We start from the raw sequence: 56252 nt of genomic DNA on the forward strand, positions 1-56252 counted from the left end.
ACCATTCGAAATCGACTGAATCACGATGATCCCCAGCAGAGCGGACCAGGCGCTTCCGCGCCCGCCGAACAGACTGGTACCGCCGATGACCGCCGCCGCAATGGCGTTCAGGTTCACGTCACCGGTCCCGGCCTGCTGGCTCGCCGAGGCCAGTCGGGAAGCGGCCAGAATGCCGCCAAAGGTGGCGAGCGTGCTGCAGAGTACAAAAGCGCTGACGTAAATAGCCCGCACGTTGATCCCTGAACGACGTGCGGCTTCGCGGTTGCCGCCGACGGCAAACATAGATCGCCCCCATTGAGTCCGCTTGAGCGCATAGTTGAGCATCATCACGAAGGCGACGAACAGGCCGAAAATCCACGGTACGCCGCGCCCGAGATTAAGATAGAACACGGCGGCTTCAAAGATGACCGTAAGCAGAATCGCGCGCAACAACAGTGAGCTGACGGCTTCCGCCGACAGGTTCGCTGCCAGGCGGCGCGTACGCGTTTTGAGGCCAAATATCAGAATCGCCAGCCCGGGCAGCAGCGCCATAAGATGAGAGAACCAGCCCGGCATCACCAGCAGCTGGCCAAAGCGCACCAGCGGAGAGGCGTAGGGCAGGTTAATGCTGCCGCTGGGCCCGAGGATATACAGCTGCAGCCCGAGCAGGGCCAGCAGGCCGGCGAGCGTCGCGACGAAGCTTGGCATGCCGACGCGGTTATACAGCAGAGCGTAAAGCAGCCCGACGGCGATACCGCACAGCAGCGCAACGGCAATCGCTGCGGCAACCGGCCAGCCGGCATTAACCCACAGCACGCCAACAATCGCCGAAGAGAGTCCGCTCATTGAGCCCACCGAAAGATCGATTTCGCCGAGCATCAGTACGCAGACGATCCCCAGTGAGATAAACCCAACGGTAGCACAGTCAAAAAGCAGGTTAACCAGGTTATTGGGTGCGATATAGACCGGGTTGAGCCAGGTGAAAACCAGGGAGATCACGATCAGCCCGGCGATGACCGGCGCGGTCCCCAGATCGCCGGTTTTGATACGATTGAACTGCGCACGTACCACGCCGAACAGGCCGTCGTTGTGCTGGACGCGCTCATCGCTGCGATCCAGAGCGGGGCGGGATGCTGTCTTGCTGTTCATAAAATTAAATCACTCCGGAAGCGCTAGACTGTGATTTTCGTTCGACGCGACGCGAAACGGCGTTCTCTGTTGCGCCGGTAATGGCCGCCACCAGATCCTGATTTGAGGCGTCGGGGGTAAAGATGCCTTTATTGCGCCCGAGCCGCAGCACCACGATGCGATCGGCCACCGCACGGACGTCTTCCATGTTGTGGCTGATGATAATGACGCCGAGGCCGCGCTCGCGAACGCGCTCAATCAAATTGAGCACTTCCGCCGTCTGGGCCACGCCGAGCGCGGCGGTGGGCTCATCAAGCATGATGATTTTGGGGTTCATCAGCAGCGAACGCGCGATCGCCACCGTCTGGCGCTGGCCGCCGGAAAGCGAGGCAATCGGCTCGCGCACCGACGGGATTCTGGCCGCCAGCTCCTGCAATAGCGTCCAGGCCCGCACCTCCATCGCCACTTCGTCCAGCTGCAGCGGCGAAATTTCGTGGCCTAAAAACAGGTTCGCGACGACGTCGAGATTTTCGCACAGCGCTAAATCCTGAAAGACCGTGGCGATACCGTACTCCAGCGCCTTGCCCGGACTGTCGAGAGTGATGGCTTTACCGTCAAACTCAATAGTGCCGGTCGTGGGCTGGTGTACGCCGGCGAGAATTTTCACCAGCGTGGATTTTCCCGCGCCGTTATCGCCCACCAGGGCGACCACTTCGCCGGCATGAACCTCCAGCTCGATATCCGTCAGAGCGGAGACCGCGCCGAAGTGTTTGGAGACATGACTCAGTTTTAAAATAGGTTGCCTGGTGTTGGCGACGATGTCTTGTTGTTGCGACATAAAAAAGACCTCAATGATGGCGAAACTACGCCCGTCGGCGACGACGGACGCAGGGGCAGCATTACTTCTCAATACCTAATTTCTGGCAGGCTGCGGTGTAATCACCGGTACACACCTGCGCGTAGGTCTGGATCTTTTTATCGAAAATTTCCGCTTTGATATTTTTGGCGGTGATGACTGCCGGGGTAAACAGCTGAGAAGGCGTGTTGTACAGCGTGGTGCTCGCCTGCGGTTTCTTACCCTGAATGAGTTCTACGGCCACTTTCGCCGCGGCCGCGGCAACGATTTCTGACGGTTTGGAGATGGTGTTGTACTGGTCGCCAGCGATGATGAGCTGCAGCGCGGCAATCGTCGCGTCGTTCCCGGTGACCGGCGGAACCGGCTGTACGCCGGCGGCTTTAAAAGCGGCAATGGCGCCGCCGCCGGTGCCGTCATTGGCCGCGACGACGCCTTTAATTTTGTCCCCGAAGCGGGTGATCTGCCCGGCGGCCCACTCCTGCGCTTTTGGCGGCGCCCATTCCGGAGTATCAAACTCCGCGAGGGTGGTGTAACCCGACGCTTTCAGCCCACGATGAATACCATCGCGGATAAGCCCTGCGGCGGCATCGGTCGGCGAGCCATTAATCTGCAGGACGCCGGCCCCTTTTGGCACGCCGCTCTCTTGCAGATGATTAACCAACGATTGTGAAATCGCATAGCCGATACCTTCGTTATCAAACGAGACGTAAAAATCGGCAGGCTTGTCGGGGATCGGGCGATCGTAAGCGATCACTTTAACATCCTGAGCCTGGGCATTTTCGACCAGGGCGGCGGCCGCGGAGGAGTCAACCGGATCGAGAACGATAATCTTCGCTCCCTGGGCAATGACCGAATTGAACTGCTGCTGTTGCAGCGTCGCGCTGGCGTTAGCGTTTTGATAAATGACCTTACACTCTGCGCACAGTTTGCTCATTTCCGCTTTGAAACCGGGGAAATCATGCTGCTCATAACGCGTGGAGGCCTGGTCGGGCATGAGAAATGCCACGGTGGCGGATTCGGCCGCTTGTGCCGACGCGGAAATACCGCCGGATATTGTTGCGAGTGCGATAAAAATATTACGGTAATTCATTATATTACCCTCTTTTTTATGTGCTTGAGCCCGCCAGCCTGAGCCGACGTCATAAAGACTTTTTTAATAAGAGTTACCAATAATTCACATGTAGGATACTTCGGTTTTACATTTGCTCAACCGATGAAGCAGGATTACCACCGCACTAAAACGGAGTCAAGAAATGGAAAAAAGTCGATGCGGATTTGTGATTGGCTGCAAAGAATTGCATAAAAAGTGATCGGGTAATTTGACCGGCTCGGGAACAAAAAACGGACGGAGAAGTGAGGGAGAAAAGAACAACAACGGGCGGTCAAGGACCGCCCGGGGGGATTACTCTTCGCTGAGAAACAGCTCCAGCAGCGAGTTTAAAAACAGCTTACCGTGCTCGGTTATCTGCCAGCAGTGCTCATCTTCAGCCAGGTAGCCCTGGGCGATGGCGGCATCAATTTGCGGCCGGATCACGCGTTCTTCCAGACCGGTATAGCGGCAGAATTCACTGCGCGGTGCCGCCTCCAGCAGACGGAAGCGGTTCATAAAGAACTCGAAGGGTTTGTCGGCGGCTGCCACGTCATGCTGGCGTTCGAGGTAGCGGCCTTCCATGTAGCCCCGCGGATGGCGCGTTTTTGCCGTACGCAGAATGCGCCCGTCCGGGAAGGTGATTTTCCCGTGCGCGCCGCAGCCGATGCCAAGGTAGTCGCCAAAGCGCCAGTAGTTCAGGTTGTGCTGACACTGATAACCCGGTTTGGCATAGGCCGAGGTCTCATACTGCTGATAACCTGCCGCCGTGAGCAGACGATGTCCCTGCTCAAAGATATCCCACAGGGCGTCGTCATCCGGCAGTACCGGCGGACGGGAGCCAAACAGGGTATTTGGCTCAATGGTCAGTTGATACCAGGAGAGATGCGGCGGATTAAGGTCGATGGCCTGACGCAGATCGTCCAGCGCCTCTTCCAGCGACTGATCCGGCAGGCCGTGCATCAGGTCAAGATTGAAGCTGCGTAGCCCGAGACCGCTGGCCAGGTGCGCCGCCCGTTTCGCCTCTGCGGGGCCGTGAATACGGCCCAGGCGCTGCAGTTTAGGTTCGCTAAAGCTTTGCACGCCGATGGAGATGCGGTTCACGCCTGCACGCTGGTACTCCACGAAGCGATCGGCTTCCACGGTGCCTGGGTTGGCTTCCATGGTGATCTCCGCACCCGCGGCCAGCGGCAGGCAGTCGCGCACGCCGTCGAGCAGAGTTTGCATGGCCGGCCCGGAGAGCAGGCTCGGCGTCCCCCCGCCAATGAAAATCGTGCCGATTTCACGTCCCTGGGCATAGGCTGCATCGGCCCGCAGGTCGGTCAGCAGATGCTGCACATAATCATCGTGCGGCACCTCGCCCTTTAGCGCATGCGAGTTGAAGTCGCAGTACGGACATTTCTGCACACACCATGGGATATGAATATACAGGCTCAGAGGCGGCAAATTAGCCATTACGTAACGCTTCCAGTAACAGTTTCAACGCGCGCCCGCGATGGGAAATCGCGCTTTTTTCTTCACGGCTGAGTTCCGCCGCGGTCTTGCCCTCGGTCGGAACAAAGAAGATCGGGTCATAGCCGAAGCCACCGCTGCCCGCCGCCTGCCGGGTAATGACCCCAGGCCAGCTGCCGTGACAAACAACCGGCGTCGGGTCGGCCGCATGTCGCAGATAGACCAGCACGCAGTGGAATTGTGCCTGACGCTGGTCGTCCGGGACGTCCTTCAGGGCAGCGAGCAGTTTTTCCAGGTTCTGCTGGTCGGTAGCGTCTTCTCCGGAGTAACGCGCTGAATAGATTCCCGGCGCGCCGCCCAGCGCGTCTACCGCAATACCGGAATCGTCGGCAATCGCCGGTAAGCCGGTTATCTGTGCGGCATGGCGGGCTTTCAGAATCGCATTTTCGATAAAGGTCAGTCCGGTTTCCTCGGCGGAATCCACGCCCAGCTCGGTTTGAGCAACGATATCCAGTCCAAAATCTTCCAGCAGCGAGGCCAGCTCGCGAACCTTCCCGGCGTTACCGGTGGCGAGAACAACTTTTTGCATCATTAATCCTGTCTATTTTGTCAGTGCCGCGACCGCAGTCGGGATCTGTTGCGGGTTGATGATTTTTATCTGTTTGTGGCGACCAAGCTCCCCTTTTTCAAGCAGAACCTGGCTTTTCGCGACACGAAACTGTTTGGCGAGGAATTTAACCAGATGGGCGTTAGCCTGGCCATCTACGGGGGGAGCGGTAATGGCGACTTTCAGTTCGTCGCCATGTAAACCAACGATGCTATCACGGCTGGCCTTGGGCTGAATATACAGCCGCAACACCAGCCCGTCAGCGCAGACTTCGACGGCACTCATAGCGCCATCCACAGCCCCGGAAGCAGAACGTTACCCGTCGCCTGCAGCAGTTCGGCGATGCCCATATTGACCACGTACAGCAGCAGCACCAGCACCATCGGCGAAAAGTCGATACCGCCCATTGACGGCAGCATTTTGCGGATAGGGCGCAGCAGCGGGTCGGCCAGCTGCATCAGAACGAACTCCACCGGACTACGGCCCTGGCTTACCCAGCTCATGATCGCCATCAGTAGCAGTACCCAGAATATCAGCAGGCCGACGGTCTTAATCAGAATCAGCAGCGCGGAGATCCAGATAATTGGCTGGAAGGTGACCACCATAAACAGCACGATGGCTTTCACAACGCAGAGAATAAAGGCGATCAGCAGCGAGGAGCTGTCGATGGGGCCCATCGCCGGGATAATGCGTCGCAGCGGCCCGACGACAGGCTGGGTGACCTTAACGACAAACTGCGAAAACGGGTTGTAAAAATCGCAGCGTGCCCACTGCATCCAGACGCGTAGCAACATGATCATGGTGTAGAGTTCAATGACCGTTGCCAGCAGGAAAGTCAACGTCTTCATGGCGTTCCTCAGATTCCTTAATTTTTGCTGTAGTCGCGCGCACCGAAAATTGCGGTACCGATGCGCACCATCGTGCTTCCCGCCGCGATTGCGGCTTCCATATCATCCGACATGCCCAAAGACAACGTATCGACCGTAGGGTATTGCGTTTTCAATCGCGTAAATGCTACCGCCATTTGTTGGGCCACGGCAAACTGCCTTACATATTCTGACTCAGGTGCCGGAATTGCCATTAACCCGCGTAGACGCAGGTTGGGCAGGGCGGCAATCTCCGCTGCCAGTCCATCCAGCGCATCAAGCAGAATGCCCGACTTGCTCTGTTCGTCACTAATGTTTATTTGAATCAAGACATTAAGCGGCGGAAGGTGCGAAGGGCGCTGCTCGCTAAGCCGCGTGGCGATTTTCAGACGATCGACGGTGTGGCACCAGTCAAAGTGTTCCGCCACCAGACGACTTTTGTTGGACTGCAGCGGCCCGATAAAGTGCCACTGCAGCGAAGAGGCGCCTGCTTCCTGGAAGTAGCGGATTTTTTCCACCCCTTCCTGGACGTAGTTTTCGCCAAAGGCCACCTGGCCTGCGGCTATCGCTTCTTCAATGGCACTCGCAGGTTTAGTTTTACTCACTGCAAGCAATGTAATTTCTTCTGGAGCGCGGCCGCAGCGTGCGGCAGCGTCTGAGATTTTGTCCCGGACCTGTGCCAGGTTATGCGCAATATCGTTCATATTCCGAGGATGTGTTATGGAGCTGGAAGAAATCGTGGCCCTTAGTGTAAAGCATAATGTCTCCGATCTACACCTGTGCAATACCTCGGCAGCGCGCTGGCGTCGGCAGGGAAAGCTTGAGCCGGCGCCATTTCACACGCCGGATATCGTGAAATGGCTTGACAGGTGGCTCGATGAGAAACAGCGTGCGCACTGGCGGGCCAACGGACAGGTGGATTTTGCTTTAGCCCCCGTCGGCGTCCCGCGCCTTCGCGCCAGCGCATTTTCTCACGCCCGGGGTATTTCATTAGCGCTACGCCTGTTGCCGGAAAGCTGCCCCCGGATTGAGGCGCTGCGTGTACCGGCGGCGCTGACGGAACTGCTGAATGAAGAAAGCGGTTTGATTCTGGTGACCGGCGCCACCGGCAGCGGTAAGTCGACCACCCTCGCGGCGATGGTCAACCATCTCAACCAGCAGCGTGAAGGGCATATTCTGACGCTGGAAGATCCGGTGGAGTTTGTCCATCACAGCGAGCGATGCCTGATTCAACAACGTGAAATCGGACGTGACTGCCCCTCTTTTTCCTCGGCGCTGAAGGGGGCGCTGCGCCAGGATCCCGATGTGATTCTGTTGGGTGAGCTGCGCGATAACGAAACGATCCGCCTGGCGCTGACCGCCGCGGAGACCGGACATCTGGTGATGGCCACGCTGCATACCCGAGGTGCGGCACAGGCGATTGAGCGTCTGGTGGATGTCTTCCCCGCGCAGGAAAAAGAACAAATACGCAGCCAGCTAGCGGGAAGTTTATGTGCGGTGCTGGCACAAAAATTATTGCCGACAGCGTCAGAGGGAAGAGTTGCGCTATATGAGCTTTTGGTGAATACCCCAGCGGTAGCGAATTTGATCCGCGAGGGGAAAACTCATCAATTGCCGGGGATTATGCAAACCGGTCAACAAGCCGGAATGCTGACTTTTACGCAAAGTTTTCAACAACGTGTGGCAGCGGGCCTGTTATAAGCGCTGTTTTAATATTCAGTTGTCATGCCAGTGTGTTGTTATCGTAATGTTTTATTAATGTTTGTGGTTATTATGGCTGAATATAATTCAGTCATAAATGACTACGTCAAATTAACGACCTCAGTGAAATAGCGAATGGCATTTTACTCGCAGAACAAAGAAAAAAATAAGATTATCTTTTGACACTTTTCGCATGTTCGACTTATGCTGTTCATGGAAATAGGATGTTTCCTGTGAAATAGTGTTTTAAAATGTAAATTTATTAATTTTTTGTAATTTTAGGTTTAATTCATTTAACCACCATGATGGTGGGTGTTTGCTAAGGAGAGTTTTAAGTGATTAATTTTTCAGATAATTTATCTTTTTCTCGTCAGGTTTTTTTTATTACTCACCCGTCAATTCAGAGTAAGGCGTTTGCCACTTACCTGACCGATACATTGTCGGTTATGGTGACACTTCATAATATTAACAAACCGCTAACTCAGCATCTGCCGAAAGAATCGGTAATATTATTCGATATCGCCGTATCGAATAAAAAGCTCAACGGGGTATGGCGAGATGTTATTCAATCTTATGCGGAAAATCCGCGGCTGCTGATTATCAACAGCGCCCAAAAATATGAGCTTTATGAAATGGCGCAGTGGCCTGCGCTGTATGGCGTCTTCCGCCATGACGATGATGAATCGCGCTTAATTGAGGGCGTTAAGGCCGTACTTAATGGCGAACAGACGGCTGAATTGAGCGTGATGCACCCGGCGATATATGCCGCGGACCATACATCGATCCCGGCGGAGAGTTCGCCGCTCACCGAGCGTGAATGTGAAATTCTCAATGAATTACGCTGCGGCGCAACCAACATGGATATTGCTCGCGCGCTGTTTATCAGTGAAAACACGGTACGTACACATCTGTACAATGTTTTCCGTAAGCTGAGCGTAAAAAACCGCACCCAGGCAGTCAGCTGGGCGAATGAACATTTACGCCACTAGGCATTAAGACAGGCGAAAGAGCAATGGCGCCACTTTGCAGAAGAGGGCGCCATCATTATGGCTTCGGGATCAGAAGCCCTGCTCGAAGTAGCTTTCCAGAATAATCACCGCGGAGGCAGAATCAATGCTGCCTTTGTTCAGGGCGCGGAATCCACCGTGCTCAAATAGCCCGGCACGAGCTTCTACCGTGCTCAAACGCTCGTCGTGCAGAGTGATTTTCACCCCAAAGCGGCCGTGAATTTTATTGGCGAAGTTACGTGCGCGCGCGGTGAGCGGTTGCTCAGTTCCGTCCATATTCAGCGGCAGGCCGACGATGACCGCCTCTGGTTGCCACTCTTTAAGCAGTTTTTCGATAACGTTCCAGTCCGGTTTACCATCCTGTGCCTTCAGCGCAGGAAGCGGGCGTGCGGTACCGGTGATGCGTTGACCGACCGCAACGCCGATACTTTTGGTACCGAAATCAAAACCCAGCAGCGTTCCGCTCATTATGCATGCCCCGCTATGCCGGGCATCGTCACAATGTCGATACCGATCAGTTTCGCCGCCTCGCGCCAACGATCGGCAATAGGCGTTTTAAACAAAATATTCTGATCCGCCGGGGCCGTCAGCCAGGCGTTATCAAGGATTTCCTGCTCCAGCTGACCCTTTTCCCAGGAGGAATAGCCCAGCGCGACCAGGACGTTAGCCGGCTGCTTGTCCGTGCCGAGCGTTTCGAGTACGTCGCGGGAAGTGGTGATCACCGTGTTATCGGAGATGCGAATGCTGGAGGAAAAATCAGAAGGCGGTGAGTGCAGAATAAAACCGCGATCTTCCGCCAGCGGCCCGCCGAGCATCACCGGCTTATCCAGACGAATCTCCGGATTGCGCGGTTCAGCGACAATGTTTAACTTTTCCAGAATTCCGTCAATCTGCAAGTTTTCCAGCGGCTTATTGATGATAATGCCCATGGCGCCATCGTCGTTGTATTCGCAGATATAGACCACGGAGCGGCGGAATATCGGATCCTGAAGAGCAGGCATGGCAATCAGAAAGTGATGCTGTAAATTCATTGTCAGAGGTTCTGTTCCTGGTTCAAAAAGCAGCACCCAGTATGCGGGTAAAGCAAGGACCTGTCGATTCAACTTTATCTTTCAGGCGACAGGGGCGTTGATTTCCTCGCTCAACCCGGTCACATAGTGGACTATGCTCCCGGGTACTCGCTGCGTCATCGCCTGCCTGTAGCCCGAAATCTTTCGTTGAATCTCGCGGCGTATCTTTCAGACGACAGGGGCGTTGATTTCCTCGCTCAACCCGGTCACATAGTGGACTATGCTCCCGGGTACTCGCTGCGTCATCGCCTGCCTGTAGCCCGAAATCTTTCGTTGAATCTCGCGGCGTATCTTTCAGACGACAGGGGCGTTGATTTCCTCGCTCAACCCGGTCACATAGTGGATTATGCTCCCGGGTACTCGCTGCGTCATCGCCTGCCTGTAGCCCGAAATCTTTCGTTGAATCTCGCGGCGTATCTTTCAGGCGACAGGGGCGTTGATTTCCTCGCTCAACCCGGTCACAGAGTGGACTATGCTCCCGGGCACTCGCTGCGTCATCGCCTGCCTGTAGCCCGAAATCTTTCGTTGAATCTCGCGGCGTATCTCCCAGGCGACAGGGGCGTTGATTTCCTCGCTCAACCCGGTCACAGAGTGGACTATGCTCCCGGGCACTCGCTGCGTCATCGCCTGCCTGTAGCCCGAAATCTTTCGTTGAATCTCGCGGCGTATCTTTCAGGCGACAGGGGCGTTGATTTCCTCGCTTAACCCGGTCACAGAGTGGACTATGCTCCCGGGTACTCGCTGCGTCATCGCCTGCCTGTAGCCCGAAATCTTTCGTTGCATCAGTAGATCTTGCAGACTAACAATACGGGGCTGTTAGCCTGAGAGATCCTATTTTCCGAGGCGCTTCTCGATAGCATCCATCAGCATACCGGTGATGGAGATCGGGAACGCGGCTTCAATTTCACGCACGCAGGTTGGGCTGGTGACGTTAATTTCCGTCAGACGATCGCCGATGATATCCAGACCGACAAAGATCAGCCCTTTGGCTTTCAGCGTTGGCCCGACGCGGCGCGCAATGGCCCAGTCGCTATCGCTCAGCGGACGGGCTTCGCCGCGGCCACCGGCAGCAAGATTACCGCGGGTTTCGCCACCCTGTGGGATACGCGCCAGGCAATAAGGCACCGGCTCACCGTCGACAACCAGCACGCGCTTATCGCCATCTTTAATGGCCGGCAGGTAGTTCTGCGCCATGCAGTAACGGCTGCCCAGCTCGGTCAGGGTTTCCGCAATTACCGGCAGGTTCGGATCGCCCTCTTTCACGCGAAAAATAGAGGTACCGCCCATGCCGTCCAGCGGTTTCAGAATAATGTCGCCGTGTTTTTCCCAGAAGGCTTTCAGCTGGGCCTTATTGCGGGTCACCAGCGTTTCCGGAGTCAGGTCGGCAAACCAGGCGGTAAACAGCTTCTCGTTACAGTCGCGCAGGCTCTGCGGCTTATTGACGATCAGCGTGCCTTTATCTTCAGCACGTTCAAGAATATAGGTCGCGTAAATAAACTCGGTATCGAACGGCGGATCTTTACGCATCAGAATGACGTCGAGATCCGCCAGCGGCAGATCCTGCTCAGCGGTAAACTCATACCACTTATCGTAATTCTGCTCCACGCTGAGCTTGCGCGTGCGGGCGCGGGCTTCCCCGTTGATTAAGTACAGGTCGTTCATCTCCATATAATGGAGTTCATAGCCGCGACGCTGCGCTTCCAGCAACATAGCGAAGCTGGTGTCTTTCTTGATGTTGATGGTTGCGATGGGGTCCATCACGATGCCGAGCTTGATCATTGTTATTCTCCGTTAACGCTTCAACCTAAGTCGCCAAAACGCACCTGCAGCGCGGTAATGGCAGTGAGCGCAGTTGTCTCTGTACGCAGAACGCGCGGTCCCAACAGAATATCAGTAAACTGGTAGCGAGCGGTCATCGCTATCTCTTCCGCTGACAGGCCGCCTTCCGGGCCAATCAGCAAACGAACGCGTTCAACCGGCAACGGCAGCGTGTTGATACTGGCGCTGGCGCGCGGGTGCAGATTGAGCTTCAGGCCATTATCCTGCTCAGCGCACCAGGCCTCCAGCTGCATCGCCGGGCGAATCTCCGGCACCACGTTGCGGCCGCTCTGCTCGCAGGCAGCGATGGCGATTTTTTGCCACTGCTGGATCTTTTTCTGCAAACGTTCGGCATCCAGTTTAACGCCGCAGCGCTCGGAAAACAGTGGCGTTATGAGGCTTACACCAAGTTCAATCGATTTCTGGATGGTGAATTCCATCTTTTCGCCGCGCGACATCACCTGGCCCAGGTGAATATGCAGAGGGGATTCGCGATCGTCTGTTTCGCTGCCAATCACGTCAACTAACACGTTTTTCTTTCCGGCTTCGGCGATCACCGCCTCGAAAACCTGATTACTGCCGTCAAAAAGCTGGATTGCCTGGCCTTTGCCCATACGTAATACGCGGCCAACGTGATTGGCGGCATCGTCAGAGAGGGCGATTTGACTGCCCACGGTAACAAGTTCCGGGTGGTGGATGCGAGGGATGCGCATGCTGGGTATTCCGTTCTTCGCGCAGGTGCCGTTTTTCCCTGGCGGGGAAGCGGCGCCTGCAAATTAACAATTGCCGCTAGTGTAGGTTAGCTCTTTTGCGCCTGGCAAGCTTGCTGGACGTACGGATTGTGGTTGCCCTGTACTTTAGCGATGCGCTCGTCGCGTTCGCACTCCCAGGAGGTGACCGGATACATCTTATCCCAGGCAGTAAAAAGCTGGGTTTGCTGGCGGGAGAGGGTCAGCTGATAAGTATCGCGCATATAGAAGTAGGTACGGGCGATAGAACCGCGGGCGCGGGCGGGCGGCTCGGCAACCTTATCCTTAAAATCGACCTTCATGGCGCATTGGCCGTACTGGCCTTCGCCGCCGTTCCACTGGCTATACATAAAGTTGGCACGGTCGCCGTTAACTTCGCCCACGGCCGGCTGCAGGTTGTGCATATCGCTTTCCATCTTGCGATAGACCGGATCTTTGGCGCAGTTCTTCCGCCCGCCGTCCTGCCAGCACTGGCGCTGGTGGCCAAACTGCCAGGCCGGAACGACGTGCTCCCACTCGACCCGACTGGCGCGGTTTTCATTTTTACGCACTTTATAACCGCAGGACTCCAGATCGATAACGCCTTTTTTCCCCTGCCAGTCAATTTTACAGCCGCAGTAGAAATCGCCGGGGACATCGGCATTGACCTTAACCCCGGCGGCTTTCGCCTGGGAGAAACTGTTGATTCCTTCGGCCGCGACCTGGCCGCTACAGGCGGCAGTCAGAAACGCCGCGGCAAAAACATAAATACGGGACATCGTGAACTCCGTGTCAAAACGAGCCCGCAACGTAGCGAATGCGATTGTCAGATGCAATCAGTCAGATCAGAAAATTTCCAGTTGTAGCCGATATTTACTCTTCAGCGACCAGCAGATCGCCGCAGCGAATGCAGCGGTAGGTGGCTTCTCCCCGAACCACGCGGTTGTGGCGACGGACGGTAAGCTGATGTTGCTGGCACTGGCAGCGGTAGGGGAAGGTGTTCTGGCGAACGGAGTCGAGTTCAAAACGATGGGTGCGGCGGGCGGCGACACCGAGCACGCTTTCCATCATCCATTTCCACTCTTTGCCGTGCGGCGCCACGCGGCCGAAGTGTTTCCAGACCAGCAGATGCGCCAGTTCATGCGGGACGACCTCATCGATAAAGGCCTGCTGGTTTTCCAGCAGCAGTACCGGGTTGAGGCGAATTTCGTTCTTTTCCAGCCAGGCGGTACCGGCAGAGGTGCCGCGCTGCTGATAGACCAGGCTTGGTTCCGGGTACTGACGGCCAAGCTTGAGGTTTGCCTGGGCGAGCTTTTCCCGCAGGCTGCGCATAACGGCCTGCTGAATGGCGATGGGAATTCGGGGCGTTTTCATAGCGCCAGAGGATAGTGCGCCGTGAAGGGGAGAGCAAGAGGCAGACGCTTCCTCCCGCCGGGGGAGGAAGCGTTAACGGTCAGTCGCGAGCGCCGATTTCGCGCAGCGGGCGGCCTTTCATCAGGTTACGTTCGATGTGTTCCAGAGAAACGTTTTTGGTTTCCGGGATAAGCCACAGCGTCAGCAGAATGAACAGGACGTTCAGACCGCCGTAGACCCAGAAGGTGTTCGCGCTGCCCAGCGAGTTAAGCATGGTCAGGAAGGTGGCGCCGACGATCATATTGGCAATCCAGTTGGTTGCCGTAGAGCAGGTGATGCCGAAATCGCGGCCTTTGAGCGGCTGAATTTCGGAGCACAGGACCCAGATCAGCGGGCCGGCGCTCATGGCGAAGCCAACGATAAACATCAGCAGCATCAGCACAGCGAAGTACTGGGCGGCGGCTGAGTGAATACCCATGTGCATCATGGCGCCCAGCACGCCCATACCGGCGGCCATGACGATAAAGCCGAGGATTAGCGTCGGTTTACGGCCCCAACGGTCAACCAGGCCGATAGCGATGAAGGTCGCCAGCACGTTGGTCAGACCGACGATGACGGTCCCCCACATCTGTTCGGTGGTGTTGGTATAACCCGCCAGTTCAAAAATCTTCGGCGCGTAATACATGATGACGTTCATCCCGGTGAACTGTTGCATCACCTGCAGCAGGATGCCGAGGAATACGGCACGGCGGAAGTTGCTGTTCTCTTTAAACAGTTCCCAGCCAGACTGCTTGATCTTCAGGCTTTCACGGATTTCATCCAGCTCGCGTTTGGCTTCGGCGCTGGTATCACGCAGGCGCATCAGCACGCGTTCCGCATCAACAAAGCGGCGTTTGGCTGCAAACCAGCGCGGGCTGTCCGGCAGAAAGATAACGCCAATCAGCAGCAGAATCGCCGGGATGATAATCACGCCCAGCATCCAGCGCCATGCGCCGCTGTAGCTGAAGGCGGTGTCCGACAGATAGGCGCCGAGGATCCCGATGGTGATCATCAGCTGGTACATAGAGATCATACTGCCGCGGATTTTTTCTGGCGCAATTTCCGACAGGTACAGCGGGGCAGTGTACGAGGCGACGCCAACGGCCAGGCCGAGCAGCACGCGGGAGACGAGCAGCACTTCAACGTTCGGGGCGGCAGCGGAGAACAGCGAACCGGCGACGAACAGGATCGCGCCGATCATCAGGCTCTTTTTCCGCCCGAGACGGAAGGAGAGCCAGCCGCTGCCGACGGCGCCGACCGCAGCGCCGAACATCATGGAGCTTACCACCCACTCCTGAGTGTGAGCGCTAATCTGGAACTCGTTGGCAATAAAGGGTAAGGCACCCGCAATAACACCGATATCAAGGCCGAAAAGCAGGCCTGCCAGCGCGGCGAGGAAACAGACAAAGAACGTCATCGTTTTGTTCGAGCGCCCTTGTTTTTTGTTGTCAGGCATAACGCCCTCCAGTTGAGTTATTGATTCTGTCGATGCTTAGGGTAGGGGAGTCTATCGCAAAAAAACGTGATATCAGTCACGGCTGTGTAATCGGTTACACCAAGGTAAAGAAACGTAATCTATTAAAATTCATTAATTTCAAATAGATAAATGATTATAAATTTACCTGAGGAAAGCGATAATCAGATAAGCCTGAAACATAATGCAACATGGTGAAAAACTGTTTCACTAACGCATCATCATGCATGATTTGTGGCTATGGCTCTAATGTAATCGCTTTCATTAATTGTTGAAAAGGCTCGGCGGCAATGCGGCAGTGCGGGGGCGTCAGGGGAGAAGTGTCGAAGGGGGGAAAACAAAAAGGCCAGCGCGAAGCTGGCCTTTGAAACGGTAAAGCGCGCACTTATTTCAGGTCGGCAGCTTCACGCAGCAGAGCGGCTTTGTCGGTTTTTTCCCACGGGAAATGTTCACGACCAAAGTGACCGTATGCCGCCGTCTCTTTGTAGATCGGGTGCAGCAGATCCAGCATCTGAATCAGGCCGTACGGACGCAGGTCGAAGAATTCACGCACCAGCAGAGTCAGCTGCTCGGACGGCACTTTTTCGGTACCGAAGGTTTCCACCATAATAGAGGTCGGTTCTGCCACGCCGATAGCGTAGGAGACCTGAATCTCACAACGGTCAGCCAGGCCAGCCGCCACGATGTTTTTCGCGACATAGCGTGCGGCATAGGCCGCAGAACGGTCAACTTTAGACGGATCTTTACCGGAGAACGCGCCGCCGCCGTGGCGAGCCATGCCGCCGTAGGTATCCACGATGATTTTACGGCCGGTCAGACCGCAGTCGCCCATCGGGCCGCCGATAACAAAACGACCGGTCGGGTTGATGAAGAATTTGGTCGCGCTGTTCAGCCATTCAGTCGGCAGAACCGGCTTGATGATCTCTTCCATCACTGCTTCCTGCAGGGATTTCTGATCGATGTCTTCCGCGTGCTGAGTGGACAGAACCACGGCATCGATACCGACGATTTTGCCGTCGTCATACTGGAAGGTCACCTGGCTTTTCGCATCCGGACGCAGCCACGGCAGCGTGCCGTTTTTGCGCACTTCAGCCTGACGCTGCACCAGACGGTGAGCATAGGTGATCGGTGCCGGCATCAGAACGTCGGTTTCGTTGGTAGCATAGCCAAACATCAGGCCCTGGTCGCCCGCCCCTTGTTCCAGCGGATCGGCGCGGTCAACGCCCTGATTGATATCCGGGGACTGTTTGCCGATGGCGCTCAGTACGGCACAGGAGTTGGCATCAAAGCCCATATCGGAATGCACGTAGCCAATTTCACGAACCGTGTTACGGGTAATCTCTTCGATATCAACCCATGCGCTGGTGGTGATTTCACCGCCGACCAGCACCATGCCAGTTTTGACATAAGTTTCACACGCGACACGCGCTTTCGGATCCTGTTCAAGGATCGCATCCAGCACGGCGTCGGAGATTTGGTCAGCAATTTTGTCTGGATGCCCTTCTGATACGGACTCGGACGTAAAGAGGTGTTTTGCCATGTTTTATTTTACCTGTGGAGTATTCGTGTAGCTCATACTGTTGTGTGGATTAGCTGTGGTAGATGATTCTACCAAAACTTGCAGGTAGTGACACGAGCAGTCTGAGTGTTAATCAGTATAGACGGATTAACTTCTGGATGGCTATTTTAGGTCAAATCTTAATCCCATTTCCAGCCTTTTTTGATGCAGGTCGCATTGATGAAAAATAGAGGGTGGCAATTTTTCCTGCCATTCGCGGCAACTCGCCCATTTTTATTTTGCATTTTAGCCGGCTTATCGGTATAAAACGCCGCGCGCGGCTCATTAAAAAAGCGCACGAAGCACATCTCGTGACGCCACTTCCAGCCGGGTTAAGCAGTCTGTTTTTACAGAAATCCGCCGCGGTGTTTTGGCACCTGCTGTGGTATGTCTAGCTTTGGCTTATCGCTGGCCCGTATCGGGGCAGTGTGGAGGTGATATCAGATAATGAACCCACGTTTTTCATCCGACTCGTCGCGTCGTTCCGTCGCGCGTCGCTATCCCGCAACCTGCATCTCTTTCATGCAAATCAGCCGATGTTCTACCCGTCTCGGCGCTTCTCAGGATTCCAGGGCCGGCAGGCTATCTGAAAACTGAACAAGGGCGCTCTTGCTGTCGCAAGGGTTTTCTCGTGGTTTCTCCGGACTGTCATACTACGTTCGGGTATGTGTTTTACTATGATATGAATAAGAAACCGGTCGCGCAGTCGCAAAGCCAGCACTATCTGCTGGGGTTTAGGACTGTTCATGGGTTGTTATCGCGTCTTCGGACTGCGATAGTAGTCAATATTACAATTTGAGGTTCGCTATGTCTGACGACATTTCTTCAGTTTCGCCTTCGTCAGCAGGCGAACACGGCGTACTACGTTCCATGCAGGAGGTTGCGATGAGCTCCCAGGAAGCCAGCAAAATGCTACGTACTTACAATATTGCCTGGTGGGGTAATAACTACTACGACGTTAACGAACTGGGCCATATCAGCGTTTGCCCGGATCCTGACGTCCCGGAAGCGCGCGTTGACCTTGCAGAATTAGTGAAAGCACGCGAAGCGCAGGGGCAGCGCCTGCCGGCACTGTTCTGCTTCCCGCAGATCCTGCAACACCGACTGCGTTCGATTAACGCCGCGTTTAAACGCGCGCGTGAGTCCTACGGCTATAACGGCGACTACTTCCTGGTTTACCCGATCAAGGTTAACCAGCATCGCCGCGTGATTGAGTCGTTGATCCATTCCGGTGAACCGCTGGGTCTGGAAGCCGGCTCCAAGGCGGAGCTGATGGCGGTACTGGCGCACGCCGGTATGACCCGCAGCGTGATCGTCTGTAACGGCTACAAAGACCGCGAGTATATCCGTCTGGCGCTGGTCGGCGAAAAGATGGGCCACAAGGTCTATCTGGTCATCGAAAAGATGTCGGAAATCGCCATCGTGCTGGAAGAAGCCGAGCGCCTGAATGTCGTTCCGCGCCTTGGCGTGCGTGCGCGTCTGGCCTCGCAGGGCTCCGGTAAATGGCAGTCCTCCGGCGGTGAAAAATCGAAGTTCGGCCTGGCGGCAACACAGGTTCTGCAGCTGGTTGAGATTCTGCGCGCGGCAGGGCATCTGGAAAGCCTGCAGCTGCTGCACTTCCACCTCGGCTCGCAGATGGCCAACATTCGCGATATCGCCACCGGCGTGCGTGAATCGTCACGCTTCTATGTTGAGCTGCATAAGCTCGGCGTTAATATTCAGTGCTTCGATGTTGGCGGCGGTCTGGGCGTGGACTATGAAGGTACCCGTTCACAGTCCGACTGTTCGGTGAACTACGGCCTGAATGAGTACGCCAACAACATTATCTGGGCGATTGGCGATGCCTGTGAAGAGAACGGCCTGCCGCACCCGACGGTGATTACCGAATCCGGGCGCGCGGTTACCGCACACCACACCGTGCTGGTCTCCAACATCATCGGCGTTGAGCGCAACGAATACACCGAAGCGACCCCGCCTGCGCAAGACGCAGCGCGTCCGCTGCAGAGCATGTGGGAAACCTGGCAGGAGATGCACGAGACCGGTAATCGCCGCTCGCTGCGCGAATGGCTGCACGACAGCCAGATGGATCTCCACGATATTCATATCGGCTACTCGTCCGGTACCTTCAATCTTCAGGAGCGCGCCTGGGCAGAACAGCTGTATCTGAACATGTGCCATGAAGTCCAGAAACAGCTCGACCCGAGCAACCGCGCGCATCGTCCGATTATCGACGAACTGCAGGAGCGGATGGCGGATAAGATTTACGTCAACTTCTCGCTGTTCCAGTCGATGCCGGACGCGTGGGGTATCGATCAGCTGTTCCCGGTGATGCCGCTGGAAGGGCTGAACATGGTACCTGAACGCCGCGCGGTGCTGCTGGATATTACCTGCGACTCCGATGGCGCGATTGACCACTACGTGGATGGCGACGGGATTGCCACCACCATGCCGATGCCGGAATACGATCCTGAAAACCCGCCGATGCTGGGATTCTTTATGGTTGGCGCCTATCAGGAGATCCTCGGGAACATGCACAACCTGTTCGGCGATACTGAAGCGGTGGACGTCTTCGTCTTCCCTGACGGCAGCGTTGAGGTTGAGCTCTCCGACGAAGGGGATACCGTGGCGGATATGCTGCAATATGTGCAGCTCGATCCGAACACGCTGCTGACCCAGTTCCGCGATCAGGTGAAAAACTCCGGCCTCGACGAAGCGCTGCAGCAGCAGTTCCTCGAAGAGTTCGAAGCGGGGCTGTACGGATACACTTATCTGGAAGACGAGTAACCGTTGTTGCCCGGTGGCGCTGTGCTTACCGGGCCTACGGACGCTGGGCGGATAAGACCAGGCCGGCAGCAACAAGCTACGGGGCGGTATTTGCTATACTCTCTTGAACCCGTACGTATTAACGGCGATAATTCGCCCAACAAGCAGTCACCCTATTCAAACCCTTCCTCGTCGGGCCTAACGACGCGGAGGGGTTTTTTTATGTGCATTTTTAACTATATCGCCTGTAAAAAGAGGTCACACCCATGAGCACTTTAGGTCATCAATACGATAATTCCCTGGTCTCTAACGCGTTTGGTTTTTTGCGTCTGCCGCTGAACTTCCAGCCGTATGACAGCGACGCCGACTGGGTGATCACCGGCGTTCCTTTTGATGCGGCAACCTCCGGTCGCGCGGGCGGGCGTCACGGCCCGGCGGCGATTCGTCAGGTTTCCACCAACCTGGCCTGGGAAGGTAACCGCTTCCCGTGGAACTTCGATATGCGCGAGCGCCTGAACGTTGTCGACTGCGGCGACCTGGTTTACGCCTTTGGCGACGCGCGCGAAATGAGCGAAAAACTGCAGGCGCATGCGGAAAGACTGCTGGCGGCCGGGAAGCGTATGCTCTCCTTCGGCGGCGACCACTTCGTCACTCTGCCGCTGCTGCGCGCTCATGCGAAGCACTTTGGCAAAATGGCGCTGGTGCACTTTGATGCCCATACCGATACCTACGCCAACGGCTGCGAATTTGACCACGGCACCATGTTCTTCACTGCGCCGAAAGAAGGTCTGATCGATCCGAATCACTCTGTGCAGATCGGTATTCGTACGGAGTTCGACAAAGACAACGGGTTTACCGTACTGGATGCCTGCCAGGTGAACGATCGTTCCGTGGATGACATCATCGCTCAGGTGAAACAGATCGTCGGCGATATGCCGGTGTATCTGACCTTCGATATCGATGCGCTGGATCCGGCGTTTGCACCGGGAACCGGTACGCCGGTGATCGGCGGACTGACCTCCGATCGCGCGATCAAGCTGGTGCGCGGCCTGAAGGATCTGAACATCGTCGGCATGGACGTGGTGGAAGTGGCGCCGGCCTACGATCAGTCCGAGATCACCGCCCTGGCGGCGGCGACCCTGGCACTGGAAATGCTCTACATCCAGGCGGCGAAAAAAGGCGAATAAACCTTACGCGCTCACTGCTGCTGCGCGACGCATGCGCAGCAGCAGCATTCCTCCGGCCAGCAGCGTGATCGCCTGCGAGGCCACCAGTACTGAAAATCCTGAACTCACCGATCCCGCCGACTTCATCACCATTCCCATCAGCAGCGGAATAAATGCCGCACAGATGTTACCCACGCCGTTAATAATGCCGTAGGCGCTGCCCACCGCCTGGCGCGGCGCATGATGCTGCACCACCGCCGGTATCGCCGCGCCCTGCAGTCCCCAGAAGATATTGGCCGACAGCATAAACAGCGCCAGCAGGGCCGGCTGCTGGCTAAGCATCAGCGCTATAACCGAACAGGCGGTCAGCAATCCGCCGACGATAAACAGCAGCGGCGCCTGCTCCGGGCGCAGCTTATCGAGCAGCACGCCGCCGAGAAATTTCGAACCGAGGCTGAGCAGGAAAGGGATCGCAGCCAGCAAACCGGTGGCCTGCAGCGAAAAGTGGTGCTCATCACGTAGCCAGGCCGGCAGCCAGGCGCTGCTGCCCCACAGATAGCTGAGAGTGGCAATCTCAACCAGCAGGATCCAGCCGAGAAGCGGCGTATGCCAGGCCAGCAGAAAGGTCTGGCGGAAGCCGGGACGGGCGCTGTTCATCGGGGCTGCCGGCGCCGGTAAGAAGCGCCAGATCGCTCCGCCGCCGAGGACCAGGTTGAGCCCCGCCAGGCTGTAAAACGATCCCATCCACCCCTGGTGCTCGACTAAAAAAGTGACCAGCGGAAAGCCCAGCGCCAGCCCCAAAGAGACCCCCAGGGCGGTGACGGCATTGGGCTTGCCGATCTCTTCGGCAGAGAAGTTATCGCTAATAAAGCGCGTTTTAAGGGAAAACAGCGGACCTTCCGCGATCCCGAGGATAATCCGCGCCAGCAGCATCCCCATCAGCGAGCCCAGCAGCGGCGAGATGGCGCAGATCAGCGCCCATATCACCACGCTGCTTAACAATCCCTGTCGATAATGCAGCTTACTTTCTATAACTGGTGTTAATAATAATGCCGAGAATCCATAACCCAGAAGAAAACAGGTCATCAGCATTCCCTGTAACATTCTGTTTTCATTTAAATGAAAGTGGCTGGCAAAATCGGGGTTAAGAATCATCACCGAAATATTCACCCGGTCAATGTAAGAAATAATTATAAGTAGCAATAATGCGATTGTTCCCTGCCATTTTGCGGTCATCGTTATTCTTCTTCCTCACTCATTGATGGATCGTTATTATTATTTTTAAATAGCAGTGATAATCACGCATGTAAAATGGTTCATCAGTGAAACTCATTGTTTTAAATGATTAATTTAAACTTGTGTTTCATGGGTGAAACTTGATGACGCACTGCTTTTATCATTTTTAATGACTATTTAGAAAGAAAGTCAATAGCTATTCACGAGGTTTTTAGCGAGCGCTTAATTTAATTCCATATCACTCTTTAAATATCACAATTTCATATTGCCACTTTTTTTCGTGATCAATTGCACACTTAGATAATTAAACCGCGCTTGGTTAACAAATTCTTCACATTGCCGCTTGACGAAAGATTGAACGCTTTTATATTGACCGTATTAAATAAGAAACAGAGTTTCATATATGAAACAAAAGCCTGGAGGATCGTGATGAGCTGGATAGGCGTATGTGACGCAGAGCAAGTACAGGAAGATTTCCCTTATAGCGGCAACATCGACGGTAAAGAAATCGGTATTTATCTGATTGATGGCGAGTACTACGCGCTGGAAGACGTGTGTCCACATGCCTATGCGCTGTTAAGCCAGGGATTTGTCGAAGACGGCAAAGTGGAATGCCCGCTGCACGAAGCGGTATTCGACGTTAAAACCGGCCAGTGTCTGCATGGCCCCGGCGGGCGCAACCTTAATCGTTATCCGGTGCGGGTATACGACAATCAGATCCAGATTACCTTTATCGAGGAGAACGTGGCATGAGTGAATCCCTGGATTTTAACCCGGCGCTGCCGGAAAGCCGCCAGTTTACGCCGCCTGCTGAAGGCGGGAACGGCAACATCCATAAGCCTGGCGATTATCACAACCTTATCTGGCAAACCCGCAGTCGCGTTGCGGAAAGCTGGGAGCTGGAACTTATCGCGATCCTTGAAACGCTTTTCGAACAGGGGGCGGAGAGCCTGACGCAGCTGGTGGACGGGCTGAATGCCCTGAAGATGCACGATCGGCAAGGCGATGCCTGGAGCGAAGAGAGCTTTCGGGTGTTTTTGCAGGTAAACGGATACTGAGGGCACGGCGATGACGACAACGGTACAAAACTATCTCGATAAAGGTTTACGTGGCCTGTGGTATCCGGTTCTGGCGAGCTGGGAAGTGCAGTCCGCTCCGGTGGGTATTACCCGTCTCGGCGAACAAATTGTGGTGTGGCGTAACAAGGACGGAGAGCTGCAGGCGCTGGAAGACCGCTGCCCGCACCGCGGTGCCCGTCTGTCGATGGGCTGGAATCTCGGCGATCGTATCGCCTGCTGGTATCACGGCGTGGAAGTGGCCGGGAATGGCGAAGTTAAAGATGTTCCGGCGGTCGACAAATGTCCGCTGGTGGGCCAGCAGTGCGTGCGCAGCTACCACGTCCAGGAAGCGCATGGCGCGATATTCCTGTGGTTTGCGGCCACCCCCGACCAGCAGCCCGAGCCGCTCACCTTCCCGGAAGAGCTGGCCGATAGCGACAAATACAGCAACTTCCTCTGCACCGCCGCGTGGAAATGCAACTATCAGTACGCGCTGGAAAACGTGATGGACCCGATGCACGGCACCTACCTGCACTCCTCTTCGCACTCAATGGCGGAAGGCGACCGTAAAGCTGACATGGTGCTGCAGCCAACGAAAACCGGCTTTATCTTTGAGAAGAAAGGCCAGAGCGGCGTCAACTTCGACTGGGTCGAGCTGGGCAACAGCGGCGCTTACTGGATGCGCTTGTCAATCCCGTACAAAAAGCGTTTTGGGCCGGGCGGCCACTTCTGGATCGTCGGCATGGTGGTGCCGGAAGATAACGACAACTGCCGGGTCTTCTTCTGGCGTATTCGCGGCGTGCAGGGCTGGCAGCGCGATCTGTGGCGCTTTATGTATCGCAACCGTCTGGAAAAACTGCACTGGGAAGTGCTGGAGCAAGATCGCGTGGTGCTCGAAAGCCTGGCGCCGAACGCCCGCGATCACGAATACCTGTATCAGCATGACGTCGGCCTTTCCCGTCTGCGGCGGATGATGCAAAAAGCGGCGAAAGAGCAGCTGGCCGCGCGCGAAGAGCAGCAGGGAGCGGCCTGATGAACGGGCTGTTAACCGGCAAACGTATCGTGATTACCGGCGCGGCGCGCGGTCTGGGCTTTCATTTTGCCAAAGCCTGCGCGGAGCAGGGCGCTGACGTCGTGATGTGCGACATCCTGCAGGGCGAACTGGCGGAGAGCGCTCATCGTCTATGCGAGCAGGGTTATCGCATTGAATCACAGGCGATCGATCTGGCCGATGCTTCATCCATCGAGGAGGCGTTCCTCGCGATCGGCGAACGAGGAAAGATCGACGGCCTGGTCAATAACGCGGCGATGGCCACCGGCGTCGGCGGTAAAGACATGATCGACTACGATCCGGATCTGTGGGATCGGGTGATGTCGGTAAACGTCAAAGGCACCTGGCTGGTGACCCGGGCGGCGGTACCGCTGCTGCGCGAAGGGGCCGGGATCGTCAACGTCGCCTCCGACACCGCGCTGTGGGGCGCCCCCCGGCTGATGGCCTACGTTGCCAGCAAAGGGGCGGTGATCGCCATGACGCGCTCGATGGCCCGCGAACTGGGCGAGAAGCGCATACGTATTAACGCCATCGCGCCGGGGCTAACCCGCGTGGAGGCAACGGAATATGTCCCTGCCGAGCGCCATCAGCTGTACGAGAACGGGCGCGCGCTGAGCGGCGCCCAGCAGCCGGAAGATGTGACCGGCAGCGTGGTGTGGCTGTTAAGCGACCTGTCGCGGTTTATCACCGGACAGCTGATCCCGGTCAACGGCGGATTTGTTTTTAACTAAAGAGGCGAGGCGGTATGGCAAACGTTCAGGAAGTGAAATACCTGGTGCCGGGGCTGGAGCGGGGACTGCAGCTGCTGCTGGCATTTGGCGAGCAGCATCGCGATCTGACCTTTGCCGAGCTGCATCGGCTGGTGGATATGCCGAAAGCGACCGCCTATCGCGTGGTGCAAACGCTGGAGTATATGGGGTTTCTCGAGCGCAACGCGCGTACTAATACCTTCTCGCTGGGGATGAATGTCCTGCGTCTGGGTTTTGAATATATTGCTTCACTGGATGTGGCGCAGGTCGGCCAGCCGGTGATAGAGCAGCTGCGTGATACCAGTCAGTGCAGCAGTCATCTGGCGATCCGCGACGGTCGGGACATTATTTACATCGCCCGCGTCAGCGCCGCCGGCTCACGGATCAATCAGGTCAGCATCGGTACCCGCCTGCCGGTTCACTGCACCTCGCTGGGCCGCATGTTGCTGACCGATGTCTCGCGCGGCGAGTTTGAGCAGCTGTTTCCCGATGAGCGGCTGCCGGGCAATACGCCGGGGCAACTTCACGATCGCGAAGCGCTATGGCAGATGGTGCAGCAGGATAAAGCGCGTGGCTATGTGATTGGCGAATCTTTCTACCGCCACGGCATCTCCTCTATTGTTTACCCGGTCTACGATCGCAGCGGTCGGGTAGCGGCGGTGGTCAGTATTCTGGTGCCGTCGGATGAGATCCCGCAAAGCGATCGGGAACGGCTGCAAAGCGACGTCAGCCTGGCGGCGGACAAAATTTCTGGCTTTTTAGGCTACCTGTCACAAGCCAGTTAAATCAATAAGTTAACATCAGGCGCTTGAGTGCGTCGGGGATGTTTTACGCCCAAATCAGGGCGACAGAACGGTAAAGAGGCTACGAACGATGAGTGTAACCGGAATTGAAAAGCTGGAATTTGGCGTCGACGACCTGACTCATTGCGCCAGGTTTATGCGTGATTTTGGCCTGGCGGGCGACGCCAGCGGCCAGCGTTTTACTACCTTAAGCGGCGCGCGGGTGGAACTGAACCCGATCCATAGCCCGGATCTGCCGCCGGCCTTTGAAGCGGGTAACACCCTCCGCCGTATGACCTGGGGCGTGGCGGATCGGGCGGCGCTGGATGCTCTGCGGCCCAAACTGTCCCGCCAGCCCGCTTTTCGTGAGATTGATGGTGCCCTGGAGTGCCAGGATCCGAACGGCATGACGCTGCGCGTACAGGTCACTCAGCAAGTCGCGGTGACGCTGAACGTTGAGCCGATTAACCAATGGGGCGATGTGCGCCGGATTGATACGCCCAGCCCGGTATATGACGGCGCGCAGCCGATCAACGTAGGCCACGTGGTGTTCTTCGTCGAAGAGCTGGCGGCGGTCGAGGCCTTCTATCGTGACGTGCTCGGTTTCCAGGTTTCCGATCGCTACATCAATCGTGCGGTATTCCTGCGCTGCGGCGTACGCGGCGGCCACCACAACCTCTTTTTATTGCAGCTCCCCAACCGCAAGCGCGGCCTGAACCACGTGGCCTTTACCGTCCGCGATATCCATGAAGTGATTGGCGGCGGCATCGCGATGAATAAGAACGCGTGGAGCACCTTTATTGGCCCCGGCCGTCACCCGGTCTCTTCCGCCTATTTCTGGTACGTCAACAGCCCGACCGGCGGCGCTTTTGAGTACTACACCAACGATGATTTCCTGACCGAGAACTGGCGCCCGCGCGAGCTGGAACACTCGCTGGTCTCCTTTACCGAGTGGGCGGTGGAAGGTGGGATCGACCACGATACCCGCCGCCAGCAGAAAAAGCCGGAGGCGGTATGACGGCGCGGATAGTCATTATCGGCGGCGGCCAGGCGGGGGGCTGGGCGGCAAAAACCCTGCGTGACGAAGGCTACGACGGTGAGATTTGCGTGGTGGCGGAAGAAGAGTGGGATTTTTACGAGCGTCCGCCGCTGTCAAAAGCGACGCTGCTGGAAGCCGATGCGCCGCTGCCGCGTCTGTTCAGCGAAGAGGTTCAGCAGGCGTTAAACCTTCGCTGGTTCCGCCCGCTGCGCGCTGAGGCCATCGATCGCCAGAGCAAAAGCGTTCATCTGAGCAACGGCGAACAGCTCGGCTATGACCAGCTGCTGATCGCCACCGGCGGTCGTGCCCGCCTGCCCGGCGAAGCCTGGGCGAAACAGCCTCAGGTTTACACGCTTCGCCACTGGCAGGATGCGCAGCGCCTGAAGCAACGGCTGGCGACCACCGCGCGGCTGGCGATTGTCGGCGGCGGCTGGATTGGTCTTGAGATTGCCGCCTCGGCGCGAAAAAGCGGCGTCGCGGTCACCTTATTTGAACAGCAACCGCTGCTGTGTATGCGTTCGGTAAGCGCGGAAGTGTCGCAGGAACTTGAACGGATCCATCGCGATCGGGGCGTCGATATTCGCTGCGGCTGCGGCGCGCTGGAGCTGGAGGATGATGGCGGTCGGCCGGTAATTCACTGCGATGGTCAGCGGGAAATCTTTGATGCGGTGGTGGTAGGGATCGGCGTCGATCTCAATCTCGAACTGGCGCGGGACGCGGGACTGGCGGTCGAGCGCGGGATCGTTGTCAACGCCCTGGGGCAGACCAGCGATTCGGCGATCTTCGCGATCGGAGATGTGGCGCAGCATCACCAGTATGGTCTGTGCATCCAGTCCTGGGCCTTTGCCCAGAATCAGGCGGTGGCGACGGCGAAAGCGATGCGGAACCCGCAGGCGGCCGGCTACGCCGACGCGCCGTGGCTGTGGTCGGATCAATATGCCGACAATATTCAGATCCTCGGCATTCCGCAGCCGGGAACCCGGACGGTGGTTCGCCGCGATCCCAAAGGGCCGCTGTTTTTCTCGATCGATGCTGACGGTCGCCTGACTCAGCTGGTGGCGTTTAACGACGCCCGCACCGTCAAGCTGGCGAAACGCTGGATGGCTACGGGGAGAGATCTTTCCGCCGTACCGCTCGATGACCTGGCCTTTTCGCTGATGTCATTGCGATAAGACCCGCGCACCCTTAAGGGGGAGAGATGACCACATTAGAGACAAACACCGCGCCGCTTGAGGCAGGCGGTGAGGGCGTCCACACGCCTGAAAAAGCGGTCCGCTGGGCGATTCCACTGTCGCTGCTGGCCTGCGTACTGCTGGCGTTCTTCGACAAAATCAGTATTGCCGCGCTGTTTTCCGATAGCCATTTCCAGCAGGCGATGGGGATGGATTTTGACACCACGCGGCTGGGGATTCTGATGAGTGCCTTCCTGCTGAGCTACGGGTTTTCCTCGGTGCTGCTCAGCGGGCTGGGCGACCGTATCGCGCCGCTGCGCCTGCTCACCGGGATGATGATGGTGTGGTGCATTTTAATGGTGATGATGGGCTTCACCCATAACTACACCGTGATGGTCACCCTGCGCATTCTGCTCGGCATTGCCGAAGGACCGCTGTTTCCGCTGGCGTTCGCCATCGTCCGCCACACCTTTCCGCAGCGGCTTCAGGCGCGGGCCACCATGCTGTGGCTGCTCGGGACACCGGTCGGCGCGGCGATTGGTTTTCCGCTGTCGATTTGGTTGCTCAATACCTTTGGCTGGCAGAGCACCTTCTTTGTGATGGCGATGCTGACGGTGCCGGTGCTGATTTTCGTGCGCATCGGCCTGAGCGGGGTGCAGCTGGAGAGCAAAGCGTCCGGCGAAAAGGTCTCCCAGGAGGCGCGCCGCGCGGCGCGGCGGGAGCTGTTCGTCAGCCCGCATTTCTGGATGATTTGCGTGTTTAACATCGCCTTTCTGGCCTATCTGTGGGGCATCAACGGCTGGCTGCCGGGCTATCTGATTAAAGGCAAAGGTATCCATCTGGAGCATGCCGGTTGGCTGTCGTCAATGCCGTTTATCGCCATGCTGCTGGGAGAAGTGATCGGCGCCTGGCTCTCCGATCGTCTTGATAAACGCGCGGCTGCCTGCTTTATCTCGCTGGCCGGGGCGGCGGTTGGCCTGGCGGCGGTGATGCACTTCGCCACCCCGCTGACGGTCATTGCGGCGATGAGTTTCAGCACCTTTATGTGGGGCACCGGCGCACCCAATATTTTCGCTCTGCTGGCCAAGGCGACCCATCCCCGGGTCAGCGCCACGGCGGGGGGCATTTTCAACGGGCTAGGGAACTTTGCGGGCGCCCTGTCGCCGGCGGTGATGGGGGCGCTGATCGCCTTCACCCACAGCATGGATTCCGGGCTGATTTTTCTGGCGGTGATGGCGGCGGTGGGCTGCGTCCTGTTACTGCCGCTGCTGAGACGTTACTGAGGATAAAACGATGACTGATTCAACCGTAACTGCAAAACAGGGTATCAAACCGGAACATCTGACGATGGAAGAGTGGGTAGAGTCGCGTATCGCGCGCTTTGAGGGACGGAAATATGACTGGAACGCGCTGAAATTCCAGGCCGATTTCGACCCGAAATATCGTCGCGCCCAGATGCGCTATATCGGCACCGGCGCCACCGGCGTGGCGAGCGATACCAATACCGTCGCGGCGGAAAACTTCACCTTCTCCACCATGGTGCTGCCGGCGAAATGTGAAGGGCCGCTGCACCTGCATGATGATGTGGAGGAGGTGTTCTTCATGCTCAAAGGGCAGATAACGCTGATGATTCAGGATGGCGACAGCTATACCGAAACCGTGCTGCGCGAGCGCGATCTGATCTCCGTCCCGGCGGGTATCTACCGCGGGCTGTTTAACCACGGTGAGGAAGAGGCGCTGATGTGCGTGATGCTGGGCACCCGCAAGCCGAATATCCCGACCTATCCGGAAGATCACCCCCTGTCGAAAGTAAAACGGAATTAAGGAGGCGGTATGACGGGTTTTCGTGAACAAGGGCACGGCACGCCGCTGGTGCTGTTACACGGCATCAGCTCCGGCGCGGCTTCCTGGCATAAACAGATGGCGCTGTCCGGCTATCGCGTGCTGGCCTGGGATATGCCCGGTTATGGCGAAAGCCCGATGCTGCCGGTTGAGCAGGCGAATGCGGGCGATTATGCCGATGCGCTGGCGCGCCTGCTGGACCACGCCGGCGTTGAGCGGGCGGTAGTGGTGGGGCATTCGCTCGGTGCGCTGGTGGCCAGCGCCTTTGCGGCGAAGTATCCCCGCCGCGTGCGCTATCTGGTGTTAGCCGATGTCGCACAGGGGTACGGCCAGGCGGAGCCGGAACAGCGGGAAAAAGTCTGGCAGAGTCGCCAGCAGCTGATTGCGTCAGGCGCAGAACGGCTGGCGCAAAACCGGGCGGCGAAGCTGTTGCATCCCTGTGCGGCGGAGGCCGATGTCGCCACCGTTGCCGCCGGAATGCGCAAGCTGCGTCGTGAGGGCTATCTGGCCGCGGCGTGGATGCTGGCGCACGACGATATTCACCGCTGGCTTGGCGATTATCACGGCCGGTTTGAGGTGTGGTGCGGTGAGCAGGACGCTATCACGCAGCCGGAGCTGGTGCGTGGTCTGGCGCTACGCTACGGCATGGGTTACACGGCGATTCCGCACGCGGGGCACGCCAGCTATCTCGATAATGAAACCTTTTTTAATCAACAGCTTTTACGGGTAGGGGAAGAGGTGCGCGATGAATGCACAAATTGAAGGCCGTGTAGCGGTAGTCACCGGAGGATCGTCAGGGATCGGCTTTGAAACGCTGCGTCTGCTGCTGGGCGAAGGGGCGAAAGTCGCCTTTTGCGGCCGCAATCCCGACCGGCTCGCCAGCGCGCATGCCGCGTTGCAGAACGAGTATCCCGGAGCGGAGGTTTTCTCTTACCGCTGCGACGTCCTGAAAGAAGACGAGGTGCAGGCCTTTGCCGATGCGGTAGCGGATCGTTTTGGCGGCGCGGACATGTTGATCAACAACGCCGGGCAGGGCTACGTGGCGCATTTTGCCGATACCCCGCGCGAGGCGTGGTTGCATGAGGCAGAGCTGAAGCTGTTCGGGGTGATTAACCCGGTAAAAGCCTTTCAGGCGCAGCTGGAGCGCTCGGATATCGCCTCGATTACCTGCGTGAACTCGCTGCTGGCGCTGCAGCCGGAAGAACACATGATCGCCACCTCCGCCGCCCGCGCGGCGCTGCTTAACATGACGCTGACGCTGTCGAAGGAGCTGATTAGCAAAGGCATTCGCGTGAACTCCATTCTGCTCGGCATGGTGGAGTCCGGGCAGTGGCAGCGACGCTTTGAAAACCGCGCGGACAAGCGCCAGAGCTGGCCCGAGTGGACAGCGGATATCGCCCGTAAACGCGGGATCCCAATGGCGCGGCTCGGTAAGCCGCAGGAGCCTGCGCAGGCGCTGCTGTTTTTGGCCTCGCCGCTGGCATCGTTTACCACCGGCGCCGCGCTGGATGTCTCCGGCGGTTTTTGCCGTCACCTGTAAGGAGCCATCATGAAAAAAATTATGCTTATCGGCTATGGCGCCATGGCGCAAGCGGTGATTGAACGGCTGCCCCCGCAGGTCACGTTAGGCTGGATTGTCGCCCGGGAGGCTCACCATGCGGCGATTCGCGCCCGCTTTGGCGATGCGGTGACGGTACTTGACGATCCGCAATCCTGTACGGAAGCCCCGGATCTGGTACTGGAGTGCGCCAGCCAACAGGCGGTCGCGCAATATGGCGAAGCGATTCTCGCGCGCGGCTGGCATCTGGCGGTGATCTCCACCGGCGCGCTGGCCGATAGCGCGCTCGAACAGCGTTTATATCAGGCGGGCGGCAGGCTGACGCTGCTCGCTGGCGCGGTGGCCGGCATTGACGGACTGGCGGCGGCAAAAGAGGGCGGTCTTGAGCGCGTGACCTATCAGTCGCGCAAAAGCCCGGCCAGCTGGCGCGGAAGCTACGCGGAAATGCTCATCGACCTCAATGCGGTCAGCGAAGCGAAAATCTTTTTTGAGGGCAGCGCCCGCGAAGCGGCACGCCTGTTTCCGGCGAATGCCAACGTGGCGGCAACCGTGGCGCTGGGGGGTATCGGCATGGACGACACGCGGGTGCAGCTGATGGTCGATCCGGCCACGCGGCGTAACACCCACACGTTACATGTTGAAGGCGCGTTCGGGGAGTTTCGCCTCGAGCTGAGCGGTTTGCCGCTGGCCGACAATCCTAAAACATCGACCCTGGCGGCACTGAGCGCGGTACGCGCCTGCCGTGAACTGGCGCAACGCTAAGAGGCGGCAATGGACGAATTAACGATTTTTATCGGCGGTCGCTGGCGCCACGGCGGCGGCAATCTGATGCACAGTTACTTTCCGGCGGACGGTTCGGTGAACGCAACGCTGCGGGCGGCCAGTCTCGACGATCTGCAGGAAGCGATGACCTGCGCCGAGCGTGCCTGGCGGGAACCAACGTGGCGCAACATGCTGCCCCATCTGCGGGCAAAGATCCTGCATAAAGTGGCGGATATTATCGAATCCCGTCTTGATGAGTTGGCGCGGATGCAAAGCCGCGACAACGGCAAGCCGCTGGCGGAAGCGCGAGGCCTGGTGATGAGCGCGGCGGGCAGCGCCCGCTACTTCGCCGCCGCCTGCGAGCTGCTGGAAGGAGAGCTGCCGACGCCGCGTCAGGCAGACCTGCTGACCCTGAGCCGCTACGAGCCGCTGGGCGTGGTGGCGGCGATCACCCCGTGGAACTCGCCGATCGCCAGCGAAATGCAAAAAGTGGCGCCGGCGATCGCCGCCGGCAATGCGGTGATCCTCAAACCCGCGGAAGCGACGCCGCTGATGGCGCTGGAGCTGGCGCGGATCTTCGAGCAAGCCGGTTTGCCTGCGGGGCTGCTGAGCGTGCTGCCGGGGAAAGGATCGGTGATTGGCGATGCGCTGGCGCGTCATCCGCTGGTGCGCAAAATTTCGTTTACCGGCGGCACCAGCACCGGACGTCATCTGGCGCACGTCGCGGCGGAAAAGCTGATCCCGGCGTCGCTGGAGCTCGGCGGAAAATCGCCGACCATCGTGCTGGAAGATGCCGATATCGAACAGGCGGCGCGGGGGATCTGCTACGGCATTTTCAGCTCAGGCGGCCAGGCGTGCATCGCCGGTTCGCGGCTGTTTGTGCATGAAAAAGTTTACCCGCAGCTGATGGCGCGGCTGCTGGAGCTGACGCGCGGACTGCGTATTGGCCATCCGTTCAGCGACGATACCCACATCGGGCCGCTGATTAATGAACAGCACCGTGACGGCGTGCTCGCCTACGTCGAACTGGCGAAACGCGAAGGCGGGCGGGTGCTGTGCGGAGGGGAGATTCCGGCCGATCCGGCGCTGGCGGCGGGCAGCTACTTCCAGCCGACGATCGTCGAAGGGCTGACGAATCAGGCGCGGGTCTGTCAGGAAGAGATCTTCGGCCCGGTGCTGGTGGCGATACCCTTCAGCGATGAGGAGACGCTGATCCGCGAAGCCAATGACTCGGTCTATGGTCTGGCGGCGGGGATCTGGACGCGGGATAGCGGGCGCGCCCTGCGCTTAAGCGAACGTCTGGAAGCCGGGACGGTGTGGATCAACACCTATAAGGTTTTCTCTATTTCGACCCCGTTCGGGGGCTTTAAAGAGAGCGGTCTGGGCCGCGAAAAAGGGATTCAGGGGCTGAAAGCCTGGATGCAACAAAAGAGCATTTATCTGGCGACGGGTAATAGCGTGAATCACTGGTGCGATTGAGAGAAGGGTGAGCAATGAGCGAAATGATAACCGTCGGCGAAGCCATCGCCAGAACGCTGGAGCAGTACAACGTTGAGGCTATTTACGGCGTCATCTCTATTCATAACCTGCCGGTTGCCGATGCCATTGGCCAGCGCGGCAATATCCGCTTTGTTCCGGCGCGTGGCGAGGCCGGTTCGGTGACCATGGCCGATGCCCACGGTCGCTTTTCCGGCCTTGGCGTCGCGCTAACCAGCACCGGCGCCGGGGCGGGGAACGCAGTCGGGGCGCTGGTGGAGGCGATGAATGCCGGTACGCCGCTGCTGCATCTGACCGGTCAGGTAGAGAAAACCTGGCTGGATGCGGATACCGGGTTTATTCACGAAACCCGCGATCAGCTGACTTTCCTGAAAGCCAGTTCGAAACGCGCGTATCGCATCAGCAACGCCAACCAGGCGATCGCCATTTTGCACAAGGCGATTCAGGAAGCGCGGACGCCGCCGTGCGGGCCGGTATCGGTGGAGATCCCGATTGATATTCAGGGAGCCAGTATTCCCCTGGCGCTGGTCACCGCCCCGCTGCACATCGCGCCGGCGCCGCCGGTTGCTCAGACAACGGTGGATACCCTGTGGGCGCAGCTCAGGCAGGCGAAACAGCCGCTGCTGTGGCTGGGCGGCGGAGCTATCGGTAGCGAAGCGGCGGTGAAAAAACTGGCGGATGCGGGGATCACCGTGATCTCCAGTACTCACGGGCGCGGCGTGCTGCCGGACAGCCATCGCGCCAGCCTGCGCGCCTTCCATAATTCGCCTTCCGTTGAGGCGCTGATGGCGCAATGTGATTTCACCCTGGTCGCGGGCTCGCGTTTGCGCAGTAACGAAACACGTTCCTGGACGCTGGAACTGCCGTCACCCCGCGTACAGATTGATATCGATCCGGCGGCGGCCAGTCGTAACTATCTGATGGACAATACGCTGATCGCCGATTGTCCGGCTTTACTGGCGGCGCTGGCGGCAAAAGCGCAGGGGCGTGAATGGGGCAATGGTCACTGGGACGCACAGGTAAAAGAGGCGGTGACGCTGGCTGAGCACGGGCTACGTGAACAGTGCGGCGCCTATGCCCGGCTGAATGATGCTATCGAACAGGCGCTGCCTGATGACGGCATTCTGGTCCGCGATATCACCGTCTCCGGCAGCCTGTGGGGCAGTCGCTTGTTCCGTGCAAATGGCCCGCTGATGAACGTGCATTCGCTGGCGGGGGCGATTGGAATGGGGCTGCCGATGGCGATCGGCACGGCGATTGCCAACCCGCAGCGTAAGATAGTCGGCCTGGTCGGCGACGGCGGTCTGAGCCTGAACCTCGGAGAGCTGGCGACGCTGGCGCAGGAAAAAGCTAACGTCACGCTGATTATCATGAACGATGGCGGCTATGGCGTTATGCGCGGTATTCAGGATAAGTATTTCGGCGGTCGCCAGTATTACAACGAACTGCACACGCCGGATTTCACGCTGCTGGCACAGGCTATCGGTCTGCAGGCGTGGAGCGTGGAGCGAGCGGAGGATTTCACCTCGGTGATGACCGAAGCGCTGGCGACGCCGGGGCCGTCGGTGGTAGAGGTCAGGATGGGGCAGATTGGCGCGCTGCGTTTTGCCGGACCGCCGCAGAAGACGCTGTACTAAGCTCTCTTCCCCTCTCTGCGGCGCAGAGAGGGGAAGAGGAGATTATTTAATACCGTCTGCCTTCATGCGATCGCGGATATGCTGAGCACGTTCTTCGGAGGCCGGGTGATCGTCAAACATTGAACTTTGACGCCCGGCTTCCAGTTTAGCCAGCTTCTCGAAGCTGGTGGCCAGTCCGCCCGGATTAATCCCGCGTTTACGCAGCAGGTCGTAGGAGTAGTCGTCCGCTTCGGACTCCTGGCGCTGGGAGAACTGCGAGTTCACCAGCTTTTCGCCCAGATCGCCAAGTTGAGATTGCGACAAGCTGCCGACGATACCGCCCGCCGAGGCGGCGGCGGCGCGAACGGCGTTGGTGCCGAGCGCAACCTGCATACCTTTCTTCACGTGGCCGAGGGCGACGTGGCCCATCTCATGGCCGATTACCGCTTCAACTTCGTTATCGTTCATGATGTCCATCAGGCCGCTATAGACGCGGATGCAGCCATTAGCCATCGCGAACGCGTTGACGTCCTTGGTTTCATACACTTTGTAATTCACCGGCTGGCCGTTGATATTGTCGCCCAGCGCGGCGGCGATTTTATTCAGACGCTTGCTGTATTCGCTGCTGGCCGGCGACAGGGTGGCTTTGCTATCCATCTCTTTGCAAGCCTGGTCACTTAAGCTTTTAACCTGAGCATCGCTCAGGGAATAGGCCTGAAAAGCTTCGGCGCCCGAACTGAGAAGGGCGTTAGAGTCCATGTTCTGACATCCGGTGAGGGTTGCTGCGATCCCAAGGGCAAGAATAGTTGAGCGAATTTTCATTTTTATCTTCCACACTCGTTCGATGATCTGACTGAAAAAGGCAACAATAAGGCTGTCGCATCCTGTACAAATTATAAAGACTATTGCGCGGCGCGGGCGAGAGGATTCCGGGGCAGCACAACGTGTTCCGGAGATTTCTTAAACCACAAAAGGATGCTCCATGTACATGCTTTCGCGCTTGGGTTACATTGTTGACACTTTTTTCTGGCGTAGCCCAAAACGCGCTCTCGTCAAGTCGTTAAGGGTATGGCCTTCAACAGTCCGAACTGGAGTCAAAATGTCCTCACGTAAAGAGCTTGCTAACGCTATTCGTGCGCTGAGCATGGATGCTGTACAGAAAGCCAAATCCGGCCACCCGGGTGCCCCGATGGGTATGGCTGACATTGCCGAAGTCCTGTGGCGTGATTTCATGAACCATAACCCGCAGAACCCGGCCTGGGCCGACCGCGACCGCTTTGTGCTGTCCAACGGCCACGGCTCCATGCTGATTTACAGCCTGCTGCACCTCACCGGTTATGATCTGCCGATCGAAGAGCTGAAAAACTTCCGTCAGCTGCACTCTAAGACGCCGGGCCACCCGGAAGTGGGCTACACCGCTGGCGTAGAAACCACCACCGGCCCGCTGGGTCAGGGTATTGCTAACGCCGTGGGCATGGCTATCGCGGAAAAAACGCTGGCCGCGCAGTTCAACCGTCCGGGCCACGATATCGTTGACCACTTCACCTACGCCTTCATGGGCGACGGCTGCATGATGGAAGGGATCTCTCACGAGGTCTGCTCCCTGGCCGGTACCCTGAAACTGGGTAAACTGGTGGCGTTCTATGATGACAACGGTATCTCCATCGACGGTCATGTGGAAGGCTGGTTCACCGACGACACCGCTAAACGTTTCGAAGCCTACGGCTGGCACGTGGTGCGCGGCGTTGACGGTCACGACGCAGACGCCATCAAACGTGCAGTAGAAGAAGCGCGTGCGGTCACCGACAAACCGTCCCTGCTGATGTGCAAAACCATCATTGGCTTCGGTTCCCCGAACAAAGCGGGCACCCACGATTCTCACGGCGCGCCGCTGGGCGATGCAGAGATTGCGCTGACCCGCGAACAGCTGGGCTGGAAATACGCGCCGTTCGACATCCCGTCTGAAATCTACGCACAGTGGGATGCGAAAGAAGCAGGCCAGGCGAAAGAAGCGGCCTGGAACGAGAAGTTCGCTGCTTATGCGAAAGCCTTCCCTCAGGAAGCCGCTGAATTCACCCGTCGTATGAAGGGCGAAATGCCGACTGACTTCGACGCCAAAGCCAGTGAATTTATCGCTAAGCTGCAGGCTAACCCGGCGAAAATCGCCAGCCGTAAAGCGTCGCAGAATGCGATTGAAGCGTTTGGCCCGCTGCTGCCGGAATTCCTCGGCGGCTCTGCTGACCTCGCGCCGTCCAACCTGACTCTGTGGTCTGGTTCGAAAGCGATTAACGAAGACACCGCCGGTAACTATATCCATTACGGCGTGCGCGAATTCGGTATGACCGCGATTGCCAACGGGATCTCCCTGCACGGTGGCTTCCTGCCGTACACCTCCACCTTCCTGATGTTCGTGGAATATGCCCGTAACGCGGTGCGTATGGCGGCGCTGATGAAACAGCGTCAGGTGATGGTCTACACCCACGACTCCATCGGTCTGGGCGAAGATGGCCCGACGCACCAGCCGGTAGAGCAGGTGGCGTCCCTGCGCGTGACCCCGAACATGTCCACATGGCGTCCGTGTGACCAGGTGGAATCGGCGGTGGCGTGGAAATATGGCGTTGAACGTCACGACGGCCCGACCGCGCTGATCCTCTCCCGTCAGAACCTGGCGCAGCAGGATCGTACTCCTGAGCAGCTGGCGAACATCGCTCGCGGTGGCTACGTGCTGAAAGAGTGCGCCGGTCAGCCGGAGCTGATCTTCATTGCCACCGGCTCTGAAGTGGAGCTGGCGGTGGCCGCGTGGGACAAACTGACTGCCGAAGGGGTGAAGGCGCGCGTGGTCTCCATGCCGTCTACCGACGCGTTCGACAAGCAGGATGCGGCGTACCGTGAATCAGTGCTGCCGAAAGCGGTCTCTGCTCGCGTGGCCATTGAAGCCGGCATCGCCGACTACTGGTTCAAATATGTCGGCCTGAATGGCGCTATCGTTGGCATGACCACCTTCGGTGAGTCTGCGCCGGCAGAGCAGCTGTTCGAAGAGTTCGGCTTCACCGTCGACAACGTGGTCGCGAAAGCGAAAGCGCTGCTGTAGTCGTTATCTGCCCGCTTATCCGGGCGATAACAGCAGAAAAAGCCGGGCTAAACGCCCGGCTTTTTTTTGACGCCGTTATTCCCGATAGCCGCCGACAGATTGCGTATTATTCCATCCAAAATGTGATGTACGTCAGATAACTCACTTCTTCCGCTGGACAGACATTCCTTTTATTCCTCGTTTCGCTTATTCTAGCTGAAGCGTTTCAGTCGTTTAAATGTTCGACAATTAATCAATCAGTCGCAGTTTGCGACGGGTAAGGTTTCCCTTCGGGCGTTGCTGGATTACTCTGTCAGCCATCTCAAATCAGGGACAACCTTGCAGGAGACCTATGACCATACGCATCGCGATTAATGGCTTCGGTCGCATAGGACGCAACGTGGTTCGCGCTTTATATGAATCCGGGCGTCGTGCGGAAATTACCGTGGTGGCAATCAACGAGCTGGCGGATGCCGCGGGCATCGCGCATTTGTTGAAATATGACACCAGCCATGGGCGCTTTGCCTGGGATGTTCGCCAGGAGAGAGAGCAGCTGTATGTCGGCGATGATGCCATACGTCTGCTGCATGAACCTTCGATTGAGGCGCTGCCCTGGCAGGAGCTGGCGGTTGATATTGTTCTCGATTGTACCGGTGTTTACGGCAGCCGTGAGCATGGCGAAGCCCATATTCGGGCAGGGGCAAAGAAAGTGCTCTTTTCCCATCCCGGCAGCAGCGATCTTGACGCGACCGTTGTATTTGGCGTGAACCATGATGAGTTGCGTACGGAGCATCGTATTGTTTCCAACGCCTCCTGCACGACCAACTGCATTATCCCGGTCATAAAACTGTTAGATGATGCCTACGGCATTGAGTCAGGAACGGTAACGACAATCCACTCCGCCATGCACGATCAACAGGTGATCGACGCTTATCATCCGGATCTGCGCCGTACGCGCGCGGCCAGCCAGTCGATTATTCCGGTCGATACCAAACTCTCTGCGGGGATCACGCGAATTTTCCCGCAGTTTAACGACCGTTTCGAGGCAATTGCGGTCCGCGTACCGACGATTAATGTGACGGCGATTGACCTTAGCGTGACGGTGAAAAAACCTGTAAAGGCTAATGAAGTCAACCAGTTGCTGCAAAAAGCAGCACAAGGTGCATTTCATGGTATAGTTGACTATACGGAATTGCCGTTGGTCTCGATAGATTTCAACCACGACCCACACAGCGCCATCGTTGATGGCACCCAAACCCGGGTCAGTGGTGCTCATCTGATCAAAACATTGGTCTGGTGTGATAATGAATGGGGCTTTGCTAACCGGATGCTCGACACGACGTTAGCGATGGCCGTTATTGGTTTCAGGTGAGACATCCCTGCGCAACATTGTTCGTGATGGAGCGCATGGCGTCTGCAAAACTTTAAGAATCATTGAGAGGATTCACCATGTCTGTAATTAAGATGACCGATCTGGATCTGGCTGGTAAACGCGTTTTTATCCGTGCCGATCTGAACGTACCAGTCAAAGACGGGAAAGTAACCAGCGACGCGCGTATCCGTGCTTCTCTGCCGACCATTGAGCTGGCGCTGAAACAGGGTGCTAAAGTGATGGTCACTTCTCACCTGGGTCGTCCGACCGAAGGCGAGTACAACGAAGAATTCTCTCTGCTGCCGGTTGTTAATTACCTGAAAGACAAACTGTCTAACCCGGTTCGCCTGGTTAAAGATTACCTGGATGGCGTTGAAGTTGCCGCCGGTGAACTGGTCGTTCTGGAAAACGTTCGCTTTAACAAAGGCGAGAAGAAAGACGACGAAGCGCTGTCCAAAAAATACGCGGCGCTGTGCGACGTGTTCGTTATGGACGCCTTCGGTACTGCACACCGTGCGCAGGCCTCTACCCACGGTATCGGTAAATTCGCCGATGTTGCATGTGCTGGCCCGCTGCTGGCCGCTGAACTGGACGCGCTGGGTAAAGCGCTGAAAGAGCCGGCTCGCCCGATGGTTGCCATCGTGGGTGGTTCTAAAGTTTCCACCAAACTGACCGTTCTGGATTCCCTGTCTAAAATCGCTGACCAGCTGATCGTCGGTGGCGGCATCGCCAACACCTTCGTTGCCGCTCAGGGCCACAACGTGGGTAAATCCCTGTACGAAGCTGACCTGGTTGACGAAGCGAAACGCCTGCTGACCACCTGCGATATCCCGGTTCCGACCGACGTTCGCGTGGCAACTGAGTTCTCCGAAACGGCGACCGCGACGCTGAAATCTGTTAACGACATCAAAGATGACGAGCAGATCCTGGACCTGGGCGATGTTTCTGCACAGAAACTGGCTGATATCCTGAAAAACGCTAAAACTATTCTGTGGAATGGTCCGGTTGGCGTATTCGAATTCCCGAACTTCCGTAAAGGGACTGAAATCGTGGCTAACGCCATCGCTGACAGCGAAGGTTTCTCCATCGCCGGCGGTGGTGACACCCTGGCAGCGATTGACCTGTTCGGCATTTCGGACAAAATTTCCTACATCTCCACTGGCGGCGGCGCATTCCTCGAATTCGTGGAAGGTAAAGTCCTGCCAGCAGTAGCTATGCTTGAAGAGCGCGCTAAGAAGTAAGTTTGATCAGGCGGGGAAATCCCGCCTGTTTTACAAATAAAATTCAATTTGTTGCTCTAAATAATTCGTGTTGCCGGAAGGTGGCGACAGCGCGAACGCCAGGTTCTTACGTAACCGGGGTAAGCGAGGTAAGCCAGAGGACTGCCGCACGAATGATGGCGAGCATAAACGGCCGAAGATACAGGACTACGTAACATGTCTAAAATTTTTGATTTCGTAAAACCTGGCGTGATCACTGGTGATGACGTTCAGAAAGTGTTCCAGGTAGCTAAAGAAAATAACTTTGCTCTGCCAGCGGTTAACTGTGTGGGTACTGACTCCATCAACGCCGTTCTGGAAGCTGCTGCAAAAGTTCGTTCTCCGGTTATCGTTCAGTTCTCTAACGGCGGCGCTGCGTTTATCGCGGGCAAAGGCGTGAAAACTGACGTTCCTCAGGGCGCAGCAATCCTGGGTGCTATCTCTGGCGCACATCACGTTCACCAGATGGCCGCACACTACGGCGTGCCGGTTATTCTGCACACCGACCACTGCGCGAAGAAACTGCTGCCGTGGATCGACGGCCTGCTGGACGCGGGTGAGAAACACTTCGCTGCTACCGGCAAACCGCTGTTCTCTTCTCACATGATCGACCTGTCTGAAGAGTCTCTGCACGAAAACATCGAAATCTGCTCTAAATATCTGGCGCGCATGGCCAAAATGGACATGACTCTGGAAATCGAACTGGGTTGCACCGGTGGCGAAGAAGACGGCGTGGACAACAGCCACATGGACGCTTCTGCCCTGTACACTCAGCCGGAAGACGTTGATTACGCGTACACTGAACTGAGCAAAATCAGCCCGCGTTTCACCATCGCCGCTTCCTTCGGTAACGTACACGGCGTGTACAAGCCGGGTAACGTCGTGCTGACTCCGACCATCCTGCGCGATTCTCAGGAATATGTTTCTAAGAAACACAACCTGCCGCACAACAGCCTGAACTTCGTCTTCCACGGCGGTTCCGGTTCTTCCGCTCAGGAAATCAAAGACTCCGTAAGCTACGGCGTTATCAAAATGAACATCGATACCGATACCCAATGGGCAACCTGGGACGGTATCCTGCAGTACTACAAAACCAACGAAGCTTACCTGCAGGGCCAGCTGGGCAACCCGAAAGGCGAAGACCAGCCGAACAAGAAATACTACGATCCGCGCGTATGGCTGCGTGCTGCACAGACGTCCATGGTGACTCGTCTGGAGCAGGCATTTAAAGAGCTGAACGCGATCGACGTTCTGTAAGAAAAATCTGTTTCTTGCGCGAAAGCCCGCTGAATAGCGGGCTTTTTTTATGGCTGAACAATACGATATTTCGCCGAGAATTGTGATCAACTTGGCAAAACATGTGCATATTGTTTAACCTTAGTTAACCTGTCGTTGTACAGGTTTGGTTTTTTATTCCCCCTACGGGTATTCATAAGGAAGATTAAATGGAAGAGTTGAACGTTGGCGATAGCCTACACAACGCCAGTTCCTGGCTGGTGCGCAATCAGGAATTACTGCTGAGCTATGCCGTCAATATCGTTGCCGCTATCGCGATTATCATCATCGGTATGATTGTGGCACGGGTCATCTCTAATACGGTGAACCGACTGATGCTGGCGCGTAAGATTGATGCGACCGTTGCCGATTTTCTGTCCGCCCTGGTGCGCTATGCCGTTGTCGCGTTCACCCTGATTGCGGCATTAGGTCGCGTAGGCGTGCAGACGGCATCGGTGATCGCCGTCCTCGGTGCTGCCGGTTTAGCCGTAGGTCTGGCGCTGCAAGGATCGCTGTCTAACCTGGCCGCTGGCGTACTGCTGGTGATGTTCCGCCCGTTCCGCGCAGGTGAGTATGTCGATCTCGGTGGCGTCGCCGGTACGGTACTGAGCGTGCAGATTTTCTCTACGACCATGCGTACGGCCGACGGTAAAATTGTGGTGGTTCCGAACGGTAAAATTATCGCCGGCAATATCATTAACTTTTCCCGTGAGCCGGCGCGACGCAACGAATTTATTATCGGCGTCTCCTACGATGCCGATATCGATAAGGTCAAGCAGCTGCTCACCCGTATTATCGAATCGGAAGATCGTATCCTCAAAGATCGCGAAATGACCGTACGTCTGCATGAACTGGGGGCGTCGTCGGTGAACTATGTGGTGCGCGTCTGGAGTCTGAGCAGCGATCTGCAAAGCGTATACTGGGATGTGCTGGAGCGTATTAAACGCGAGTTTGACGCCAACGGCATCAGCTTCCCGTACCCGCAGATGGATGTTCATATGGTTCGTCCGCAGGAGAAAGTGGAGTAAGACCGCCGCCGATCCGGAGGCCAGCGATGCTGGCCTTTATTGCCACTTCTGTATTAGCTACTCTTATTAATGATTAAAATTATCAATTTCCTCTAATGATTTTATCGCGCTATATTCCTCTGCATTAACGACCTACCGGAAAAAACACCATGTTATCGTATTACTTTCAGGGGCTTGCCCTGGGAGCGGCTATGATTTTGCCGCTCGGGCCGCAAAATGCGTTTGTGATGAATCAGGGGATTCGCCGACAGTATCATTTGATGATCGCGTTCCTGTGCGCGTTGAGCGATCTGTTGCTGATTTGCGCCGGTATTTTTGGCGGTAGCGCATTGCTGATGCAGTCGCCGTGGCTGCTGGCGCTGGTCACCTGGGGGGGCGTGGCCTTTCTGCTCTGGTACGGTTTCGGCGCCTTGAGAACGGCGCTGAGCAGCAATCTGGAACTGGCCAGTGCGGAAGTCATGAAGCAGGGGCGCTGGAAAATTATCGTCACCATGCTGGCGGTCACCTGGCTTAACCCGCATGTCTATCTCGACACTTTCGTCGTGCTGGGCAGCCTGGGAGGTCAGCTGGCCGTGGAGCCTAAGCGCTGGTTTGCCTTAGGCACCATTAGCGCATCATTCCTGTGGTTCTTTGGCCTGGCCCTGCTGGCGGCGTGGCTGGCACCACGCTTACGTACCGCGCGAGCGCAGCGGATGATTAACGTGCTGGTTGGCCTGGTGATGTGGTTTATTGCGCTGCAGCTGGCGAAAGACGGTTTCCAGCATGTCCAGGCTCTGTTTTACCAGGCTTAGTCCGATGGACTTTCTCCGCGGACGCGTTAAGCTTGCAGACATGCGTCCGTAGACGGGCGACCCAATGTAAGATGGAGAAACGACAGTGAAGTTAAAACTCATGGCCCTGGCGGCAGCAATTGGATTGAGTGCGATGGCAGTACAGGCAAATGAATTGCCGAATGGCCCGCATATTGTAACTTCGGGTACCGCCAGCGTAGCCGCTGTGCCGGATATCGCCACCCTGGCGATTGAAGTGAACGTTGCAGCGAAAGACGCCGCGTCGGCGAAAAAGCAGGCCGACGATCGCGTGGCGCAGTATCTCTCTTTCCTCGAAAAGAACGGCATCGCCAAAAAAGATATTAACTCAGCCAACCTGCGCACCCAGCCTGATTACGACTATCAGAATGGCAAAAGCATCCTGAAAGGCTACCGCGCGGTGCGCACCGTCGAAGTGACGTTGCGTCAGCTGGACAAGCTGAACGGTCTGCTGGATGGCGCGCTGAAAGCGGGTCTGAATGAAGTTCGTTCTGTTTCGCTGGGCGTTGCGCAACCGGATGCCTATAAAGACAAAGCGCGTAAAGCGGCCATTGATGACGCGGTGCATCAGGCGCAAGAGCTGGCGTCAGGTTTCCATAGCAAGCTGGGACCGGTTTATAGCGTTCGCTACCATGTTTCGAACTATCAGCCGAGCCCGATGGTACGCATGATGAAGGCTGCCGATGCGGCCCCGGTTTCGGCGCAGGAAACCTACGAGCAGGCGACCATTCAGTTTGACGATCAGGTCGATGTTGTTTTTGAACTGCAGCCTGCTCAGCCAGCCCCGGCCCCCGCTGCGCCGGCTAAGCAGCCTGATGCGGGACAGTAAGCCATAAAATAAAAAGCCACTTCATCTAAAGTGGCTTTTTTTATCGCCAGCGCTTAGTCCTGACGCAGCACCTTGTGGCCGTAATCGATCAGTGCGTCGGTGACCCGGCGCATCATCCGGCTTTCCGGCGCGAAGCGATGCCAGTAGAGCATCCGACGCTGAAACAGTCCCGGCGTGAGGTCGATAAGCTCGCCGCTGTTGAGCTCTTTTTCAATCTGCAGATGCGGGATCATGCAGCAGGTCGTGCCCTGGCGCGCCAGCTGTACAAAGGCTTCCGAAGAGTTAACGATATGGCACGGGACGCTGCCCGGCGGCAAATCGAAGTTCTGCTGTAAAAACGCCTGATGCATATCATCCAGATGATCGAACGCGACAACCGGCGCTTTCAGCAGCGCCGAGCGGGTTACGCCATTAGGGAAATAGCGTTGCGCAAACTCTTTCGAGGCGACGAACAGATAGTCCAGCGCCCCGAGTTGATCCACCAGGCAGCTCGGCAACGCCTGCGGCTGGATACTCACTGCACCGACCACTTCACCGCGGCGTAAGCGTTCCTGAGTACGCGTTTCATCTTCCACCTGCAGATTGAGGCGGATAGGGGAGTCGGAAAGGACGTTAGACAGCGCGGGCAGCAGCCAGGTGGCCAGACTGTCGGCGTTGACCGCCAGCGACAGCAGCAGCGGCGTCGATCCGGTCTGTTCATCGCCCAGCCACTCCTCTTCCAGCAGCTCAACCTGACGCAGCAGGGCCAGCAGTTTCTGTCCTTGTTCGGTCGGACGCGGCGGCACGGTACGGACCAGCAGCGGTTGGCCGAACATATTTTCCAGCTGTTTAATACGCTGAGAGACGGCGGACTGTGTAATGCAGAGCTTCTGCGCGGCGCGCTCAAACCCACGTTCTCTTATTACCGCATCCAGCGCCTGTAGTGTTCTGTAGTCCGGTCGTTTCATTATTCTGGCGTACCCCTATCACTTTTCATTAACTCGCACTATGACATAAATTCGTTTTTGATGAAGATGAAAAATGGTCTGTTCAGTTGTGTGACCCTGCCGCAGGGACAATTCCCCCCCCGGTGTTCTATAATGCGCCACAGGTATTCACATCTCGGACCATAATCATGACGCAAGATGAACTGAAAAAAGCAGTAGGCTGGGCGGCATTGCAGTATGTACAACCGGGCACCATTGTCGGTGTCGGTACGGGTTCCACGGCCGCGCATTTTATCGATGCGCTGGGCACCATGAAAGGGCAGATTGAAGGCGCTGTTTCCAGCTCTGATGCCTCCACCGAAAAACTGAAAAGCCTCGGCATTCCGGTTTTCGATCTGAACAGCGTGGACCGCCTGGGGATCTATGTTGATGGCGCCGACGAGATTAACGGCCATATGCAGATGATCAAAGGCGGTGGGGCGGCGTTAACACGTGAAAAGATTATCGCCTCGGTAGCAGACAAGTTTATCTGCATCGCCGATGCCTCCAAGCAGGTGGATATTCTGGGCAAATTCCCGCTGCCGGTTGAAGTCATTCCGATGGCGCGTAGCGCCGTCGCGCGCGAGCTGGTGAAGCTGGGCGGCCGTCCGGAGTATCGCCAGGGGGTGGTGACCGATAACGGTAACGTGATTCTTGACGTGTTCGGCCTGGAAATTCTTGATGCCATCGCGCTGGAAAACAAAATTAACGGTATTCCTGGCGTCGTCACCGTCGGCCTGTTTGCCAACCGCGGCGCGGATGTGGCACTGATTGGAACCGCCGATGGCGTAAAAACCATCGTAAAATAATATTATCGGGGGAGCGAATGGCTCCCTCGCAAATATTTTTTCTCCAGGCCAAATTTGGTGACTTCTGTCACATTTATGCGGTCAGCCTTAGTAACAATCTACCTTTTCTTTTCTTTCTGGTGTTTTGTCCTGCCATTTCCCTCTGTGTGATATTTCTTCAGGTCGTCGACGCAAACGTTCATATTGCCGCGATAGTTTTTTTTGATATGTTGCTGAGAAGAACTTTCGTTCGGCACGACATCAGATAAGACAAAACAGGACGGGGAAATGGCTAAGGTATCACTGGAAAAAGACAAAATTAAGTTTCTGCTGGTTGAAGGTGTGCATCAAAAAGCGGTGGAGAATCTTCGCGCGGCAGGTTACACCAACATCGAATTTCATAAAGGCGCGCTGGACAGCGAAGAGCTGAAAGCGTCGATCCGTGATGCCCATTTCATTGGCCTGCGTTCCCGTACTCATCTGACGGAAGAGATCTTCGCCGCTGCGGAAAAACTGGTGGCGGTCGGCTGTTTCTGTATCGGCACCAACCAGGTTGATTTAGACGCGGCAGCGAAACGCGGGATTCCCGTTTTCAACGCGCCATTCTCAAATACCCGTTCCGTTGCCGAGCTGGTCATTGGCGAACTGCTGCTGATGCTGCGCGGCGTACCGGAAGCCAACGCGAAAGCGCACCGCGGCGTGTGGAACAAGCTGGCGGTCGGCAGTTTTGAAGCGCGTGGTAAAAAACTGGGGATTATCGGCTACGGGCACATCGGCACGCAGCTGGGTATTCTGGCTGAATCTCTGGGGATGCACGTCTATTTCTATGATATCGAAAGCAAACTGCCGCTGGGCAATGCTACTCAGGTCCAGCACCTCTCTGACCTGCTGAATATGAGCGATGTGGTCAGTCTGCATGTGCCGGAAAACGCCTCCACCAAAAATATGATGGGCGTAGAAGAGCTGGCGCTGATGAAGCCAGGCGCGCTGCTGATCAACGCCTCGCGCGGTACGGTCGTGGATATTCCGGCGCTGTGCGATGCGCTGGCGCGTAAGCACCTGGCGGGGGCCGCGATTGACGTCTTCCCGACCGAACCAGCGACCAACAGCGATCCGTTCAGCTCGCCGCTGTGTGAGTTTGACAACGTGATCCTGACGCCGCACATCGGCGGTTCCACTCAGGAAGCGCAGGAGAATATCGGTCTGGAAGTGGCCGGTAAGCTGGCGAAGTATTCCGATAACGGTTCGACCCTCTCTGCGGTGAACTTCCCGGAAGTGTCGCTGCCGCTGCACGGCGGTCGTCGTTTGCTGCACATCCACGAAAACCGCCCGGGCGTGCTGACCGCTATCAACCAGATCTTTGCCGCACAGAGCATCAACATTGCTGCACAGTATCTGCAAACCACGCCGCAGATGGGCTACGTGGTTATTGATATTGAGGCCGAAGAAGATGTGGCTCAGCAGGCGCTGCAGGCCATGAAGGCGATCCCGGGCACCATCCGCGCTCGTCTGCTGTTCTGATTGACGAAAGGATCCCTGCGGGGATCCCTTTAAATGATGAGCACATCGCTACAGAATACCGGTGTCTTCCTGCTGCTGCTGATCCTGGCATGGACGGGGTTGGGCACCCACGATAGCCTCACCTGGCTGATGGAAGTGACGCCGGTCATTATCATCGTTCCGCTGCTGCTTGTGACGCGTTCACGCTACCCGCTCACGCCGCTTCTCTACACGCTTATCTTCTTCCACGCCATTATTTTGATGGTAGGGGGAATGTATACGTATGCGAAAGTACCGATTGGATTTGATGTGCAGGCGTGGCTGAATTTAAGTCGTAACCCGTACGATAAGCTTGGCCACTTTTTCCAGGGGTTGGTTCCGGCGCTGGCGGCGCGGGAAATTCTACTGCGCGGCGGCTATGTGCGCGGGCGCAAGATGCTTTCATTTCTGGTGTGCTGCATTGCGCTGGCGATCAGCGCCACCTACGAGCTTATCGAATGGTGGGCGGCACTGGCGATGGGGCAAGGGGCGGATGATTTTCTCGGCACCCAGGGCGATCCGTGGGACACGCAGTCGGATATGTTCTGCGCGCTGCTGGGGGCGCTGACGACGATCTTGTTACTGAGCGGATGGCATAACCGGCAACTGAAGAAGCTCGGGACGCCTTAGCTTACGGCCACTGCCACAGCGCCGAGGGAGTAATCACCGCGGGCAGCGGAATATCCCAGTGCTCGGTTGGCAGCGCGTCGACCTGCTGGCAATCGTGGGCATAGCCAACAGGCTGCAGGGAATAATCCTGCCAGTTCTGCAATGTTCTGTCGTAGAAGCCGCCTCCCATTCCCAGCCGCTGTCCGGCGACATCAAAGGCAACCAGCGGGACTATCAGTACATCGAGCTGGCTTAGCGGCAGGACGTCGCGTACATCGAGCTTCGGCTCGTCGATTTTCAGCCGGTTGGTCACCAGTTCACTACGCGGGTGATAGTGCAAAAACAGCAGATTTCCCGGGCTGAACGGGTGGAGTACGGGCAGATAAACCTGCTTGCCGGCCTGCCACAGCCGATCGATCAGCGGTCGGGTATCGAGTTCGCCATCAAATGACAGAAACAGAGCGACGGTTTGCGCCTGTGCGACGGGCGGGTATGCCATCACGCGATCGGCACCCTGTCGGGCGAACTGCGCCTGCTGTTCTGCCGTCAGCGCGCGGCGTTGCTGGCGAATCTGTTGACGAATCCGCTGTCGGGTAGTTTGCGTGTCAGAAAGTTGAGTCATGACGGGTCGCCTGATTTAGCATGAGCACGGTAATACGTGGGTCAGTTGCATGTTGGCGTAGTGTAATACACAAGGTGATAAAAACCGAAAAGGAAGCCACGAGGGATGGAACTGAAAAGAAGGGAATCTCCGAGATGCCGCCGCAGGCTGTAACCCTTGAACCCTTGGTTCAAGGTGAATGCGTCGTCACAGTTTTAAGGCTTCTCGGACGGACCGAGCATGCTCACCAACCATGGAGCGCCACATTCTTGTGGTATGAAATATCGGCTCAGGGGACTGGCCCGCTTGCAAACATCTCAGAGAAATTTTGTTCTTGCGCTTACTCTAACACAGTTAATTGCAAAGTGTTATTCAAACTTCGGCCCGGTTCTTTCGCTTATGCGACCTTGCTCAAGCAACGCTTGTTCGATGGTCTGCTGAAGCATCCGAATACGCTGTTCCATGCTGGAGGCGTAATCGCGGGTTTTCGCTTTTTCCTGAGTCAACTCATAGCTGATGTTCAACGCGGCGATGAAGACCAGCTGCTCAGTATTTGTGACTCTAGTGCGTTCTTTTAAATCTTGCAACCGCTGATTCAGGTCATCAGCTGCCTGATTCAAGGCATCCCTTTGTTCAGGCGGGCAATTCACGCGGAGTGAACGGCCAAAAATTTGGAGATCGACGGGTTGTGCAGACATGCCACCTTCCTGCTGATTGACTGCGCGGCCTTCACGCCCGAATCCGGGACTGCAAAGGGGCGACACTATAGCTACCCTGGTGCGAAGGTACAAGCCCTATTCTGGTTCACCAGGGTCCAAAGTGGTAGCATACCATGAATATTCCTCCCAACGATGACGAATGCGCATGTCTATACAGAACGAAATGCCTGGTTACAACGCCGTAGACCAGTTACTGAACCAACAGGGCGTGGGCTTAACCCCGGCCGAAATGCACGGTTTGATCAGTGGGATCCTGTGCGGCGGCAATAAAGACAGCAGCTGGCAACCGCTGGTGCACGACCTGACTAACGAAGGCCTCGCATTTGGTCACGAGCTGGCCGAGTCTCTGCGCACCATACATTCCGTGACCAGCGACTCGCTGGAAGACGACGGTTTCTTGTTTCAGCTCTATTTACCGGAAGGTGACGCGGTAAGCGTGTTTGAACGCGCCGACGCGCTGGCCGGTTGGGTTAACCATTTCCTGCTCGGTCTGGGCGTCACGCAGCCTAAACTGGATAAAATCAAAGACGAAACCGGCGAAGCTATCGACGACCTGCGTAACATTGCGCAACTGGGGTACGACGAAGACGAAGATCAGGAAGAGCTGGAGATGTCGTTGGAAGAGATTATCGAGTACGTGCGCGTCGCTGCGCTGCTGTGCCACGAAACCTTTTCTCGCCAGCAGCCAACCGCACCGGAAGTTCGCAAGCCAACATTACACTAATGATAATTTGTTGAGGGGGCGTCATGACACAGCAGGAATTTCTTTCTCGTCGCCAGGCATTGCTGGCGCAGATGCAGCCAGGCAGCGCCGCGCTGATTTTCGCCGCACCGGAAGCGGTCCGCAGCGCAGATTCAGAATACCCCTACCGGCAGAACAGCGATTTTTGGTACTTCACGGGATTTAATGAGCCGGAAGCCCTGCTGGTGTTGATTAAAAGCGACGACACCCACAACCATAGCGTGCTGTTTAACCGCGTCCGCGATCTGACCGCAGAGATCTGGTTCGGCCGTCGTCTGGGACAGGAGGCCGCGCCATCGAAGCTGGGCGTCGACCGCGCTCTGGCGTTCAGCGAAATTAACCAGCAGCTGTTCCAGCTGCTTAACGGCCTCGATGCGATCTATTTTGCCCAGGGCGAATATGCCTACGCTGACAAAATCGTCTTCAACGCGCTGGAAAAACTGCGTAAAGGCGGGCGCCAGAATCTGCAGGCGCCCGGCTCTGTGATTGACTGGCGGCCGATGGTGCATGAGATGCGCCTGTTTAAATCGCCGGAAGAGCTGGAGGTGATGCGCCGCGCTGGTGAAATTTCCGCGCTGGCTCATACCCGCGCAATGCAGAAATGCCGTCCGGGCATGTTCGAATACCAGCTGGAAGGGGAAATTCTGCATGAATTCAACCGCCACGGCGCCCGTTTCCCCTCCTATAACACCATCGTGGGCGGTGGGGAAAACGGCTGTATTCTCCATTACACGGAAAACGAATCCGAGCTGCGCGATGGCGATTTGGTGCTGATTGACGCCGGCTGTGAATACCGCGGCTATGCGGGCGATATCACCCGCACCTTCCCGGTAAACGGGAAATTCAGCCCGGCGCAGCGCGAGATTTACGATATTGTCCTCGAGTCGCTGGAAACCGCGCTGGAGCTTTACCGTCCTGGCACCTCCATTCAGCAGGTTAACCAGCAGGTGGTGCGCATTATGATCACCGGTCTGGTGCGCCTCGGCATCCTGAAAGGGGAGGTTGACGAGCTGATGGAGAACAACGCCCACCGTCCATACTTTATGCATGGTCTGAGCCACTGGCTGGGACTCGATGTCCATGATGTTGGCCGCTACGATGTCGATCGCTCGCGTCTCCTTGAGCCGGGCATGGTATTGACCGTTGAACCGGGTCTCTATATTGCCGCCGACGCCGACGTGCCGCCACAGTATCGCGGCATCGGCGTGCGTATTGAAGACGATATCGTCATTACCGAAGACGGCAACGAAAACCTCACCGCCGGCGTGGTGAAAAAAGCCGACGATATTGAGGCGCTGATGGCGGCGGCGCGGCGGTCATGAGCATCCTGATCGTTGGCGGGGGGATGACCGGGGCAACCCTGGCGTTAGCAATCTCGCGCTTAACCCACGGCGCGCTGCCGGTACATCTGGTCGAGGCGGCGCAGCCGGATTCGTCGCTGCATCCGGGGTTTGATGCCCGCGCGATTGCGCTGGCGGCGGGGACCTGCCAGCAGCTGGCGCGTACCGGCATCTGGCAAGGCATTGCCGATTGCGCGACGCCGATTCAGCGTGTTCACGTCAGCGACCGCGGACATGCGGGATTCGTGACCCTTGATGCGCAGGATTACGGCCTGGCGGCGCTTGGCCAGGTGGTAGAATTGCACGATATCGGCCAGCGATTGTTTGCGCAACTGCGCGAAGCGCCGGGCATTACCTTACACTGCCCGGCGAAAGTCGAAGACGTCACCCGGTGGCAGGAGGGAGTCAGCATCACCCTGGATAGCGGCGAGACGATCGAAGGCCGGCTGCTGGTTGCCGCCGATGGTTCGCGCTCCACGCTGGGCGCCCGCTGCGGCATGAGCTGGCAGCAGCAGCCTTACGAGCAGCTGGCGATTATTGCCAACGTCAGCACGGCGTTGCCCCATGAAGGGCGTGCCTTTGAACGCTTCACCGAACATGGTCCGCTGGCCATGCTGCCGATGTCACACGGACGCTGTTCGTTGGTATGGTGTCACCCGCAGTCGCGGCGCGATGAGGTCCTGGGTTGGTCCGATGCGCAATTTTGCGAGCAGCTGCAGCAGGCATTTGGCTGGCGGCTGGGGCGCATCACGCATGCCGGGAAGCGCAGCGTTTATCCCTTGACGTTGACCACCGCTATGCGCCCGGTTTCCCATCGCCTGGCACTGGTCGGTAATGCGGCGCAGACGCTGCATCCCATCGCCGGGCAGGGCTTTAATCTCGGTCTGCGGGATGTGATGAGCCTGGCGGAAACGCTGGCGCAGGCCTGCGCTAACGGGCAGGACCCCGGCGATTACTCACTTCTTTGTCACTATCAGGCGCGGCGAGCGGATGATAAGGCCGCGACTATCGGCGTGACCGATGGGCTGGTGCATCTGTTTGCTAATCGTTGGGCGCCGCTGGTGGCGGGGCGTAACGTGGGTCTGATGGCGATGGAATTATTTACCCCGGCGCGTGACGCGCTGGCGCAGCGTACCCTTGGTTGGGTTCCTCGTTAAGGAGTTGAACGTGCAAAGTGTTGATGTTGCCATTGTTGGCGGTGGCATGGTGGGCCTGGCGGTAGCCTGCGGTTTGCAGGGGAGCGGGCTGCGGGTTGCGGTGCTGGAACAAGCCGAGCCGCAGCCGTTAAACGCCGATGCGCCGCCGGCGCTGCGGGTATCAGCCATTAACGCCGCCAGCGAAAAACTGCTGACCCGGCTGGATGTCTGGCCGGAGATTATCGCCCGGCGCGCCAGCTGTTATCACGGTATGGAAGTGTGGGATAAGGACAGCTTTGGCCACATCAGCTTTGATGACCAGAGTATGGGCTTCAGCCACCTTGGCCATATTATTGAAAATGCGATCGTTCATCATGCGCTGTGGCAAAAGGCGCAGCGTTGCGCCGACGTCACGCTGCTGGCCCCGGCTCAGCTGCAGCAGGTGGCGTGGGGAGAAAACGAAGCATTTCTCAGCTTGCAGGATGGCAAGATGCTGACCGCCAGGCTGGTGGTCGGCGCCGACGGAGCAAACTCCTGGTTGCGCAACAAAGCGGATATACCGCTGACGTTCTGGGACTACCGCCATCATGCGCTGGTTGCCACTATCCGAACCGAAGAACCGCATCAGGCGATTGCCCGTCAGGCGTTTCACGGCGACGGCATTCTGGCGTTTCTGCCGCTGAACGATCCGCATCTGTGTTCGATCGTCTGGTCGCTGTCGCCGCAGGAAGCACAGCGGATGCAGCTGGCCGACGAGGCGGTGTTTAATCAGGCGCTGAATATTGCCTTCGATAACCGGCTTGGCCTGTGCCAGCTTGCAAGCGAGCGTCAGACTTTCCCGTTGACCGGTCGCTACGCGCGCCAGTTCGCCGCGCATCGTCTGGCGCTGGTTGGCGATGCCGCGCACACTATCCACCCGCTGGCCGGCCAGGGGGTAAATCTGGGCTTTATGGATGCAGCGGAACTGATCGATGAACTCCGTCGTCTGCATGCGCAGGGCAAGGATATTGGTCAGTACCTGTATCTGCGTCGCTATGAACGTAGCCGTAAGCACAGCGCCGCGCTGATGCTGGCGGGGATGCAGGGCTTCCGCGAAATGTTCTCTGGCAGCCACCCGGCGAAGAAACTGCTGCGCGATATTGGCCTCAAACTGGCGGATACGCTACCGGGCGTCAAACCGCAGTTGATTCGCCAGGCCATGGGCTTAAACGATCTTCCTGCCTGGTTACGTTAAGCGCGTCACACTTCTCTCTCCCGGCCCCGGCGCCGGGTTTTCTCCTCTCATTTGAAATAATCTAATCTCACCCATTTTTTCGCATTAGTTTTATTAATGCCTCTCTTTTTTTGCAACAGAAAACAGGCCTCTTTTTTCGCATAAAATACCATCATGCTCGGTAATATCAGGCCATGATGTTAATTTTATGTGGCATAAATCGCTTTTTTCCAGTCAATAACTCTGTAGTCTTTTTGGCGACTTTTAGTCATAAGCTAATGTGATGTCCTGATTTAGCTTATGGTTTAGCGCCGGGTTCGGTGGTAAGTTCAGGCAAAAGAGAACGTTTGCGTCGGTGCCCGGAGATGGCGCCGACGGCGGATTTCGTGGTGCGAAATCGCCCCAATGACATCGCCCAACCCAGTAGCGGGTTCCGTTTTATTCGATGAGGAAAAGATGGCTCAACAGACTCCGTTGTATGAACAACACACGCTGTGCGGCGCTCGCATGGTGGACTTCCATGGCTGGATGATGCCGCTACATTACGGTTCCCAGATTGATGAGCACCACGCGGTGCGGGGCGACGCCGGTATGTTCGATGTCTCGCACATGACCATCGTCGACTTCCACGGCAGCCGCATCCGGGAGTTTCTGCGCTATCTGCTGGCTAACGATGTCGCGAAGCTGACGGTACCCGGCAAAGCGCTGTATACCGGTATGCTTACCGCATCAGCCGGCGTCATCGATGACCTGATTGTCTATTTCCTTACCGAAGATTATTTCCGCCTCGTTGTTAACTCCGCCACCCGTGAAAAAGACCTCGCCTGGATTACTCAACAGGCTGAACCCTATGGTCTTGAAATGACCGTCCGTGACGATCTTTCGCTGATTGCCGTACAGGGGCCACAGGCGAAAGCGAAAGCGGCAACCCTGTTCACCGACGCACAGCGTCAGGCCGTAGAAGGGATGAAACCGTTCTTTGGCGTGCAGGCCGGCGATCTGTTTATTGCGACCACCGGTTATACCGGTGAAGCCGGGTACGAAATCGCCATGCCGAATGAGCAGGCTGCTGATTTCTGGCGTGGCCTGCTGGATGCAGGCGTGAAGCCGTGCGGTCTGGGCGCTCGCGATACCTTGCGTCTGGAAGCGGGGATGAACCTGTATGGCCAGGAGATGGATGAAAGCATCTCTCCGCTGGCTGCAAATATGGGCTGGACCATTGCCTGGGAACCGGCAGATCGCGCGTTCATCGGCCGCGAAGCGCTGGAGCTGCAGCGTGAAAAAGGTACCGAGCAGCTGGTGGGTCTGGTGATGACCGAGAAAGGCGTCCTGCGCGGCGGTTTGCCGGTGCGCTTTAGCGATGCAGACGGTAATCAGAAAGAAGGTATTATCACCAGCGGCACCTTCTCCCCGACGCTGGGCTACAGTATCGCGCTGGCGCGCGTACCGGCCGGTATCGGCGAGACGGCCATTGTGCAGATTCGCAACCGCGAAATGCCGGTAAAAGTGACTAAACCTGTTTTTGTACGCAACGGCAAAGCCGTGGTGTGATTCCCCCTTTTTGGAGATTAATTGATGAGCAACGTACCAGCAGAACTGAAATACAGTAAAGAACACGAATGGCTGCGCAAAGAAGCTGACGGCACCTACACCGTCGGGATCACCGAACATGCCCAGGAACTGCTTGGCGATATGGTTTTCGTCGATCTGCCGGACGTTGGCGCAACCGTTGAAGCGGGTGACGACTGCGCGGTTGCCGAGTCGGTGAAAGCTGCTTCGGATATTTATGCCCCGATTAGCGGCGAGATTGTGGCGGTGAACGAAGAGCTCAACGACTCTCCGGAGCTGGTGAACAGCGACCCGTACGCGGACGGCTGGATCTTTAAAATTAAGGCCAGCGATGAAGCGCAGGTTGCGGCTCTGCTTGACGCGGACGCCTATGCG

At 57.0% G+C, this 56252-nt stretch carries 57 protein-coding genes and 1 other RNA gene (2 of these 58 only partly in view); 36 read left to right on the forward strand and 22 right to left on the reverse strand.

Going from position 1 to position 56252, the window contains the following annotated elements; all coding sequences use genetic code 11:
• The 8 genes from Q1L34_RS03830 to Q1L34_RS03865 all read right to left on the reverse strand — a co-directional run.
• Positions 1-1128: the 5' portion of a sugar ABC transporter permease gene (locus Q1L34_RS03830; protein ID WP_004867516.1), read on the reverse strand. The gene continues 120 nt to the left of window position 1, outside the view; the window shows 1128 of its 1248 coding nt (coding positions 1-1128); the start codon lies at positions 1126-1128; its stop codon lies off the left edge, out of view.
• 4 nt (positions 1129-1132) lie between these two features.
• The gene (locus Q1L34_RS03835) at positions 1133-1945 is read right to left on the reverse strand and encodes an ATP-binding cassette domain-containing protein (protein ID WP_004867514.1); all 813 of its coding nucleotides are present in this window, start codon (positions 1943-1945) and stop codon (positions 1133-1135) included.
• Between the two features lie 61 nt (positions 1946-2006).
• Positions 2007-3053: an ABC transporter substrate-binding protein gene (locus tag Q1L34_RS03840; protein WP_004867511.1), complete on the reverse strand. Its 1047-nt coding sequence runs from the start codon at positions 3051-3053 to the stop codon at positions 2007-2009.
• 312 nt (positions 3054-3365) lie between these two features.
• Positions 3366-4505, reverse strand: a complete 1140-nt coding sequence (gene hemW, locus Q1L34_RS03845) for a radical SAM family heme chaperone HemW (protein ID WP_015585745.1) — start codon at positions 4503-4505, stop codon at positions 3366-3368.
• Entirely contained in the window at positions 4498-5091 is a 594-nt protein-coding gene (locus Q1L34_RS03850) for an XTP/dITP diphosphatase (RefSeq protein WP_048023395.1), read from the reverse strand. The genes hemW and Q1L34_RS03850 overlap by 8 nt, the downstream gene beginning before the upstream one ends.
• 12 nt (positions 5092-5103) lie before the next feature.
• Positions 5104-5394 carry a DUF167 family protein YggU gene (yggU, locus tag Q1L34_RS03855; protein ID WP_004867501.1) on the reverse strand — a complete coding sequence of 97 codons (291 nt, stop codon included), beginning with the start codon at positions 5392-5394 and terminating at the stop codon, positions 5104-5106.
• A complete protein-coding gene (locus Q1L34_RS03860) occupies positions 5391-5957 on the reverse strand; it encodes a YggT family protein (RefSeq protein ID WP_015585747.1) in 567 nt (188 codons plus the stop codon). The genes yggU and Q1L34_RS03860 overlap by 4 nt, the downstream gene beginning before the upstream one ends.
• Positions 5958-5974: 17 nt before the next feature.
• A complete protein-coding gene (locus Q1L34_RS03865) occupies positions 5975-6679 on the reverse strand; it encodes a YggS family pyridoxal phosphate-dependent enzyme (RefSeq protein WP_327204361.1) in 705 nt (234 codons plus the stop codon).
• 16 nt (positions 6680-6695) lie between these two features.
• Between Q1L34_RS03865 and Q1L34_RS03870 the strand changes: the two genes are divergently transcribed.
• Together Q1L34_RS03870 and Q1L34_RS03875 are read left to right on the forward strand one after the other, a co-directional pair.
• Positions 6696-7676: a type IV pilus twitching motility protein PilT gene (locus Q1L34_RS03870; protein WP_048023397.1), complete on the forward strand. Its 981-nt coding sequence runs from the start codon at positions 6696-6698 to the stop codon at positions 7674-7676.
• Between the two features lie 335 nt (positions 7677-8011).
• Positions 8012-8665 (forward strand): LuxR C-terminal-related transcriptional regulator, encoded by a 654-nt coding sequence (locus Q1L34_RS03875; protein WP_327204362.1) that lies wholly within the window; start codon positions 8012-8014, stop codon positions 8663-8665.
• 69 nt (positions 8666-8734) lie between these two features.
• On the opposite strand, the gene ruvX is transcribed toward Q1L34_RS03875, so the two are convergent.
• From ruvX to metK, 8 genes are all read right to left on the reverse strand, one after another.
• Complete coding sequence (gene ruvX, locus Q1L34_RS03880; protein ID WP_004867490.1) at positions 8735-9151, reverse strand: Holliday junction resolvase RuvX; 417 nt, start codon at positions 9149-9151, stop codon at positions 8735-8737.
• The gene (locus Q1L34_RS03885; RefSeq protein ID WP_015585751.1) at positions 9151-9714 is read right to left on the reverse strand and encodes a YqgE/AlgH family protein; all 564 of its coding nucleotides are present in this window, start codon (positions 9712-9714) and stop codon (positions 9151-9153) included. Before Q1L34_RS03885 ends, ruvX begins: the two co-directional genes overlap by 1 nt.
• 870 nt (positions 9715-10584) lie before the next feature.
• Positions 10585-11532 carry a glutathione synthase gene (gene gshB, locus Q1L34_RS03890; RefSeq protein WP_004867487.1) on the reverse strand — a complete coding sequence of 316 codons (948 nt, stop codon included), beginning with the start codon at positions 11530-11532 and terminating at the stop codon, positions 10585-10587.
• A gap of 20 nt (positions 11533-11552) precedes the next feature.
• A complete protein-coding gene (rsmE, locus tag Q1L34_RS03895) occupies positions 11553-12284 on the reverse strand; it encodes a 16S rRNA (uracil(1498)-N(3))-methyltransferase (RefSeq protein ID WP_064359200.1) in 732 nt (243 codons plus the stop codon).
• A gap of 86 nt (positions 12285-12370) precedes the next feature.
• Positions 12371-13078, reverse strand: coding sequence for a deoxyribonuclease I (gene endA, locus Q1L34_RS03900; RefSeq protein WP_004867482.1), 708 nt, complete (start codon positions 13076-13078; stop codon positions 12371-12373).
• Between the two features lie 94 nt (positions 13079-13172).
• Positions 13173-13673 (reverse strand): SprT family zinc-dependent metalloprotease, encoded by a 501-nt coding sequence (locus Q1L34_RS03905; protein ID WP_015585754.1) that lies wholly within the window; start codon positions 13671-13673, stop codon positions 13173-13175.
• Between the two features lie 79 nt (positions 13674-13752).
• Positions 13753-15147, reverse strand: a complete 1395-nt coding sequence (locus Q1L34_RS03910) for a sugar porter family MFS transporter (RefSeq protein ID WP_004867478.1) — start codon at positions 15145-15147, stop codon at positions 13753-13755.
• A gap of 403 nt (positions 15148-15550) precedes the next feature.
• A complete protein-coding gene (metK, locus tag Q1L34_RS03915; protein ID WP_327204363.1) occupies positions 15551-16705 on the reverse strand; it encodes a methionine adenosyltransferase in 1155 nt (384 codons plus the stop codon).
• Between the two features lie 540 nt (positions 16706-17245).
• Here metK and Q1L34_RS28460 point away from each other — a divergent pair.
• From Q1L34_RS28460 to speB, 4 genes are all read left to right on the forward strand, one after another.
• Positions 17246-17320: a hypothetical protein gene (locus Q1L34_RS28460; RefSeq protein ID WP_418343590.1), complete on the forward strand. Its 75-nt coding sequence runs from the start codon at positions 17246-17248 to the stop codon at positions 17318-17320.
• 85 nt (positions 17321-17405) lie between these two features.
• Positions 17406-17522, forward strand: a complete 117-nt coding sequence (gene yqgB, locus Q1L34_RS03920) for an acid stress response protein YqgB (RefSeq protein ID WP_015585756.1) — start codon at positions 17406-17408, stop codon at positions 17520-17522.
• Positions 17523-17530: 8 nt separating this feature from the next.
• The gene (speA, locus tag Q1L34_RS03925) at positions 17531-19507 is read left to right on the forward strand and encodes a biosynthetic arginine decarboxylase (RefSeq protein ID WP_004867474.1); all 1977 of its coding nucleotides are present in this window, start codon (positions 17531-17533) and stop codon (positions 19505-19507) included.
• 245 nt (positions 19508-19752) lie between these two features.
• A complete protein-coding gene (gene speB, locus Q1L34_RS03930) occupies positions 19753-20673 on the forward strand; it encodes an agmatinase (RefSeq protein WP_004867471.1) in 921 nt (306 codons plus the stop codon).
• 3 nt (positions 20674-20676) lie between these two features.
• On the opposite strand, the gene Q1L34_RS03935 is transcribed toward speB, so the two are convergent.
• Complete coding sequence (locus tag Q1L34_RS03935; protein ID WP_048023400.1) at positions 20677-21888, reverse strand: MFS transporter; 1212 nt, start codon at positions 21886-21888, stop codon at positions 20677-20679.
• Between the two features lie 429 nt (positions 21889-22317).
• Here Q1L34_RS03935 and Q1L34_RS03940 point away from each other — a divergent pair, with 429 nt between their 5' ends.
• The 14 genes from Q1L34_RS03940 to Q1L34_RS04005 all read left to right on the forward strand — a co-directional run bounded on the left by Q1L34_RS03940 (position 22318) and on the right by Q1L34_RS04005 (position 35035).
• Positions 22318-22641 (forward strand): Rieske (2Fe-2S) protein, encoded by a 324-nt coding sequence (locus Q1L34_RS03940; RefSeq protein ID WP_004151769.1) that lies wholly within the window; start codon positions 22318-22320, stop codon positions 22639-22641.
• Positions 22638-22946 (forward strand): recombinase-like helix-turn-helix domain-containing protein, encoded by a 309-nt coding sequence (locus Q1L34_RS03945; protein WP_325939281.1) that lies wholly within the window; start codon positions 22638-22640, stop codon positions 22944-22946. The genes Q1L34_RS03940 and Q1L34_RS03945 overlap by 4 nt, the downstream gene beginning before the upstream one ends.
• A 10-nt stretch (positions 22947-22956) precedes the next feature.
• Positions 22957-23979: an aromatic ring-hydroxylating oxygenase subunit alpha gene (locus Q1L34_RS03950; RefSeq protein ID WP_004867464.1), complete on the forward strand. Its 1023-nt coding sequence runs from the start codon at positions 22957-22959 to the stop codon at positions 23977-23979.
• Positions 23979-24728, forward strand: coding sequence for an SDR family oxidoreductase (locus tag Q1L34_RS03955; protein WP_327204364.1), 750 nt, complete (start codon positions 23979-23981; stop codon positions 24726-24728). The genes Q1L34_RS03950 and Q1L34_RS03955 overlap by 1 nt, the downstream gene beginning before the upstream one ends.
• Positions 24729-24742: 14 nt before the next feature.
• The gene (locus tag Q1L34_RS03960) at positions 24743-25531 is read left to right on the forward strand and encodes an IclR family transcriptional regulator (protein WP_004867460.1); all 789 of its coding nucleotides are present in this window, start codon (positions 24743-24745) and stop codon (positions 25529-25531) included.
• A gap of 88 nt (positions 25532-25619) precedes the next feature.
• Complete coding sequence (locus Q1L34_RS03965; protein ID WP_004867458.1) at positions 25620-26546, forward strand: VOC family protein; 927 nt, start codon at positions 25620-25622, stop codon at positions 26544-26546.
• Positions 26543-27739 carry an NAD(P)/FAD-dependent oxidoreductase gene (locus tag Q1L34_RS03970; RefSeq protein WP_097358232.1) on the forward strand — a complete coding sequence of 399 codons (1197 nt, stop codon included), beginning with the start codon at positions 26543-26545 and terminating at the stop codon, positions 27737-27739. The genes Q1L34_RS03965 and Q1L34_RS03970 overlap by 4 nt, the downstream gene beginning before the upstream one ends.
• 26 nt (positions 27740-27765) lie before the next feature.
• Positions 27766-29022, forward strand: coding sequence for an MFS transporter (locus Q1L34_RS03975; RefSeq protein WP_004867453.1), 1257 nt, complete (start codon positions 27766-27768; stop codon positions 29020-29022).
• 10 nt (positions 29023-29032) lie between these two features.
• Entirely contained in the window at positions 29033-29563 is a 531-nt protein-coding gene (locus Q1L34_RS03980) for a cupin domain-containing protein (protein WP_004867451.1), read from the forward strand.
• Between the two features lie 9 nt (positions 29564-29572).
• A complete protein-coding gene (locus tag Q1L34_RS03985) occupies positions 29573-30343 on the forward strand; it encodes an alpha/beta fold hydrolase (RefSeq protein WP_048023408.1) in 771 nt (256 codons plus the stop codon).
• A complete protein-coding gene (locus Q1L34_RS03990; protein WP_015585763.1) occupies positions 30327-31121 on the forward strand; it encodes an SDR family oxidoreductase in 795 nt (264 codons plus the stop codon). The genes Q1L34_RS03985 and Q1L34_RS03990 overlap by 17 nt, the downstream gene beginning before the upstream one ends.
• 9 nt (positions 31122-31130) lie before the next feature.
• A complete protein-coding gene (locus Q1L34_RS03995; RefSeq protein WP_004867444.1) occupies positions 31131-31901 on the forward strand; it encodes an aspartate dehydrogenase in 771 nt (256 codons plus the stop codon).
• 9 nt (positions 31902-31910) lie between these two features.
• Positions 31911-33380, forward strand: coding sequence for an aldehyde dehydrogenase (locus Q1L34_RS04000; protein ID WP_118842432.1), 1470 nt, complete (start codon positions 31911-31913; stop codon positions 33378-33380).
• A gap of 14 nt (positions 33381-33394) precedes the next feature.
• Positions 33395-35035 (forward strand): thiamine pyrophosphate-binding protein, encoded by a 1641-nt coding sequence (locus tag Q1L34_RS04005; RefSeq protein WP_032718233.1) that lies wholly within the window; start codon positions 33395-33397, stop codon positions 35033-35035.
• 42 nt (positions 35036-35077) lie between these two features.
• Here Q1L34_RS04005 and loiP read toward each other — a convergent pair whose 3' ends face one another.
• Positions 35078-35836 carry a metalloprotease LoiP gene (gene loiP / locus Q1L34_RS04010; RefSeq protein ID WP_004867438.1) on the reverse strand — a complete coding sequence of 253 codons (759 nt, stop codon included), beginning with the start codon at positions 35834-35836 and terminating at the stop codon, positions 35078-35080.
• A 277-nt stretch (positions 35837-36113) separates the two neighbouring features.
• On the opposite strand from loiP, the gene tkt reads away from it, so the two are divergent.
• From tkt to Q1L34_RS04045, 7 genes are all read left to right on the forward strand, one after another.
• Positions 36114-38105: a transketolase gene (gene tkt / locus Q1L34_RS04015; RefSeq protein WP_320420195.1), complete on the forward strand. Its 1992-nt coding sequence runs from the start codon at positions 36114-36116 to the stop codon at positions 38103-38105.
• A gap of 331 nt (positions 38106-38436) precedes the next feature.
• Entirely contained in the window at positions 38437-39456 is a 1020-nt protein-coding gene (gene epd / locus Q1L34_RS04020) for an erythrose-4-phosphate dehydrogenase (protein ID WP_015585767.1), read from the forward strand.
• Between the two features lie 77 nt (positions 39457-39533).
• Positions 39534-40697, forward strand: a complete 1164-nt coding sequence (gene pgk / locus Q1L34_RS04025; RefSeq protein WP_004867431.1) for a phosphoglycerate kinase — start codon at positions 39534-39536, stop codon at positions 40695-40697.
• A gap of 195 nt (positions 40698-40892) precedes the next feature.
• Entirely contained in the window at positions 40893-41972 is a 1080-nt protein-coding gene (fbaA, locus tag Q1L34_RS04030) for a class II fructose-bisphosphate aldolase (protein ID WP_004867428.1), read from the forward strand.
• Between the two features lie 188 nt (positions 41973-42160).
• On the forward strand, positions 42161-43018 hold the full coding sequence (gene mscS / locus Q1L34_RS04035) for a small-conductance mechanosensitive channel MscS (protein WP_004867425.1): 858 nt from the start codon (positions 42161-42163) through the stop codon (positions 43016-43018).
• A 149-nt stretch (positions 43019-43167) separates the two neighbouring features.
• On the forward strand, positions 43168-43809 hold the full coding sequence (gene argO / locus Q1L34_RS04040) for an arginine exporter ArgO (RefSeq protein ID WP_015585768.1): 642 nt from the start codon (positions 43168-43170) through the stop codon (positions 43807-43809).
• An 85-nt stretch (positions 43810-43894) separates the two neighbouring features.
• The gene (locus Q1L34_RS04045) at positions 43895-44656 is read left to right on the forward strand and encodes an oxidative stress defense protein (RefSeq protein WP_162660741.1); all 762 of its coding nucleotides are present in this window, start codon (positions 43895-43897) and stop codon (positions 44654-44656) included.
• 53 nt (positions 44657-44709) lie between these two features.
• On the opposite strand, the gene argP is transcribed toward Q1L34_RS04045, so the two are convergent.
• On the reverse strand, positions 44710-45603 hold the full coding sequence (gene argP, locus Q1L34_RS04050; RefSeq protein ID WP_004867418.1) for a DNA-binding transcriptional regulator ArgP: 894 nt from the start codon (positions 45601-45603) through the stop codon (positions 44710-44712).
• A gap of 167 nt (positions 45604-45770) precedes the next feature.
• On the opposite strand from argP, the gene rpiA reads away from it, so the two are divergent.
• The 3 genes from rpiA (at position 45771) to Q1L34_RS04065 (ending at position 48578) form a co-directional block, all read left to right on the forward strand.
• Positions 45771-46430 carry a ribose-5-phosphate isomerase RpiA gene (gene rpiA / locus Q1L34_RS04055; RefSeq protein ID WP_004867416.1) on the forward strand — a complete coding sequence of 220 codons (660 nt, stop codon included), beginning with the start codon at positions 45771-45773 and terminating at the stop codon, positions 46428-46430.
• Between the two features lie 267 nt (positions 46431-46697).
• Positions 46698-47930 (forward strand): phosphoglycerate dehydrogenase, encoded by a 1233-nt coding sequence (gene serA / locus Q1L34_RS04060; protein WP_004867414.1) that lies wholly within the window; start codon positions 46698-46700, stop codon positions 47928-47930.
• Between the two features lie 33 nt (positions 47931-47963).
• Entirely contained in the window at positions 47964-48578 is a 615-nt protein-coding gene (locus Q1L34_RS04065; RefSeq protein WP_032690801.1) for a DUF2238 domain-containing protein, read from the forward strand.
• A gap of 1 nt (position 48579) precedes the next feature.
• Here the strand turns inward: Q1L34_RS04065 and Q1L34_RS04070 are convergent, their stop codons facing one another.
• The 3 genes from Q1L34_RS04070 to zapA form a co-directional block, all read right to left on the reverse strand.
• Positions 48580-49179, reverse strand: a complete 600-nt coding sequence (locus tag Q1L34_RS04070; protein WP_015585771.1) for a 5-formyltetrahydrofolate cyclo-ligase — start codon at positions 49177-49179, stop codon at positions 48580-48582.
• Positions 49180-49301: 122 nt separating this feature from the next.
• Positions 49302-49485: non-coding RNA, 6S RNA (gene ssrS / locus Q1L34_RS04075), on the reverse strand.
• A gap of 41 nt (positions 49486-49526) precedes the next feature.
• Positions 49527-49856, reverse strand: coding sequence for a cell division protein ZapA (gene zapA / locus Q1L34_RS04080; RefSeq protein WP_004867406.1), 330 nt, complete (start codon positions 49854-49856; stop codon positions 49527-49529).
• A 166-nt stretch (positions 49857-50022) separates the two neighbouring features.
• On the opposite strand from zapA, the gene Q1L34_RS04085 reads away from it, so the two are divergent.
• From Q1L34_RS04085 to gcvH, 6 genes are all read left to right on the forward strand, one after another.
• Positions 50023-50601 carry a YecA/YgfB family protein gene (locus Q1L34_RS04085; protein ID WP_015585772.1) on the forward strand — a complete coding sequence of 193 codons (579 nt, stop codon included), beginning with the start codon at positions 50023-50025 and terminating at the stop codon, positions 50599-50601.
• A 23-nt stretch (positions 50602-50624) separates the two neighbouring features.
• Complete coding sequence (gene pepP, locus Q1L34_RS04090; RefSeq protein ID WP_327204365.1) at positions 50625-51941, forward strand: Xaa-Pro aminopeptidase; 1317 nt, start codon at positions 50625-50627, stop codon at positions 51939-51941.
• On the forward strand, positions 51938-53116 hold the full coding sequence (gene ubiH / locus Q1L34_RS04095; RefSeq protein WP_032718227.1) for a 2-octaprenyl-6-methoxyphenyl hydroxylase: 1179 nt from the start codon (positions 51938-51940) through the stop codon (positions 53114-53116). Before pepP ends, ubiH begins: the two co-directional genes overlap by 4 nt.
• A gap of 10 nt (positions 53117-53126) precedes the next feature.
• Positions 53127-54329: an FAD-dependent 2-octaprenylphenol hydroxylase gene (gene ubiI / locus Q1L34_RS04100; protein WP_004867398.1), complete on the forward strand. Its 1203-nt coding sequence runs from the start codon at positions 53127-53129 to the stop codon at positions 54327-54329.
• A 435-nt stretch (positions 54330-54764) separates the two neighbouring features.
• The gene (gene gcvT / locus Q1L34_RS04105; RefSeq protein WP_015585775.1) at positions 54765-55859 is read left to right on the forward strand and encodes a glycine cleavage system aminomethyltransferase GcvT; all 1095 of its coding nucleotides are present in this window, start codon (positions 54765-54767) and stop codon (positions 55857-55859) included.
• 24 nt (positions 55860-55883) lie between these two features.
• Positions 55884-56252, forward strand: partial view of a glycine cleavage system protein GcvH gene (gene gcvH / locus Q1L34_RS04110; RefSeq protein ID WP_004867393.1) — the 5' portion only. Its footprint extends 21 nt past the window's final position; only the first 369 of its 390 coding nucleotides appear in the window; its start codon is at positions 55884-55886; its stop codon lies beyond the right edge, outside the window.

It is taken from the genome of Klebsiella ornithinolytica, assembly GCF_030505655.1.
Classification (GTDB): Bacteria; Pseudomonadota; Gammaproteobacteria; order Enterobacterales; family Enterobacteriaceae; genus Klebsiella; species Klebsiella ornithinolytica.

Excerpts from the sequence above, each read along its gene's own strand:
- Q1L34_RS03835 (WP_004867514.1), bottom strand. The coding sequence starts at position 1,945 with ATGTCGCAACAACAAGACATCGTCGCCAACACCAGGCAACCTATTTTA.
- Q1L34_RS03840 (WP_004867511.1), bottom strand. The coding sequence starts at position 3,053 with ATGAATTACCGTAATATTTTTATCGCACTCGCAACAATATCCGGCGGT.
- hemW (WP_015585745.1), bottom strand. The coding sequence starts at position 4,505 with ATGGCTAATTTGCCGCCTCTGAGCCTGTATATTCATATCCCATGGTGT.
- Q1L34_RS03850 (WP_048023395.1), bottom strand. The coding sequence starts at position 5,091 with ATGCAAAAAGTTGTTCTCGCCACCGGTAACGCCGGGAAGGTTCGCGAG.
- yggU (WP_004867501.1), bottom strand. The coding sequence starts at position 5,394 with ATGAGTGCCGTCGAAGTCTGCGCTGACGGGCTGGTGTTGCGGCTGTAT.
- Q1L34_RS03860 (WP_015585747.1), bottom strand. The coding sequence starts at position 5,957 with ATGAAGACGTTGACTTTCCTGCTGGCAACGGTCATTGAACTCTACACC.
- Q1L34_RS03865 (WP_327204361.1), bottom strand. The coding sequence starts at position 6,679 with ATGAACGATATTGCGCATAACCTGGCACAGGTCCGGGACAAAATCTCA.
- Q1L34_RS03870 (WP_048023397.1), top strand. The coding sequence starts at position 6,696 with ATGGAGCTGGAAGAAATCGTGGCCCTTAGTGTAAAGCATAATGTCTCC.
- ruvX (WP_004867490.1), bottom strand. The coding sequence starts at position 9,151 with ATGAGCGGAACGCTGCTGGGTTTTGATTTCGGTACCAAAAGTATCGGC.
- Q1L34_RS03885 (WP_015585751.1), bottom strand. The coding sequence starts at position 9,714 with ATGAATTTACAGCATCACTTTCTGATTGCCATGCCTGCTCTTCAGGAT.
- gshB (WP_004867487.1), bottom strand. The coding sequence starts at position 11,532 with ATGATCAAGCTCGGCATCGTGATGGACCCCATCGCAACCATCAACATC.
- rsmE (WP_064359200.1), bottom strand. The coding sequence starts at position 12,284 with ATGCGCATCCCTCGCATCCACCACCCGGAACTTGTTACCGTGGGCAGT.
- endA (WP_004867482.1), bottom strand. The coding sequence starts at position 13,078 with ATGTCCCGTATTTATGTTTTTGCCGCGGCGTTTCTGACTGCCGCCTGT.
- Q1L34_RS03905 (WP_015585754.1), bottom strand. The coding sequence starts at position 13,673 with ATGAAAACGCCCCGAATTCCCATCGCCATTCAGCAGGCCGTTATGCGC.
- Q1L34_RS03910 (WP_004867478.1), bottom strand. The coding sequence starts at position 15,147 with ATGCCTGACAACAAAAAACAAGGGCGCTCGAACAAAACGATGACGTTC.
- metK (WP_327204363.1), bottom strand. The coding sequence starts at position 16,705 with ATGGCAAAACACCTCTTTACGTCCGAGTCCGTATCAGAAGGGCATCCA.
- yqgB (WP_015585756.1), top strand. The coding sequence starts at position 17,406 with ATGAATAAGAAACCGGTCGCGCAGTCGCAAAGCCAGCACTATCTGCTG.
- speA (WP_004867474.1), top strand. The coding sequence starts at position 17,531 with ATGTCTGACGACATTTCTTCAGTTTCGCCTTCGTCAGCAGGCGAACAC.
- speB (WP_004867471.1), top strand. The coding sequence starts at position 19,753 with ATGAGCACTTTAGGTCATCAATACGATAATTCCCTGGTCTCTAACGCG.
- Q1L34_RS03935 (WP_048023400.1), bottom strand. The coding sequence starts at position 21,888 with ATGACCGCAAAATGGCAGGGAACAATCGCATTATTGCTACTTATAATT.
- Q1L34_RS03940 (WP_004151769.1), top strand. The coding sequence starts at position 22,318 with ATGAGCTGGATAGGCGTATGTGACGCAGAGCAAGTACAGGAAGATTTC.
- Q1L34_RS03945 (WP_325939281.1), top strand. The coding sequence starts at position 22,638 with ATGAGTGAATCCCTGGATTTTAACCCGGCGCTGCCGGAAAGCCGCCAG.
- Q1L34_RS03950 (WP_004867464.1), top strand. The coding sequence starts at position 22,957 with ATGACGACAACGGTACAAAACTATCTCGATAAAGGTTTACGTGGCCTG.
- Q1L34_RS03955 (WP_327204364.1), top strand. The coding sequence starts at position 23,979 with ATGAACGGGCTGTTAACCGGCAAACGTATCGTGATTACCGGCGCGGCG.
- Q1L34_RS03960 (WP_004867460.1), top strand. The coding sequence starts at position 24,743 with ATGGCAAACGTTCAGGAAGTGAAATACCTGGTGCCGGGGCTGGAGCGG.
- Q1L34_RS03965 (WP_004867458.1), top strand. The coding sequence starts at position 25,620 with ATGAGTGTAACCGGAATTGAAAAGCTGGAATTTGGCGTCGACGACCTG.
- Q1L34_RS03970 (WP_097358232.1), top strand. The coding sequence starts at position 26,543 with ATGACGGCGCGGATAGTCATTATCGGCGGCGGCCAGGCGGGGGGCTGG.
- Q1L34_RS03975 (WP_004867453.1), top strand. The coding sequence starts at position 27,766 with ATGACCACATTAGAGACAAACACCGCGCCGCTTGAGGCAGGCGGTGAG.
- Q1L34_RS03980 (WP_004867451.1), top strand. The coding sequence starts at position 29,033 with ATGACTGATTCAACCGTAACTGCAAAACAGGGTATCAAACCGGAACAT.
- Q1L34_RS03985 (WP_048023408.1), top strand. The coding sequence starts at position 29,573 with ATGACGGGTTTTCGTGAACAAGGGCACGGCACGCCGCTGGTGCTGTTA.
- Q1L34_RS03990 (WP_015585763.1), top strand. The coding sequence starts at position 30,327 with ATGAATGCACAAATTGAAGGCCGTGTAGCGGTAGTCACCGGAGGATCG.
- Q1L34_RS03995 (WP_004867444.1), top strand. The coding sequence starts at position 31,131 with ATGAAAAAAATTATGCTTATCGGCTATGGCGCCATGGCGCAAGCGGTG.
- Q1L34_RS04000 (WP_118842432.1), top strand. The coding sequence starts at position 31,911 with ATGGACGAATTAACGATTTTTATCGGCGGTCGCTGGCGCCACGGCGGC.
- Q1L34_RS04005 (WP_032718233.1), top strand. The coding sequence starts at position 33,395 with ATGAGCGAAATGATAACCGTCGGCGAAGCCATCGCCAGAACGCTGGAG.
- loiP (WP_004867438.1), bottom strand. The coding sequence starts at position 35,836 with ATGAAAATTCGCTCAACTATTCTTGCCCTTGGGATCGCAGCAACCCTC.
- tkt (WP_320420195.1), top strand. The coding sequence starts at position 36,114 with ATGTCCTCACGTAAAGAGCTTGCTAACGCTATTCGTGCGCTGAGCATG.
- epd (WP_015585767.1), top strand. The coding sequence starts at position 38,437 with ATGACCATACGCATCGCGATTAATGGCTTCGGTCGCATAGGACGCAAC.
- pgk (WP_004867431.1), top strand. The coding sequence starts at position 39,534 with ATGTCTGTAATTAAGATGACCGATCTGGATCTGGCTGGTAAACGCGTT.
- fbaA (WP_004867428.1), top strand. The coding sequence starts at position 40,893 with ATGTCTAAAATTTTTGATTTCGTAAAACCTGGCGTGATCACTGGTGAT.
- mscS (WP_004867425.1), top strand. The coding sequence starts at position 42,161 with ATGGAAGAGTTGAACGTTGGCGATAGCCTACACAACGCCAGTTCCTGG.
- argO (WP_015585768.1), top strand. The coding sequence starts at position 43,168 with ATGTTATCGTATTACTTTCAGGGGCTTGCCCTGGGAGCGGCTATGATT.
- argP (WP_004867418.1), bottom strand. The coding sequence starts at position 45,603 with ATGAAACGACCGGACTACAGAACACTACAGGCGCTGGATGCGGTAATA.
- rpiA (WP_004867416.1), top strand. The coding sequence starts at position 45,771 with ATGACGCAAGATGAACTGAAAAAAGCAGTAGGCTGGGCGGCATTGCAG.
- serA (WP_004867414.1), top strand. The coding sequence starts at position 46,698 with ATGGCTAAGGTATCACTGGAAAAAGACAAAATTAAGTTTCTGCTGGTT.
- Q1L34_RS04065 (WP_032690801.1), top strand. The coding sequence starts at position 47,964 with ATGATGAGCACATCGCTACAGAATACCGGTGTCTTCCTGCTGCTGCTG.
- Q1L34_RS04070 (WP_015585771.1), bottom strand. The coding sequence starts at position 49,179 with ATGACTCAACTTTCTGACACGCAAACTACCCGACAGCGGATTCGTCAA.
- zapA (WP_004867406.1), bottom strand. The coding sequence starts at position 49,856 with ATGTCTGCACAACCCGTCGATCTCCAAATTTTTGGCCGTTCACTCCGC.
- Q1L34_RS04085 (WP_015585772.1), top strand. The coding sequence starts at position 50,023 with ATGTCTATACAGAACGAAATGCCTGGTTACAACGCCGTAGACCAGTTA.
- pepP (WP_327204365.1), top strand. The coding sequence starts at position 50,625 with ATGACACAGCAGGAATTTCTTTCTCGTCGCCAGGCATTGCTGGCGCAG.
- ubiH (WP_032718227.1), top strand. The coding sequence starts at position 51,938 with ATGAGCATCCTGATCGTTGGCGGGGGGATGACCGGGGCAACCCTGGCG.
- gcvT (WP_015585775.1), top strand. The coding sequence starts at position 54,765 with ATGGCTCAACAGACTCCGTTGTATGAACAACACACGCTGTGCGGCGCT.